The sequence below is a fragment of the Stenotrophomonas indicatrix genome, from assembly GCF_002750975.1.
Classification (GTDB): domain Bacteria; phylum Pseudomonadota; class Gammaproteobacteria; order Xanthomonadales; family Xanthomonadaceae; genus Stenotrophomonas; species Stenotrophomonas indicatrix.
Genome location: NZ_PEJS01000002.1, coordinates 229,810 through 283,900 on the forward strand (window position 1 = coordinate 229,810; position 54,091 = coordinate 283,900).

56 protein-coding genes, 1 pseudogene and 1 riboswitch (2 of these 58 running past the window's edge) are annotated in these 54,091 nt (G+C 66.2%); of the genes and pseudogenes, 28 read left to right on the top strand and 29 right to left on the bottom strand.

Features of this window, described 5'->3' with window-relative positions:
• Window positions 1-298: the 5' portion of a YybH family protein gene (locus tag CR918_RS20005; RefSeq protein ID WP_165780927.1), read on the bottom strand. It extends 179 nt beyond the left edge of the window; the window shows 298 of its 477 coding nt (coding positions 1-298); the start codon lies at window positions 296-298; its stop codon lies beyond the left edge, outside the window.
• A 103-nt stretch (window positions 299-401) separates the two neighbouring features.
• On the opposite strand from CR918_RS20005, the gene CR918_RS20010 reads away from it, so the two are divergent.
• Complete coding sequence (locus tag CR918_RS20010; RefSeq protein WP_025875924.1) at window positions 402-1,079, top strand: Ivy family c-type lysozyme inhibitor; 678 nt, start codon at window positions 402-404, stop codon at window positions 1,077-1,079.
• Between the two features lie 30 nt (window positions 1,080-1,109).
• Here CR918_RS20010 and CR918_RS20015 read toward each other — a convergent pair whose 3' ends face one another.
• Both CR918_RS20015 and CR918_RS21475 read right to left on the bottom strand, forming a co-directional pair.
• A complete protein-coding gene (locus tag CR918_RS20015) occupies window positions 1,110-1,478 on the bottom strand; it encodes a hypothetical protein (RefSeq protein ID WP_099844613.1) in 369 nt (122 codons plus the stop codon).
• A 468-nt stretch (window positions 1,479-1,946) separates the two neighbouring features.
• Window positions 1,947-2,378, bottom strand: coding sequence for an HVO_A0114 family putative DNA-binding protein (locus tag CR918_RS21475; protein WP_309598830.1), 432 nt, complete (start codon window positions 2,376-2,378; stop codon window positions 1,947-1,949).
• Window positions 2,379-2,523: 145 nt separating this feature from the next.
• On the opposite strand from CR918_RS21475, the gene CR918_RS20025 reads away from it, so the two are divergent.
• The gene (locus CR918_RS20025; protein ID WP_099844615.1) at window positions 2,524-2,967 is read left to right on the top strand and encodes a RidA family protein; all 444 of its coding nucleotides are present in this window, start codon (window positions 2,524-2,526) and stop codon (window positions 2,965-2,967) included.
• Between the two features lie 93 nt (window positions 2,968-3,060).
• Here CR918_RS20025 and CR918_RS20030 read toward each other — a convergent pair whose 3' ends face one another.
• The 5 genes from CR918_RS20030 to CR918_RS20055 all read right to left on the bottom strand — a co-directional run bounded on the left by CR918_RS20030 (window position 3,061) and on the right by CR918_RS20055 (window position 7,029).
• Entirely contained in the window at window positions 3,061-3,537 is a 477-nt protein-coding gene (locus tag CR918_RS20030; RefSeq protein ID WP_099844617.1) for a nuclear transport factor 2 family protein, read from the bottom strand.
• A gap of 63 nt (window positions 3,538-3,600) precedes the next feature.
• Window positions 3,601-4,170 carry a TetR/AcrR family transcriptional regulator gene (locus CR918_RS20035; RefSeq protein WP_032978050.1) on the bottom strand — a complete coding sequence of 190 codons (570 nt, stop codon included), beginning with the start codon at window positions 4,168-4,170 and terminating at the stop codon, window positions 3,601-3,603.
• 540 nt (window positions 4,171-4,710) lie between these two features.
• Window positions 4,711-5,316, bottom strand: a complete 606-nt coding sequence (locus CR918_RS20045) for a DUF4253 domain-containing protein (protein ID WP_165780928.1) — start codon at window positions 5,314-5,316, stop codon at window positions 4,711-4,713.
• A 58-nt stretch (window positions 5,317-5,374) separates the two neighbouring features.
• On the bottom strand, window positions 5,375-5,995 hold the full coding sequence (locus CR918_RS20050) for a hypothetical protein (RefSeq protein ID WP_099844621.1): 621 nt from the start codon (window positions 5,993-5,995) through the stop codon (window positions 5,375-5,377).
• Window positions 5,996-6,258: 263 nt separating this feature from the next.
• Window positions 6,259-7,029, bottom strand: a complete 771-nt coding sequence (locus CR918_RS20055; RefSeq protein ID WP_099844622.1) for an SDR family NAD(P)-dependent oxidoreductase — start codon at window positions 7,027-7,029, stop codon at window positions 6,259-6,261.
• Between the two features lie 79 nt (window positions 7,030-7,108).
• On the opposite strand from CR918_RS20055, the gene CR918_RS20060 reads away from it, so the two are divergent.
• Entirely contained in the window at window positions 7,109-8,032 is a 924-nt protein-coding gene (locus CR918_RS20060) for an AraC family transcriptional regulator (RefSeq protein WP_165780433.1), read from the top strand.
• A gap of 3 nt (window positions 8,033-8,035) precedes the next feature.
• On the opposite strand, the gene CR918_RS20065 is transcribed toward CR918_RS20060, so the two are convergent.
• From CR918_RS20065 to CR918_RS20075, 3 genes are all read right to left on the bottom strand, one after another.
• Window positions 8,036-9,022 carry an NAD-dependent epimerase/dehydratase family protein gene (locus CR918_RS20065; RefSeq protein WP_099844624.1) on the bottom strand — a complete coding sequence of 329 codons (987 nt, stop codon included), beginning with the start codon at window positions 9,020-9,022 and terminating at the stop codon, window positions 8,036-8,038.
• Window positions 9,023-9,050: 28 nt separating this feature from the next.
• Window positions 9,051-9,599, bottom strand: a complete 549-nt coding sequence (locus CR918_RS20070; protein ID WP_099786279.1) for a TetR/AcrR family transcriptional regulator — start codon at window positions 9,597-9,599, stop codon at window positions 9,051-9,053.
• Between the two features lie 71 nt (window positions 9,600-9,670).
• On the bottom strand, window positions 9,671-9,868 hold the full coding sequence (locus CR918_RS20075) for a helix-turn-helix domain-containing protein (protein WP_099844625.1): 198 nt from the start codon (window positions 9,866-9,868) through the stop codon (window positions 9,671-9,673).
• An 85-nt stretch (window positions 9,869-9,953) separates the two neighbouring features.
• On the opposite strand from CR918_RS20075, the gene CR918_RS21210 reads away from it, so the two are divergent.
• The gene (locus CR918_RS21210; protein ID WP_165780929.1) at window positions 9,954-10,118 is read left to right on the top strand and encodes a hypothetical protein; all 165 of its coding nucleotides are present in this window, start codon (window positions 9,954-9,956) and stop codon (window positions 10,116-10,118) included.
• 204 nt (window positions 10,119-10,322) lie between these two features.
• On the top strand, window positions 10,323-11,519 hold the full coding sequence (locus CR918_RS20080) for a GAF domain-containing sensor histidine kinase (protein WP_099844626.1): 1,197 nt from the start codon (window positions 10,323-10,325) through the stop codon (window positions 11,517-11,519).
• 39 nt (window positions 11,520-11,558) lie between these two features.
• Here the strand turns inward: CR918_RS20080 and CR918_RS20085 are convergent, their stop codons facing one another.
• Together CR918_RS20085 and CR918_RS20090 are read right to left on the bottom strand one after the other, a co-directional pair.
• Window positions 11,559-12,257: a hypothetical protein gene (locus CR918_RS20085; protein WP_099844692.1), complete on the bottom strand. Its 699-nt coding sequence runs from the start codon at window positions 12,255-12,257 to the stop codon at window positions 11,559-11,561.
• 156 nt (window positions 12,258-12,413) lie between these two features.
• Entirely contained in the window at window positions 12,414-12,683 is a 270-nt protein-coding gene (locus CR918_RS20090; RefSeq protein ID WP_025875897.1) for a hypothetical protein, read from the bottom strand.
• Window positions 12,684-13,208: 525 nt separating this feature from the next.
• Here CR918_RS20090 and CR918_RS20095 point away from each other — a divergent pair.
• The 7 genes from CR918_RS20095 to CR918_RS20125 all read left to right on the top strand — a co-directional run bounded on the left by CR918_RS20095 (window position 13,209) and on the right by CR918_RS20125 (window position 17,387).
• The gene (locus CR918_RS20095) at window positions 13,209-13,781 is read left to right on the top strand and encodes an OmpO family porin (RefSeq protein ID WP_025875896.1); all 573 of its coding nucleotides are present in this window, start codon (window positions 13,209-13,211) and stop codon (window positions 13,779-13,781) included.
• Between the two features lie 115 nt (window positions 13,782-13,896).
• Window positions 13,897-14,664, top strand: coding sequence for a helix-turn-helix domain-containing protein (locus CR918_RS20100; protein WP_099844627.1), 768 nt, complete (start codon window positions 13,897-13,899; stop codon window positions 14,662-14,664).
• Between the two features lie 69 nt (window positions 14,665-14,733).
• Window positions 14,734-15,102, top strand: coding sequence for a VOC family protein (locus CR918_RS20105; RefSeq protein WP_099844628.1), 369 nt, complete (start codon window positions 14,734-14,736; stop codon window positions 15,100-15,102).
• Between the two features lie 24 nt (window positions 15,103-15,126).
• Entirely contained in the window at window positions 15,127-15,453 is a 327-nt protein-coding gene (locus tag CR918_RS20110) for a hypothetical protein (RefSeq protein WP_099844629.1), read from the top strand.
• A 7-nt stretch (window positions 15,454-15,460) separates the two neighbouring features.
• A complete protein-coding gene (locus CR918_RS20115) occupies window positions 15,461-15,730 on the top strand; it encodes a hypothetical protein (RefSeq protein WP_099844630.1) in 270 nt (89 codons plus the stop codon).
• Window positions 15,731-15,835: 105 nt separating this feature from the next.
• A complete protein-coding gene (locus tag CR918_RS20120; RefSeq protein ID WP_099844631.1) occupies window positions 15,836-16,810 on the top strand; it encodes a Dyp-type peroxidase in 975 nt (324 codons plus the stop codon).
• A gap of 160 nt (window positions 16,811-16,970) precedes the next feature.
• The gene (locus CR918_RS20125) at window positions 16,971-17,387 is read left to right on the top strand and encodes a TonB C-terminal domain-containing protein (RefSeq protein ID WP_099844693.1); all 417 of its coding nucleotides are present in this window, start codon (window positions 16,971-16,973) and stop codon (window positions 17,385-17,387) included.
• A gap of 108 nt (window positions 17,388-17,495) precedes the next feature.
• On the opposite strand, the gene pnuC is transcribed toward CR918_RS20125, so the two are convergent.
• The 7 genes from pnuC to CR918_RS20160 all read right to left on the bottom strand — a co-directional run bounded on the left by pnuC (window position 17,496) and on the right by CR918_RS20160 (window position 26,394).
• The gene (pnuC, locus tag CR918_RS20130) at window positions 17,496-18,080 is read right to left on the bottom strand and encodes a nicotinamide riboside transporter PnuC (protein WP_025875884.1); all 585 of its coding nucleotides are present in this window, start codon (window positions 18,078-18,080) and stop codon (window positions 17,496-17,498) included.
• Entirely contained in the window at window positions 18,077-20,254 is a 2,178-nt protein-coding gene (locus CR918_RS20135; RefSeq protein WP_099844632.1) for a TonB-dependent siderophore receptor, read from the bottom strand. The genes pnuC and CR918_RS20135 overlap by 4 nt, the downstream gene beginning before the upstream one ends.
• 70 nt (window positions 20,255-20,324) lie before the next feature.
• Window positions 20,325-20,420: riboswitch (TPP riboswitch) on the bottom strand.
• 155 nt (window positions 20,421-20,575) lie between these two features.
• Window positions 20,576-21,703, bottom strand: coding sequence for a phosphotransferase enzyme family protein (locus tag CR918_RS20140; protein ID WP_099844633.1), 1,128 nt, complete (start codon window positions 21,701-21,703; stop codon window positions 20,576-20,578).
• 129 nt (window positions 21,704-21,832) lie between these two features.
• Window positions 21,833-22,231, bottom strand: a complete 399-nt coding sequence (locus CR918_RS20145; protein WP_025875877.1) for a glycine zipper 2TM domain-containing protein — start codon at window positions 22,229-22,231, stop codon at window positions 21,833-21,835.
• Between the two features lie 248 nt (window positions 22,232-22,479).
• Window positions 22,480-24,507 (bottom strand): peptidoglycan-binding protein, encoded by a 2,028-nt coding sequence (locus tag CR918_RS20150; protein WP_099844634.1) that lies wholly within the window; start codon window positions 24,505-24,507, stop codon window positions 22,480-22,482.
• Between the two features lie 107 nt (window positions 24,508-24,614).
• Window positions 24,615-25,550 (bottom strand): hypothetical protein, encoded by a 936-nt coding sequence (locus CR918_RS20155; protein WP_032978087.1) that lies wholly within the window; start codon window positions 25,548-25,550, stop codon window positions 24,615-24,617.
• 205 nt (window positions 25,551-25,755) lie between these two features.
• Entirely contained in the window at window positions 25,756-26,394 is a 639-nt protein-coding gene (locus CR918_RS20160) for a response regulator (RefSeq protein ID WP_025875871.1), read from the bottom strand.
• A gap of 75 nt (window positions 26,395-26,469) precedes the next feature.
• Between CR918_RS20160 and CR918_RS20165 the strand changes: the two genes are divergently transcribed.
• Window positions 26,470-30,078 (top strand): ATP-binding protein, encoded by a 3,609-nt coding sequence (locus CR918_RS20165; RefSeq protein ID WP_099844635.1) that lies wholly within the window; start codon window positions 26,470-26,472, stop codon window positions 30,076-30,078.
• Here the strand turns inward: CR918_RS20165 and CR918_RS20170 are convergent.
• A complete protein-coding gene (locus CR918_RS20170; RefSeq protein ID WP_025875867.1) occupies window positions 30,072-30,473 on the bottom strand; it encodes a c-type cytochrome in 402 nt (133 codons plus the stop codon). The two genes, CR918_RS20165 and CR918_RS20170, sit on opposite strands and share 7 nt — an antisense overlap.
• A gap of 66 nt (window positions 30,474-30,539) precedes the next feature.
• Window positions 30,540-32,216 carry an electron transfer flavoprotein-ubiquinone oxidoreductase gene (locus CR918_RS20175; RefSeq protein WP_099844636.1) on the bottom strand — a complete coding sequence of 559 codons (1,677 nt, stop codon included), beginning with the start codon at window positions 32,214-32,216 and terminating at the stop codon, window positions 30,540-30,542.
• A 307-nt stretch (window positions 32,217-32,523) separates the two neighbouring features.
• On the opposite strand from CR918_RS20175, the gene CR918_RS20180 reads away from it, so the two are divergent.
• Window positions 32,524-33,687, top strand: a complete 1,164-nt coding sequence (locus tag CR918_RS20180; protein ID WP_099844637.1) for an acyl-CoA dehydrogenase family protein — start codon at window positions 32,524-32,526, stop codon at window positions 33,685-33,687.
• 222 nt (window positions 33,688-33,909) lie between these two features.
• Here the strand turns inward: CR918_RS20180 and CR918_RS20185 are convergent, their stop codons facing one another.
• Window positions 33,910-34,389, bottom strand: a complete 480-nt coding sequence (locus CR918_RS20185; RefSeq protein ID WP_032978095.1) for a tRNA (cytidine(34)-2'-O)-methyltransferase — start codon at window positions 34,387-34,389, stop codon at window positions 33,910-33,912.
• 70 nt (window positions 34,390-34,459) lie between these two features.
• The gene (locus CR918_RS20190; protein WP_025875859.1) at window positions 34,460-34,936 is read right to left on the bottom strand and encodes an XAC0231 family protein; all 477 of its coding nucleotides are present in this window, start codon (window positions 34,934-34,936) and stop codon (window positions 34,460-34,462) included.
• A 405-nt stretch (window positions 34,937-35,341) separates the two neighbouring features.
• Between CR918_RS20190 and CR918_RS20195 the strand changes: the two genes are divergently transcribed.
• The 4 genes from CR918_RS20195 (at window position 35,342) to CR918_RS20210 (ending at window position 40,839) form a co-directional block, all read left to right on the top strand.
• A complete protein-coding gene (locus tag CR918_RS20195) occupies window positions 35,342-38,191 on the top strand; it encodes a M16 family metallopeptidase (RefSeq protein WP_099786267.1) in 2,850 nt (949 codons plus the stop codon).
• A gap of 195 nt (window positions 38,192-38,386) precedes the next feature.
• A complete protein-coding gene (locus tag CR918_RS20200; RefSeq protein ID WP_025875855.1) occupies window positions 38,387-38,704 on the top strand; it encodes a DUF4156 domain-containing protein in 318 nt (105 codons plus the stop codon).
• 102 nt (window positions 38,705-38,806) lie between these two features.
• A complete protein-coding gene (locus CR918_RS20205) occupies window positions 38,807-39,823 on the top strand; it encodes a 3-oxoacyl-ACP synthase III (protein WP_025875853.1) in 1,017 nt (338 codons plus the stop codon).
• A 125-nt stretch (window positions 39,824-39,948) separates the two neighbouring features.
• Window positions 39,949-40,839, top strand: coding sequence for an alpha/beta fold hydrolase (locus tag CR918_RS20210; protein ID WP_033832736.1), 891 nt, complete (start codon window positions 39,949-39,951; stop codon window positions 40,837-40,839).
• A 100-nt stretch (window positions 40,840-40,939) separates the two neighbouring features.
• Here CR918_RS20210 and CR918_RS20215 read toward each other — a convergent pair whose 3' ends face one another.
• The gene (locus CR918_RS20215) at window positions 40,940-41,365 is read right to left on the bottom strand and encodes a YkgJ family cysteine cluster protein (RefSeq protein ID WP_025875849.1); all 426 of its coding nucleotides are present in this window, start codon (window positions 41,363-41,365) and stop codon (window positions 40,940-40,942) included.
• A 102-nt stretch (window positions 41,366-41,467) separates the two neighbouring features.
• Here CR918_RS20215 and oleC point away from each other — a divergent pair, with 102 nt between their 5' ends.
• The 3 genes from oleC (at window position 41,468) to CR918_RS20230 (ending at window position 44,386) form a co-directional block, all read left to right on the top strand.
• Window positions 41,468-43,126 (top strand): olefin beta-lactone synthetase, encoded by a 1,659-nt coding sequence (gene oleC / locus CR918_RS20220; RefSeq protein ID WP_099844638.1) that lies wholly within the window; start codon window positions 41,468-41,470, stop codon window positions 43,124-43,126.
• Window positions 43,123-44,109 (top strand): 2-alkyl-3-oxoalkanoate reductase, encoded by a 987-nt coding sequence (gene oleD, locus CR918_RS20225; RefSeq protein WP_088100785.1) that lies wholly within the window; start codon window positions 43,123-43,125, stop codon window positions 44,107-44,109. The genes oleC and oleD overlap by 4 nt, the downstream gene beginning before the upstream one ends.
• Before the next feature lie 121 nt (window positions 44,110-44,230).
• Window positions 44,231-44,386, top strand: coding sequence for a DUF1328 domain-containing protein (locus CR918_RS20230; protein ID WP_025875842.1), 156 nt, complete (start codon window positions 44,231-44,233; stop codon window positions 44,384-44,386).
• 85 nt (window positions 44,387-44,471) lie between these two features.
• Here the strand turns inward: CR918_RS20230 and ddlA are convergent, their stop codons facing one another.
• Entirely contained in the window at window positions 44,472-45,569 is a 1,098-nt protein-coding gene (gene ddlA, locus CR918_RS20235) for a D-alanine--D-alanine ligase (RefSeq protein WP_099844639.1), read from the bottom strand.
• A 366-nt stretch (window positions 45,570-45,935) separates the two neighbouring features.
• Between ddlA and CR918_RS20240 the strand changes: the two genes are divergently transcribed.
• The 4 genes from CR918_RS20240 to CR918_RS20255 all read left to right on the top strand — a co-directional run bounded on the left by CR918_RS20240 (window position 45,936) and on the right by CR918_RS20255 (window position 49,691).
• On the top strand, window positions 45,936-46,571 hold the full coding sequence (locus CR918_RS20240) for a ubiquinone biosynthesis accessory factor UbiJ (protein ID WP_025875838.1): 636 nt from the start codon (window positions 45,936-45,938) through the stop codon (window positions 46,569-46,571).
• Window positions 46,568-48,223: a ubiquinone biosynthesis regulatory protein kinase UbiB gene (ubiB, locus tag CR918_RS20245; protein WP_099844640.1), complete on the top strand. Its 1,656-nt coding sequence runs from the start codon at window positions 46,568-46,570 to the stop codon at window positions 48,221-48,223. Before CR918_RS20240 ends, ubiB begins: the two co-directional genes overlap by 4 nt.
• Window positions 48,223-48,807 (top strand): O-methyltransferase, encoded by a 585-nt coding sequence (locus CR918_RS20250; RefSeq protein WP_415847033.1) that lies wholly within the window; start codon window positions 48,223-48,225, stop codon window positions 48,805-48,807. Before ubiB ends, CR918_RS20250 begins: the two co-directional genes overlap by 1 nt.
• A 146-nt stretch (window positions 48,808-48,953) precedes the next feature.
• Window positions 48,954-49,691 (top strand): pseudouridine synthase, encoded by a 738-nt coding sequence (locus CR918_RS20255; RefSeq protein ID WP_025875833.1) that lies wholly within the window; start codon window positions 48,954-48,956, stop codon window positions 49,689-49,691.
• Window positions 49,692-49,767: 76 nt separating this feature from the next.
• On the opposite strand, the pseudogene CR918_RS21215 reads toward CR918_RS20255, so the two are convergent.
• The 3 genes and pseudogenes from CR918_RS21215 to CR918_RS20270 form a co-directional block, all read right to left on the bottom strand.
• Window positions 49,768-49,881 (bottom strand): annotated as a pseudogene (locus CR918_RS21215) (DUF2059 domain-containing protein); the annotation flags it as partial.
• A 115-nt stretch (window positions 49,882-49,996) separates the two neighbouring features.
• Window positions 49,997-50,149: a hypothetical protein gene (locus CR918_RS21220; RefSeq protein ID WP_165780924.1), complete on the bottom strand. Its 153-nt coding sequence runs from the start codon at window positions 50,147-50,149 to the stop codon at window positions 49,997-49,999.
• A gap of 67 nt (window positions 50,150-50,216) precedes the next feature.
• Window positions 50,217-50,735, bottom strand: coding sequence for a DUF2059 domain-containing protein (locus tag CR918_RS20270; RefSeq protein ID WP_032978115.1), 519 nt, complete (start codon window positions 50,733-50,735; stop codon window positions 50,217-50,219).
• A gap of 134 nt (window positions 50,736-50,869) precedes the next feature.
• Between CR918_RS20270 and arfB the strand changes: the two genes are divergently transcribed.
• The 3 genes from arfB to dcp form a co-directional block, all read left to right on the top strand.
• Window positions 50,870-51,301 (top strand): alternative ribosome rescue aminoacyl-tRNA hydrolase ArfB, encoded by a 432-nt coding sequence (gene arfB, locus CR918_RS20275; protein ID WP_025875829.1) that lies wholly within the window; start codon window positions 50,870-50,872, stop codon window positions 51,299-51,301.
• A 4-nt stretch (window positions 51,302-51,305) separates the two neighbouring features.
• Window positions 51,306-51,908 carry a lysophospholipid acyltransferase family protein gene (locus tag CR918_RS20280; RefSeq protein ID WP_025875827.1) on the top strand — a complete coding sequence of 201 codons (603 nt, stop codon included), beginning with the start codon at window positions 51,306-51,308 and terminating at the stop codon, window positions 51,906-51,908.
• 111 nt (window positions 51,909-52,019) lie between these two features.
• On the top strand, window positions 52,020-54,091 hold the 5' portion of the coding sequence (gene dcp / locus CR918_RS20285) for a peptidyl-dipeptidase Dcp (protein ID WP_025875824.1). It continues 85 nt past the right edge of the window; 2,072 of the gene's 2,157 nt are visible here — the first part of the coding sequence; its start codon is at window positions 52,020-52,022; its stop codon lies off the right edge, out of view.

Below are 54,091 nucleotides of genomic sequence, written 5' to 3' on the forward strand. Positions count from 1 at the left end.
GCCGCAACGGGCTGCTTCCCTGGCCGGCATACGCCGCCTCGATCGCCGCGCGCCCGCGCACGGGCGGCTGGTTGCTCTGCAGGATGAAACCATCCTCGGCGAACAATCCCGCCAACGCCTTCGCATCACCGGTGCGCCACGCCTGTTCGTAATCGCGCAGCACGCGATCCAGCGCGGCGGGCAGGGGGACATCGGCAAGACGTGCGGCGGGCGAGGATGCGGCGGGCTCCTGCGCAACAACAGGCCCGGCCAGCAACAGGCCACTGATGAGAAACACGGCAAGTCTTGAATGGCACATACGTCTGCATCCTGGCGGTGATGGAAGGCGTGATTGCCAGAGTATCCACCTTGGCTGGCGGGTAGAATCACGCGGTCGCTGGCTGGGCGAATGGACACAGGGAATGACGTCTCGAATGATGGGAATGGCAGGGCTGGTCGCGTTGCTGGCTGCGTGCACGCAGGCACCGGCACCGGAAGCAGGCACCGCAGCTGCACCCGCCGCTACTGCTGCGCCGACGGAAGCCCCAGCCGCCACGGCCACGGTGGTCGAGAACGCGCCTTCCGTCGAAGACGGCGTGGACCCGTCGGTGTGGGACAACGAAGGCGAGCCGGAAGGTGAGACCCCAGGCGCCGAACTCACCTGCGCGGACAATCCGCTGGCGACTTATTTCTTCACCCTGGTCGGCGGCAACACCGTGGACGACTGCGGCCGCAAGGACCCGAAGGTGCTGGCCGCGTTCGACGCCCTGATGAAGAACACTGCGGCGGCCGAATCGCCCGACAAGAACGTCCCTTCGCTGCGCGAACGCCTGCTGAGCGGTCCCAGCGGCCCTGGCGAACTGATGGTGCTGCAGGGCGAGCCGTGGTGGCTTTACACCGCCTGCCAGGCGCACCAGTGCTCGACCACCGCGCTGGCGATGCTGTATTCGCCGACGCACTCGAAGATGGTCGGCCGCCTTACCACCCGCTGCAACGTGTGGTGGCTGGGCGAGCCGAACGCGGAGCAGCGCGCGCTGATCGAGCGCGAGCGGCCGGTGGACGAAGCGATGCTGAAGGAAGAAGGCGATTCCTGCGAATGACCGGCGGTAACGCCGGAAGATTCTCCGGCGTTACGCCTCAGGCCGCATCCGCGCGCTGACCTGCGCGGTCAGCGCCAGGCACGCCATCATCAAACCCTCCATCACCCGATCGCCCACGTATTCGTCGTCCGGGCCGTTCTGGCGGACGCGCTCGGCCGCCAGCAGCATTTCCAGCGCGATGCGCAGGCCCGCCAGTGCGCAGTCCGCATCGGCCAGCGCCATGCGGCGGCCGGGCATCTGATGACGCTCCGGCCACGGCTGGCCGTCGGCGGCTGCGCCGTTGCCGATCCGCGTCAGCGTGGCGATGAAAGCTCTGGGATCGATCGCAGATGCTTGTTCTGATGACGCATCGCCAGCTGCGCGATAGGGATGAGGGCGAGGAAATTCCGGTGCAGTCATGGCTGGGGCTCCGTGCAGGACAGACGGTAGCCGCCACACAAAGGTGGCGGGCGGAGACGTGGCTCGAAAACCGGGACAATGAACCGGCAGGCACAAGGCCTCCACGCTCCGCCCGCCGCAGCCGGCAGACGGATTGCCGACCGACGCCACGCGAGGTGGCGTCGGCCGGCAAGCGCAATCACTTCATTGTCGATACGGGTTTTCGAGGCCCGGCCGCCCCAGATGAGGCGGCTCGTCATCTGTACCTGTGCCGACGCGCAGTGCCAATCAGAAGAGTTGCATTCAATGCTTGATGCAAGACGCGTTCGGCATTCTTGCATGCTGTTAAGCCGCCCCAGACGCCGATGGCGCAAGGGCCCTCAGCGATAGAGGAATATGCGACATGGGTCGTGATTGCCGGCGTAGTTGGCTGAGACGTCAGCGAGGCAATAACGACAGAACGCTGCGATTGGGCGATACAGCGTGGTGCTAGTCGAGCTCTATGAGAAAGCGCGTGGCCATGGCAGATGGCACCACAGACGCCCCGACCCGCTTCAGTTCAACCAGCCCATAGCCTTCCATCATCCGAAGGGTACGAGAAAGGCTTGGAACCTTGCGCCCGCAGTGCTCGGACAGTTCGGTGAGCGACCTGGGTTGAAGTTCGCGCAGCAGTCGCAACAGCCGGCGGTTCTCATCGCTCAATACTGCGGCCAGGGAAGACAGGGTGGAGAAGGCTATCGCCCCCTCCGTAACCTGCGGTGGTGCCGATCTGTCCTTTCGTTCTCCGCCGATGACACAACGTCGGAAGGTACTTTGGACTGGCGAACGGCACGTATCGGAATCTGTCATCGGTGCGGGATTGCATTGGGACCGATAGATCATGTCTGGCCGAGCACGCGCTGGATTGAACAAACGGCGCATGGATGGCGCAACCGAAGTCTGTGTCAGCTTCCGGCCAGCAGCAGACGCACGAGGCTCACGATCATGCTTGCCTCACCCGTTCGGGGCAGGCGGGGACCCGAGCCTGCCGGCAGACTGGCGACCTTATCCCTGGAAGGACAACGCAATGAGTACCTCCAACCGCAGGACGGCCAGCTTCGGCGTGCCGTGGGAATCGGCCTATGGGTATGCACAGGCCGTGCGCGTGAACAATTCGATCTTCGTGTCGGGCCAGCTCTCGCACACGCCGGAGGGACAGCTGGTGGCGCCGGCCGCTCTGGGCGCTGATGGAAAGCCTGCCAACTTCGACACCATGGAAGCGCAGATGAAGCGCACCTACGAGAACGCGCAGGTGTTGTTGGCCGAGCTGGGTGGATCGTTGGCGGATGTGGTTGAGGAAACCCTGTTTGTCATTGATGTGCCTGCGGCGTTCGCCGCCAGCAGCAAGGTCAGGCCTGCCGTCTATGGCCAGCCTGTTCCCCAGGTGGCCAGCAACCTCATCGGGGTTTCCGCGCTCGCCTTCCCCGAACAGTTGATCGAGATCGCGTTCCGCGCTGAAGTGCAGCCGTAGCCGGACCCTGAAGCGAAGGAGCACCCCGCGCTGACATGGAAAGCCCGCGGGCGCATTCACGCCCGCAGGCCTTCCTCACGTTGGCTCCGCAGCTTACATACCCAGATCGGACAGCCCCGGATGATCATCCGGGCGGCGCCCCAGTGGCCAGTGGAACTTGCGTTCGCTGTCCTTGATGGGCATATCGTTGATGCATGAGAAGCGGCGCTCCATCAGACCATCCGCGCCGAATTCCCAGTTCTCGTTTCCATAGGAGCGGAACCAGTTTCCAGAGTCGTCGCGCCATTCATAGGCGTAGCGCACGGCGATGCGGTTGCCGGTGAATGCCCACAACTCCTTGATCAGGCGGTACTCAAGCTCTTTCTTCCACTTTCGGGCAAGGAACTGCCGGGCTTCCTCGCGGCCGTTGGTGAACTCGGCGCGGTTTCGCCACTGGGTGTCGAGCGAATAGGCAAGCGCCACTTTGTCGGCATCGCGGGAATTCCAGCCATCTTCTGCCAAGCGAACCTTCTGGATCGCCGATTCGAGAGTGAACGGGGGAAGGGGGGGGCGGGGTGCTACTGCGGACACGGTGGGGCCTCCAATGGAAATGGATGAACGGGGTACTGCGGCGGGATTTCGGTTACTGCGGCGTTAGCGCGTGGCTTGCTTCAACAACAACTGCGCAACGTCCCTTGCGGTGTCTGCGGCGTCGTAGTCACCCATCACGCGCGATACGGTGATGGCGCCTTCCATCAGAAGCAGCAGCTGCTGCGCCAGAACGGCCGGCTGCGCGATGTTCAGTTGCCCGGTGAGCTCCAGCGTGTAATCGAGCAGTTTCTGCTTGTGATGCTTGGCGATCCTGCGGATCGGGTCGTGCGAATCGCCGACCTCACCTGCCGTGTTGATGAAGGCACAGCCGCGATAGCCCTCGGACTTGAACCAACCTTTGAGCACCGTGAACATGCCCAGGATGCGCGCTTCCGGGCTGCCGGCCTTGTCGCATTCCTGCCTGAACCAGTTGAGCCAGCGCACGTCCCGCGCGTTCAATGCGGCTGCGGCAACCTGGTCCTTGTTTTCAAAGTGTCGGTAAATGCTCTTGCGCGCAACGCCAGAGGTCTTCACCAGCAGATCCATGCCGGTCGCATGTATCCCGTTCTGGTAAATCAGCGCCTCCGCCGTGTCCAGGATCTTCAGTCGGGTGTCGGTCGTTGTCTTATCCATGGCGCCAAGGTAGAACGATCGTTCTACCTTGTCAACCAGCGATTACACATCAGCTCGGCGGCACAGTTGCCGAAGGCGACCTGCCAGGTAATCCGGACATTTCCAGAACCTGTAGCGCCCGGCCGGGTTGACGAATATCTGCTCGGATTGCATGCACACGCCAGCGTCCGCTTCCGGCCAGAAGCGGACGTTGGCCCGCTAACTGCCGGACCGCGGCTTAGCCGCCCCATCAGGCTCCCGAAGCCCGGCTCGGATTTCCTTCGCGACCCGCTTGGCCGATTCTGGCCAACCAAGCTCCATCGCTCCCACGCAGCCCCAGCAGTCTCCGCCGCAGTCGGCAGAGAGCAGATCGGCAGAGACGCCAAGCTTTCGACCGCAGATGTTGCACCGGGTGCTGACCATCGACACGTTCCTCATCATTAAAGCGCGCTGCCAGGGAGGCTCACATCCGCTTCCGGCCAGAAGCAGTCATTCAAGGCAGACACTCAGGCCCAGCCGCGAAGCGGCTTAGATCTGGATGAACTGTCAGGGACAGCGCGACTAGTCCCACCAGAGGAAGATCGCCCCATCCTGTTCTACTGCCGCCTGAAGTGACTCAATGTCACCCACCCCTTGGTCAACGATGTCCGGGCAGAACTCGTACATCCTTTGGGAGAATGCCGGAAGATCCTCTGGAAGGGATTTGAGCTTGAGTTGAATGGTGTCGGTCTCAGCTTGCCAGATATCGATCCCGAACTGAGCGTCCCACCGTTTCAGCTCCTCAATGATCTGATCGGTGGTCTTGCCATGGTTGACGGCATCTGTAGCGGCCAAGCGGACGATGTCAAACTGGTCTTGGCCGGGCGCCATGACCAGTTCGGCGCCCTTGATGCTGGGGTCATCGAGGTTGTGGGTTGTTCCAACAAAGGCGACGTAGCCAGAGGGCACCTGTCCCCGGATCGATTCAAGCAGCGCCTGCGCACGCTCGACAGGCACGATTACGGAATAACCACCCGTTCGCTTTGCCCTGCCAAAGTCGTTTGTCCAATAGTCACGGACGTCTGACTTCGTAACCGCAGCGAGCAGCGCCTGCGGCGTGCCCTGGGGCGGCGTTGTCGTTCTGACGCATGCATTCAAACCTGATACGGCAAGAAGGAATGCGAGCATCCTTCCAATGGCTCCGTACTTTCTCATGCTGTGTCCGATCCCTGAATGATGCCAATCGCTAGCGTCTTCCCTCGGCGCGGGCCGCTTGCTCCTCTGCACGCCTGGCCATCTCCAACACCGCATCTACCTGTGGCAGAACGAGATCCCGCACAGCAAACAGTCCAAGTGCCGACTCGCGTGTGCGGTACGTTACGGTGAAGCCAGCGGGCAGGAGGGTGCCCGCCAGATCCACGTCGCAATGCACGATGGACTGCGGTCCGCGCTCGGTCTCCAGTACAACGGAGAGGTTTGTGCAGGGTCGCTGGCGTGAGCGCGCAGAAGGCTCATACCTTGCGCTGTGCATGACGATCCCGCTTCGAGTGTGCTCGACCCCGACAGTGGAGGCCAGGACCATGCCCGCGCCGTAGACGGTGAACACCCATGCGGCCACCAGTGCCAGCGGGATTACCACCCATACTGGGGAGTACGGCGAACGCGCCACCCTCCGCCTGCCTTGAAGGGGTGAGTAGACTTCCTCGGGCCTGGGCTGCGCCCAAGCGGCCCAGAAGGTAACTGCCACCGCAATGACGCCGGCGGCGATCAGCAGTCCCTTCCTGGGTTGGAAATCCGAATTCGCAAAACCGATCACGCCCAGCAGCCCGGCGATCACGAGCACCCACTCAACCAGTGATCCACGCATGGGTGTCATTCTCGTCAGCCGCGGCTACGGTGGAAGAATGCTACCGCGATAGGCAGGCTGGCGTCCCCTGCCAGCACGGATCCAGTCGTGCGGGCTTCAATCGTGAGGGCCGGCAGCGTCCCGATCTCTACAGATCGAGCGCGGGCGCCACCTCGAATGACGACTCAGGGTCGGAAGCCAGCGTTGTCACGGGCGCGACGTCCCTGTCTTGGCGGAGCGTCCGCTATCGGCCAGAATCGGACATCGTCCGGTCACCTCATCGCCTACAGAAGCATTCCCCCTGAGGCCTCAATGCGCTGACCGGTAATCCAATGACTGCTTCCCGCCAGCAGGTTTGCCACGGCCATGCCGATGTCGTCGGGGCGACCCGTACGTCCCATCGCCGTGTGCTGTGCCACGTAGTGGTTCACGGCGGCATCGTCGCGCACTGCACCGCCGAAGAAGTCGGTCTCGGTGGCGCCAGGGGCTACGGCGTTGACCGCGATGCCCCTCGGTCCCAGCTCGAGCGCGAGATAGCGGGTGGCGGTTTCCAGTGCGCTCTTCATTGCTGCGTACACCAGGCTGCCCGCAGCCACGTGGCGGGTCAGGCTGGTGGAGATGTTGATGATGGCGCCGCCATCGGCCAGCTGCGGCGCCAGCAACTGGGTCAGCAGCAGTGGCGCTTTGAAATGCACGCGGTACAGCAGGTCGATGTCATCGCCGCGGATCTCACCGAACGCCGATGGTGCGTGCAGCCCTGCATTGTTCACCAGCTGTTGGAAGTGCGATGCACCCCAGCGCTGCAATTGTGCCCGCACAGCCGATGCGAAGGTCTCCAGTGATCCAATCGCATCCAGATCCAGCGGCAGCATCGCGGCGCGTACGCCATAGGCTTCGATCTGGCGCAGGGTTTCGGCGGCCTGAACCTGCTGATGCTGGTAGGTAATCATCACGTCGCTACCCTGCCTGGCCAAGTGGAGGGCAATGCTGCGGCCAATGCCGCGGCTGCCGCCGGTAACCAGGGCGATCGTGCGCGGGGTGTGTACGCTGTTCATGGTGGCTTTGTCTCGTGAAACGGAGCGTGACATGCTGCGCCCACGGTGCCGTCCGCACTTGCCCAATTGCACACGATCCTTGCCCGATTTCCCTGCTACCTGTGATCGCCAAGCCCCGCTGCGTGCATTAGCGCTGCAGGCGCAGGCGGTGCTGCGCGCACGCAGCCTGGACGCGGAGCCGCTGCTGGAACTTCTGCCCGGCGCTTGGCTGGCGCGTACAGGATCAACGCGCGCTCCGGCCCCGGCTCTGTACCGTCCCGCGGTGGCGGCGGTGCTACAGGGGGCCAAACAGGTATGGGTGGGCGATGCGGTGCTGGAATATCGCGCCGGCGATGCACTACTCACCCGTCAGCCCGTTCCCGCTCGCGGGATGGTGGCCCGGGGCAACCACCAGACGCATTTTCTGGGGCTGGTGGTGGAGTTGGACACCGTCTTGTTGCGACAGTTGCTGAGCCAGTTGGGCAACCCACCTACAGGCCAAGCGCCTCATCCTGCGCCATTCAGTGTGGTAGCGCTGGATTCACCCGTACTGAGCTGTCTGCTGCGTCTGCTGGAGCTGGCCCTCGACACGCCCGACGCCCAGCGGCTGCTGTGGCCTGCCCTGCAGCGTGAGCTGCTGTTTCGTCTGTTGCAGGGTGAAGCAGGGCCAGCACTGCTGGCGATGGCCCAGCCATCTCCCTTGGCACGGCGGATGGCGGGCGCGATTCGCACCCTGCAACGCAGCTTCCGGCAACCGCTTGATGCGGCCGCGCTGGCCAGCCGTGCAGGCATGGGCAGCGCGCTGTTCTATCGGCATTTCCGTGCGGCAACGGGCCTGTCACCGCTGCAGTACCAGAAGCAGCTGCGCCTGATCGAGGCACGTCGCCTGCTGCAGCGGGGCGGCACCAGCATCTCCGCCACCGCGTTCGCCGTGGGCTACGAGAGCCCTTCTCAATTCAGCCGCGAGTTCAGTCGGCTGTTCGGCCACGCACCGCGCGAGGCTCTCCCACCGATCGCTCGATGAGTATCAGCCTTGCTCGGCCACTTGGCGCTGCAGCATCGCGATTCCGGCTTCCAGCGTAACCGCCGGACGATAGCGAAGCTCGCTGCGTGCACGGCTGTCATCCAGCGTGACCTCCACCGCTGAAGATGCGAACTCCTGGCGGGTCATTGGCGCACGCAGAGGCAGCCGCAGTCTGCGGAACAGGTCATCCAGTCCGATGAAAACGCGCAGCAGCGCACGCGGCACCTGTTTTTCAGGCGGTTGTACGCCATAAGCCAGCAACTGAGCGCCAATCAGACGGCGGAACGGCACGGGCGTACCATCGCAGATGTGGTAGACACGGCCGCCCGCACCGCGCGTCAAGGCGCAGCAGACCGCTTCAGCCAGGTTGTCCACGTGGGTGGACGAGGTGAGGTAGTGCCCGCCGTCGATCCAGGCGAAGCGGCCGCTGCGTACGGCCTGCAGCAAGTAGGGCATAGCGGTCGTGTTGTCGCGGCCCCAGACAAATCTTGGTCGCAGCACCTTCACTGCGAAATGCGGTGTGGACAGCGCGATCGCCACCCGTTCTGCTTCAGCCTTGCTCGCGCCGTAGATGCCTGCTGCGCGCGCCGGATACTGATGGTCCTCGCGCGCCTGATGCAAAGGCGCACCGGTGGTCAGTGCCGATTCGCTGCTCAGCACGATCGCCACCGACACACCCGCAGTACGGGCGGCCGTCAGCACGTTGCGGGTGCCTTCCACGTTGGTCTGCCACTGGCTGGGTGAAGCATTTCGGTGGTCGGTGTCGGCGGCCGCGTGGATCAGCGCGGCGCGGCCCTCCATCGCCGCAGCGATGTCGTGGTCCAGCAGATCGCCGTGTACCGGCTGGGCGCCCAGCGCCTGTACCACCGCCGCCGCCTGGGGGCTGCGCACCAGCGCACGCACGTGGTGACCGTCTGCACACAGGCGGCGAATCAGATTGCGGCCCACGTAGCCGCTTCCTCCGGTCAGGAAGAGGGTGGAAGAACTCATCAGGGTTACCTCGGGGGAGAGAACGGGTTCAGCGCGGCGGCGTCTCGATCAACGCGCCAATGTCCTGCAGCAGCTGCTGCCGCTGCGCGGCCGGCCACTGCACGTAGTCCAGCGACTCCAGCAGCTTCATACCCTCCAGCGCGAGGTATGCCAGCAACGCGCTGCGTGGGTGCGTGGCCTGCTGCTGGATCTCGGCCAGGATCTGCGCCTGGTTGTGCTGGATGGGCGCGCGCAGCTGTGGATCCTGGGCCATGGCCGCGCACAGCGCCAAGGCCACCGGCTGGAATGCCTCGGGAAAGGGCTGGGCCGCTGCGGCAATACGACCGCGCAGCAGCGCATCCTGGTTGAACCCCTTGGCCGCCTCGCGGTTGAAGGCGTTGTCGCGGGCCACCGCACGTTCGACCACGGCCTGGATGAGACCGGCCTTGGACTGGAAGTCGTAGACCACCGAGGCCTTGCTGACCCCGGCTTCGGCGGCCACCGCATCCAACGTCAGGCGCGCCGCGCCCATCTGGGCGACCACGCGCTCGGCAGCATCAAGGAGCTGCTGCGGATCAATACTTTTGCGACGGCCCATCACCGGATCCCATATTTAACCATCCGGTCGATTATAAATATTGATGCGATGGTGTAAAGCCCTCTGGCGGCCTACAGCGCGTCATGGAGTGCGCCCAGCTGGCGCAGGATCTGCGTGGTCGCCGACAGCTCGGCGTCGGAGTACTGCGCCAGCGCCTGCTGCATCCACTGCTGGATGTTCGCTTCGCGCTGCCGGTGGCGCGCTCGACCGGCGGCCGGCAGCTTCACCCGCACCTTGCGCCGGTCGTCGGCTGCCTCCTGCTTGTCCACGTAGCAGCACCTACAAGACCTTTCAGCAGCTGGGTCACGGCCGCAGTGGAGGTTTCGGTGCCCTCTGTCTTCAACCTGACGGGCGATGCAGCATCAGCAGGAAGAGCAAGCTCCGCGTGAGCGTGGGCAACTGCTGCAGCAGGCGATCAATTCGGGGAACGCCTACTTCGACGAGAGCGGCTCGACGGATATCGAGCGGCGCCGCAAGACGGCGCTGTTGTATCGGGCAACGCTGGAAATCAAGCTCTGAACGGTCATCGACGATCGGCGCGACCACGAGACTAAGGAGATGGCCTGACCTGCGCAATGTCTGCATTCGGACAGATCGGTCGTTCACCTCCCGCAGGGGGCCCGGGTGTCCGCCACGACCCAGCCTGAAAAGGCCGCAATCACCCTCGCATCAACCTACACAGCGGTTCCATGGGATGATGCGGTGCCCACCGGACGAGCGACCATGCAGAAGCTGACGGACCCCAATCTGCTGGACGACATCGCCGAGATTGGTCGAATCCAGGCCGTGCCGCGAATCCTGGAGACCGTCGCCCACATCACGGGCTCACGATTCACGGCTATTGCCCGCGTGACCCAGACAACCTGGACCGCGTGCGCCACCTTCGACACCCTGGGGTTCGGGCTGGTTCCCGGTGGCCAACTGGTGCTTGAGACCACCATCTGTGACGAGATCAGGCAGTCGGCGACGTCAGTTGTATTTGCGCATGCAAGCGAGCACCCGATTTACTCCCAGCATCACACGCCACGGATCTACGGACTTGAGAGCTACGCGTCCGTTCCCATCCATCGGCCAGACGGGAGCTTCTTCGGCACGCTCTGCGCGATAGATTCGGCACCGGCCAACTTCGACGTAGCCCACGTCCAACGCTCCATGGAGCTGCTGGCCGACCTGGTAGGAAGCTACCTCGACAAGGAAGATCGCCTTGTGCGAGCGGAATCTGCGCTCTCCGACGCGCATCGTGTCGCCGACCTGCGCGACCAGTTCATTGCCGTGCTGGGTCATGACCTGCGCAGTCCGCTGCAGGCCATCAGCATCGCCGCAGATTCGCTGGCATGTGAGGCGGGCACTGAGCGCCAGCAACGGATGCTCGCGCACATCACTTCCGGCGTTGCCAGAATGGACGGACTGATCAACGACGTGCTTGATTTCGCCAGGGGACGTCTGGGCGGCGGCATTCCCATCGCGCTGCAGCTGACAAGCACGCTGGAAGAAGACCTGAAACGGGTTGTGGAAGAGGTGGCAATCGCCACTGGTCGCCAGGACATCAAGGTCCACATAAAGATAGACGACGACGTGGTCTGCGACCCGAGCAGATTGGCACAGCTCCTGGCCAACCTGCTCACCAATGCAGCCGTACACGGAGAGCGCTCGTCCCCGATTACGCTGACCGTCCACTCCGAGCCGGAAATGCTCACGCTCGACGTACACAACGAGGGACACATTCCATCAGCGAGGTTGGACGCGATTTTCAGCCCATTCTCACGTGAAAAGAGTGAGCGTCCGCGGCCGGGTCTCGGCCTCGGCATCTACATTGCGTCGGAGATCGCGCGGTCCCATGGCGGCACGTTGGAGGTGGAGTCCAGTGCGGCCGCCGGCACCTTGTTCACGTTCAAGATGCCCAGGCTGGAGCTTCCGTAGCGGTCTGCCGCGACCACGTCCGCAGCCTTCAACAGGGTTTCATTTGCGGGCGTGTCGCGCGTCTTTTTCATCTACGTCCTTCGCAGCCGCGCGACTCTGCGCGAACTCCGGGAACGTATCTTCGATCGAGTCCTTGTCCGGCAGCACGTAGAACACGCCGCCTTTCTCGAACGTGGGATGCACGATCTTCTCGTAGAACCCGGGCGAGACATTGATGCAGCCGTGGGTGACACGGTTGTCGTCCGGTGTGGCCGATGCCAGTCGTTCGCTGCGCTTCTCTTTCGGGGTGCCCGGGGGAAGCGGGTGCATAGAGACGGCGGAATCGTAGTCCACCCACAGCACGCGTCCGGCGTCCTCGGACGGGCCATAGGCGCCAATGAAACGACCCGCCGGGGTGGTGCGGTCGTGGCCGGGAATCGCGCTCAGTGCGAGCTTGGCGACGCCGGGTGCCGAGTGATCGCCGATGGCCGAACCAAACAGCGCTGGCGCTGCGCCGCGCAGCTTGCCGTCACCGCCGAAGACCAGGACCTGCGCAGCCGCCTTGTCCATGATCGCGAACGGATAGCCCTGGTTGTCCTTGCTGGCCACGACCCAGCCGGCCAGTTCAATCACCGTATCGGACACTTCCTGGCCCTGCGGAAGTTCATCGGCGGCGGTCGCCGTTTCCGTGGGTGCGTCCTTGGCTTCCTTGGCGTTCCTGGCGCTGGCTGCGCCGGTTCCTGCCAGTGCCAGCGCGATGGCCAGCGTGGCCGATACGGCCCGGCGTGCAGGGAGTGAGTACGTACGAATGGGACGGCTCCTTCGGATGACGACCGAGAGGCTGAAAGACACCAGTGGCCGGTGAAGGCCACTGGTGTCTGGTTCAAGCGTTCATCAAAGTGGGTGGGAGAGCGGTTACCCGCGCGGCTTGCGGCCGGGGACCCTTTCGAGCTGCTGCACGCGGCCTTCGATCTGATCCAGACGCTGGTTGGCCTGCTGTGCAGACTGGTTGGCCGATTCGGCGCTCTGCGCCGCGCCCTGCACCTTCACGTCGAGCTGGTCGAGACGCGAGTTGATCGTTGCAAATTCGTCTTTGTAGGTGGCGCAAGCACCGAGGCTTACGGTAGCAACGATGGCTACGGTGACGGCACGTGCCGCGTTGATTTGCTGCTTGGTCAGGAACATTCCACTCCCTCCTTCGTCTGGGGAGTCTGGAATATAGCGGCGTTTGTTCCCGCCGCTGCGAAGTGCTTTCAGCTGCAGTTGGAAGACGTGGATGGCCTGTGAAGGTCGCGCAATCAGCAATCCTTAACAAGCGGGAACAAGCGAGCTCTGCTGCATCGGTTGATGTCCTTGTGCCACTTCGATCTCTCCAATTCATCAGCCTGAAGCCGACTCATGTCGTTTCTCTCAATGGCTGCAGATGAGCGTGGCGCACAACATCGACGCGCGCACCGCGCTTCCGTGAGTGCAGTCCTCTCGTGCGATCCATGACCGAAGCGGCTTGGCAGGTCGGCGTGCATCCAGCGAGCTACTACACGGCGCATCGAGAGTTCCCTGAACAGGAACCTCATTCATGTACCGGTCAGTTCAATATTCAGGGCCGATTTCATCAACAAACGGATAATTCACACCTGTCGAACGCCTCTCCTCCCTCCCCTCCCGAGGGGCGTTCGACGAAACCAAAATAATGAAAGGTGTATCCCGATGATCAAGAATTCGCTGCTTGCCCTGGGTCTGTTGGCCGCGCTGCCGTTCGCCGCATCGGCTGCCGATGGCCTGTCGTACAACTACGTTGAAGGCGGCTACGTGAACACCGATGCCAAGGGCGGCGACGCTGATGGCTGGGGCGTGAAGGGCTCGGTTGCCGTGCATCCGAATTTCCACATCTTCGGTGATTACAGCAAGCAGGAAACCGACACCTTCAAGAATGATGTCGACCAGTGGCGCATCGGTGCCGGCTACAACTACGGCATCGCACCGAACACCGACCTGGTGGCTCGTGTTGCGTACCAGAAGTTCGACATGAAGCACGGCCTGGACTTCAACGGCTACTCCACTGAAGTGGGCGTGCGCACCGCGTTCAACCCGTACCTGGAAGGCTATGCGCTGGCCGGTTACGAGGATTACAGCAAGAAGCACGGCATCAACCCGGACGGCGAGTTCTACGGCCGTGTCGGCGCCACCGCCAAGTTCAACCAGAACTGGGGCCTGAGTGGCGAAGTGAAGCTGGCCAAGGCCGGCGACCGCGAGTGGTTCGTGGGCCCGCGCTTCAGCTGGTAACAAACGCCTGTCGTTAGTGCGTGTAACTGGCGTGTGATCTCTCTCCCACACGCCAGCGAAGCCCGGCCTCGTGCCGGGCTTCTCTTTTTCCGGCATCGCTTTGCCACAATAGGGCATGGGCGATCCCTCCACTCCCGCTGGCACCGGCTCGGCCTACCAGGAACACCTGGCGCCTGCGCCGCTGCGTGGCCAGTTCGGCCAGCTCTGGCAGAGCCAGTTGCCTGCTGACGCCAGTGGCAACATCACCGTGCTGCCCGATGGTTGCGTGGACATTCTCTGGCGTGACGGTGCGCTGTTCGTGGTGGGGCCGGACCGTACCGCCGCACACCCGCAACTGGCCCCCGGTGCACAGGTGCTGGGCGCGCGGTTCCGGCCTGGACAGGCATCGTCTGCGCTCGGCATCGACTTGTCCGGCATCGTCGGCCAAGCCGTGCCCCTGATCGAATTCAATGCCCGCTGGGCGACGCAGGCTGCGGCCTGGATCGGTGACGCCGCGCCCGACCAGCGCCTGCAGCGCCTGGCTGACAGCCTGCAGCGGAACATGCCGGCGGCCGTGCTGGACGAGCACACACGCCGCGCGCATGCGCTGTTCGCGCACGCTGCCAGAGGCGATGCCAGCATCGACGCACTCGCCGCACATCTGGCGATGAGCCCGCGCACCCTGCGTCGCTTCAGCCAGATGCAGTTCGGTTACGGAGCAAAGTCGCTGGAGCGGATCCTGCGTCTGCAGCGGTTCCTGCGCTGCAGCCAGACCCAACCCGCGCACAGTCTGGCGATGCTGGCCGTGGAGGCGGGCTATGCCGACCAGGCCCACCTCAGCCGCGACGCCCGCGAGCTTGCCGGCCTGACGGCCAGTGCGCTGCGCCAGCAGTGGGGACGTTGATGGCCGTTTCGTTCAAGACCCGGGCCCGACCCTGACCGATGCTGGGCGCTCCAACCACGGAGCCGCACCATGAGCCACGCAGACACCACCTCTGCCGAACGCCGCATCGACAACATCGAATTCAACGTCGCCGACATCGCCCGCAGCAAGCAGTTCTATGGGCAGGTCTTCGGCTGGTCCTTCACCGACTACGGCCCGGCCTATGCCGAGTTCGATGACGGCCGCCTCAAAGGTGGCTTTGTCGCCGACCAGGCAGTGACGCCCTCAGGAGGCGCGCTGGTCATCGTGTACTGCGTGGACCTTGCCGACGCGCAGCAGCGCATCCTCGCAGCGGGCGGCGAGATCGTGCAGGCCGTGTTTGCCTTTCCCGGCGGCCGTCGCTTCCATTTCCGCGATCTGGACGGCTACGTGCTGGCGGTGTGGAGCGACGCCAGCTGATCCGTCTGCCTCTACAATCCGCCAATGGAAACGCACATCGATGCCTATGTAAGGCAGGCCGACGGCAACTGCATCAAGGTGATGCTGTTCAATGGCCGCTCGCGGGCCTCGCTACAGTCGCTGGGCTTCACCGCTGGCGATGAAAACACCCTCACCCTGCCGGTCCCCGACGATGCAGCCAAGGCCGCCGTCTTCCTCCGCCTGCGTGATCTCGGCGTTGCCTTCTCGGCGGGCAGGGAGTGGTGTCCGGCCGACGTGTTCGAGCATCTCCGCGATGGCGGTGTGCTGGAGGGACCCTACCTGCGGATTGCGTGGCGCACACCGCAGCAGTTCACCGTGACCACAGCGTAGCCACAGCATGGACGTGATCGAGATCGATGGAGCGAATCTGCTGCGCGATGCTGCGGACGGCTGGCAGCTGCAGGTATCCGTGGTCTCGCAGGACCGCACGCGGCTGGCCTGCATCCTTCGTGTCGGGCAGCGCTTTCGTGTCGAGCGGTTCCTGCGCGGACACATGCGGCCGCAGTGGCACGGAGAGTGGTGGTTACAGCAGCCGCAGCACTCGATCACCGACAGCGGGCTGCAGGCCCATGTGCTTGCCGATGAGTGGCTGGCGGCGGCCGGCTGACCACCGCGAACTGAGAACCGCTCCGTCGCCGGCAAGGTCGTTCCGCTATGATCGCCCGCACATCGCCGCAGGCGATGTGCCCGCCTCAAGCCAGCAGGAACCATCGTGAACGCCCAGCCCGCACCCATCACCGCCCTCAACCACACGCTCGACAACGAGCCGCAGCAGATCACCGCGCCGCTGACCCATTCGGCCGCGTTCCTGGTGCTGACGGTGAAGGACGATGCGGCGTCGCTGGCGAAAGTGCGCGAGGTGCTGGCCAGCACCGATGACCTGATCAAGAACACCGCCATCCGTGAGATCGAGCGCACCTTCACCTGCAACGTGGCCATCGGCCACCGCGTGTGGGCGCCGCTGGTGGGCAGTACGCCGCCGCGCGAGTTGAAGCCGTTCCAGGAAGTGAAGGGTGCGACCCACACGGCAGTCTCCACGCCGGGCGACCTGCTGTACCACATCCGTGCACGCACGATGGACCTGATCGTGGCCTTCGAGCGCAACCTGATGATGGCCTTCGGCGATGCGGTGGACGCGGTGGATGACGTGGCCGGTTTCCGCTACTTCGACGGCCGCGACCTGCTCGATTTCGTCGACGGCACGGCCAACCCCGAGGGCCTGTCACTGCCGGAGGCGACCATCGTCGGCGACGAGGATCCCGACCATGCCGGTGGCAGCTACGTGGTGGTGCAGAAGTACCTGCACAACCTCGATGCCTGGCGCGCGCAGAAGACCGAAGCGCAGGAAGCGATCATCGGCCGCACCAAGCACGACAACATCGAGCTGGACGACGCACCGGCCGATGCGCAGAAGTCGCACAAGACGCTGTGCACCATCGAGGATGGCGACGGCGAGCACGAGATCCTGCGCGACAACATGCCCTTCGCCAATCCGGGGCGTGGCGAGTACGGCACCTACTTCATCGGCTACACGCGCCGGCTGTGGGTGATCGAGAAGATGCTGGAGCGGATGTTCATCGGCAATCCCGCGCCGCTGCATGACCGCATCCTCGATTTCTCCACCGCGACCACCGGCGTCACCTTCTTTGCGCCCTCGCGCAAGGTGCTGGCCGACCTGGGCGACTGATCACGCCGGGTGGGGCAGCCAGGTAGATCCACGCCATGCGTGGATGGATCAACCGGTTGCCCGGAACAGCCACGCATGGCGTGTCTCTACTGCGCCGCCATCTGCCTGTCATCTACGGCGCCGACCATGACGCGTTGGGATGGACGTGGAGACGTGGGTGATGGCTTCTGCAGGCAACAAGCGCACCTCGCGCCGTGGCTGGCGCCCGTTGGCATGGTTGCTGGGCCTGTTGGCGCTGGGGAGCGCCAGCGTGTCCGCACAGGACGCGCCTGCGCATTGGATGGCCTATGCCGCCTCCGTCAGCGGCGAGTTGCAGCAGCGTCTGCAGCAGGAGCAGGATCCGCACGCGCAGCGCCTGCTGGCCTGGCTGCAGGAGCATCCCGATGCGCCGGCGCCGTTGGTGGTGAGCGTGTGGATCGCCGGCGATGGTGCCATCTCGAAACTGGAATTCGACAGCCTGGGTGATGCACGGGTCGATGCCGATCTGCGTGCGGCGCTGCAGGCCACGCCGTTGCCGGCACCGCCGCCGAAGGACATGCGACAGCCGCTGCGATTGGGGCTGACCTTTACCCAGTAGATCCACGCCATGCGTGGATGCCGGGCATCGGTAGACGCCAACCTTGGTTGGCGCTCACCTGCCGACCAAGGTCGGCATCTACCAAACGCAGCCACGCATGGCGTGGCTCTACTGCGCAGGTACTGCCTGCGGCTCGCGCGCGGCGGCGCGCCACGCCCGCAGCCCGAACAATGCCAGGCCCAGGAAGAACACGTACAACGCAGCAGTCACGTGCAGCGATTTGAACAGATAGGCGCCCACGTAGACCACGTCCACCACGATCCACACCCACCAGCAGGCCGTGTGCCGGCGTGCCTGCCACCATTGCCCGACCAGGCTCAGTGCGGTCAGCATCGCGTCCAGCCACGGCAACGCTGCATCGGTGAAGGTGTGCATGCCGGCGCCAAGCGCCACGCCGCCACACAGGCCGATGGCCAGGTCGCGCAGCAGCTTGCCGCGCGCCAGCGGCACGATGCGGATGCTGCCTTCATCGGCGGCGTGCTGGCGCCAGTTGATCCAGCCGTAGACCAGGAAACCACCAAAGGCGACCTGCAGCAGCGTGTCCGAGTACAGCTTGGCTTCGGCGAACACTGCGCCGTACAGCGCGACCGACAGCAGGCCGACCGGCCACGCGGCCAGCCGTCGCTTTGCCATCAACCACACCCCGAGGATGCTGAAGAGCGCGGCAGTCCACTCGAGCGCGACGCCGCTCACAGCGCGAACGTCACCGACAGGCGTGCCTGCCGCGGCGCACCCGGGAACAGGTAGTAGTCACCGCCGCTGCTGCCGGTGTCGCGCCAGTAGAAGCGGTTGAACAGGTTGTCCACCGACAGGTTCCAGCTGACCGCACGGTCGTGCAGGCGGTGCTGGAAGCGCAGGCCGGCGTCGAACACCGAGTAGTCCGGTGCGCGCACACCGCCGTCGGCGCGGGCCACGTTGGAGGAGGCATAGCGCCAGCCACCGGTCACATCCAGGCCTTCAACGAACGGCAGCGCGTACGCCAAGTGCACGCTGGCGCGCACCTTCGGCACGTTCACCAGCTGATGGCCTTCATAGGCCGGGGTGCCGGTGTCGCGTGCGCGCGCCTGCAGCACGCTGGCGCTGGCGACGATCTGCAGCGCGTCGGTCAGCTGGCCGTTGGCGGTCAGTTCCAGGCCGGTATGGGTCTGCTGACCCTCTTCGACGAAGGTGTAGCCGACATCGCTGCCGTCGGGCTTTGCGTACTGGTAGGGCTGGGAGGTGCGGAACACGGCCGCGCCCAGGGTGAGGGCGTCCACCGGCACGTACTTCACGCCCACTTCCAGCTGCCGCGACTGCATCGACGGCAGGAAGGTATCGGCGTTGGACGTCCAGAACGGTGCTTCCTGGCCCAGCGAAATGCCGCGCACATAGCTGGCGTAAGCGTTGAGCTGATCGGTGGCCTTCCACACCAGCGCGGTCTGCGGCAGGAAGCGCGACAGGCGGCTGTGGCGCTGCGGCGTGCCGCGCTTGTCGTAGGCGCGCTCGTCCAGACGCACGAAGCGGCCGCCGGCCAGCCATTGCCAGTCATCGCCGAAGCTCATCCGGTCCAGCGCGAAGAATGCGGTCTGCCGGCTGTCCAGGCGCCGTGCAGATGCACCCGGCATCTTCGGCGAGGGCTCGAACACCGGCACCTGCACGTCGTGGATGTTGCTGGTGCCGACGTACTCGTTGACGCTCGGGCGCTTGTCGATGGTGCGGCGGAAGTAGTCGGCGCCGACGCTCAGCTGGTGGCCGACGCTGCCGGTCTCGAAACTGCCGCGCAGTTCGGCACGGGCCTGCTGGTTGCGGCGGGTGTCATCCGGGCTGCGGTAGTCGTAGATGTCGTAGTCGCCGTTGGGGGCGAAGTAGTTGCCCGGCACGCTGCCGTCTGCGCACCCTGCGGTGTAGTAGCAGCCGTAGGCGAAGGCGACGTTGTCATCGATCACCGAACGGCTGTGGCCGACCGAGACGCGCGACTGCCACGCATCGTTGAAGTCATAGGTGTGCAGCGCGGTGATGTTGGTGCTGGCAATGTCCACCGGCCGCTGCCACGGCTGGTAGCCGAGCAGGCGTTCGCGGTCGACGCCGCGCGGCAGGTCGCGCGCGCCCAGCAGCTGGAAGCCGGACACCGAGCGCTGCGCGCTGGTCTGGTAGTTGGCATCCACTTCCAGCTTGCCGTGTTCGCCGATCAGCCAGTCGGTGGCCAGCGAATAGAAGTTGCGGCGACCGTCGGCATGCTCGACGTAGGAATCACTGGCATCCCAGGCCGCGTTCAGACGCACGCCGAAGCGCGGGGTCAGCCAGTGGCCGACATCCACGGCGGCATAGCGCGAGCCTTCCGAATCGGTGCCCAGGGTGACCGTGCGCACTTCCGCAGGGCGCTTGCCCACGTAGTTGATGATGCCGCCGGGTGCCATCACGCCAGCCGCCAGGCCAGCTTCGCCCTTGAGGATCTGCACTTCCTGGATGTTCTCCAGCGCCAGGCGCTGCTCGCCGGCGATGGACATGCCGTTGAAGCGGTAGCCGGTGGCCGCATCCAGCGCGAAGCCGCGGATGGCGATGTTCTGGTAGTAGCCCACCGGCGCATAGGCATCGCCCAGCGAGGCATCATTGCTGGCCAGCTCGGACAGCGAACGCACCTGGCGGCGGTCGAGGTAGTCGCGCTCCAGCACATTCACCGAGGCGGGGGTGTCCTTCCACGAGCCGCCGCCGAAGGCGTTGACGCGCGAGGTATCGGCCTTCGGTTTGCCGGCCTGCACGCGCACCGCCGCCAGTTCGGTGGGCGAGGAGGGCGCATCAGCAGCGTCGGTGCCTGCCTCGCTGGCGTACAGCGGCAGGGCGGCGCACAGGGCGAGGGCGAGCAGGGTGGGGCGCAGGCAGCGGTTCATTCGATTCGTCTTCAGACAACAAGGGAGACGAAGCGACGGCGCGCAGGTGCACCGGCCCATGACGGGGGTGTGGCTGCGGCTCAAAGCTCCCTACGCCGGTGCAAACCGGATCAGGTTCCAAGGGACTCTCTCAGCCTGGCAGATCCAGGCACCCCCGCTTCAGGTGACCATTTCACTACAAATGGTACGGATTTGCGAGCTACCGCCCTTCAGCCGGGGTCAGATCCCTTTCCAGCGGAAAGGGATCTGACCCCGGCCGAGCGCATCATCGACGCATGGCGTCGATCTACTGAGTACCCCGCGTGTTTGGTGGCTCGCGGCTCACGCGGCGGCGTGCAGGGCCGCCAGCAGGGCCTGGCCGGGGGCCGTGGCGAACCACGCCGGATGCCCGAGCATGAACGGCTGCCAGGCCACATCGGCGTTCGCGGTCGATCCGGTGACGCCCTCGAAATACTCCACTTCGGACAGAGCGAAGTCGAAATGCACCATCGGCAGCAGGTCGGCCAGCAGGTGCACGCGCGTGGGCGGCAGCGGCAGTTCCTGCCGATAGCCGTCCAGCAGGGCCAGGGCGATGTCGATGCGAACAGCATCGGTGCCGCGCTCCAGCTGCAGCCAGGCCACCGCGTTGCGTTCGATCGCGGTGGCCAGGTCGAACAGCGCGCTGGTGGGCGAGGCCAGGCCGAAATCGAGCACCGTGGCAATCGTGCCGTCGTCGTTCCACAGCAGGTTGGAGACGTGCCAGTCGTTGTGCGCCCACAGCCGCGGTTCGTCCTGCAGGCGCGCGGCCAGGCCGTGGTGCCACGGCAGCACATCGCGGCGCAGCTGTTCTTCCCAGGGAATGCGCGCCAGGTAGCGGGCCAACCCGGGGCGGTTGCCGAGGTCGGCCTTCAGCGCGGCGATCGGGTCATCGGCGCGGATCAGGTCGTCGCGTGCCACCAGCAGATGGGTACTGCGCTGCGGGGCGTGGTAGCTGGCGGCCGCGCGGTGCAGCGTGGCCAGCACGCGCCCTGCCTCGTGGGCCTGGGCAATGTCGGTCAGTGGTGACCATGACGGCAGTTCGCGATACAGGTCCTTGCCGGCGCCCACCGCATGCAGTTCGTAGGTCCACTGGCCGTGTTCGAGTGCGGTGCGGCCGTCGTTGCTGGCCAGCACCTGCACCACCGGCATGCCGGCAGTTGCCAGATGCGCGATGAAACGGTGTTCTTCTTCCAGGCTTCCAGCGCTGCGCACACTGTGGTGGTGGCGCTTGATGAAGACCGGACCGCCGGTGCCGTCGACGATGGCCGCGGCCGACAACGGACGCGGGCTGTGCCAGCGCAGCGTGCTGTCCGCGCCCAGCTGCGGAAAGTGGCCACGCAGCCAGGTGATCTCCTGCGCGTCGATCGCCGGCCAGTCGGCGACGACCTCGTCGTTGTTGAGGCCCTGCACGCGATGGGGGGAAGAAGTCATGCCACGGCCGCTGGTGAGTAATGGAACATCCAAGGCTGCGCATTCAACGCCATGGACGCCACAGACGCAAACGGGCGGGTCATCGACCCGCCCGTCAGGGACGCCACGTGCGGCCTGTGGCCGGCGCGCTTACCAGCCGCGATGGCGGCCGCGGTCGTGGTAGTAGCGGTTGTCATGGCGCTCGCGCTGCCAGCGACGGTCATCGCGGCGGTCGTAGCCATAGCCGCGGTTGTAGCCACGGTCATAACGGCGATCGTAGCGACGGTCATAGCGCCCGTCGTAGCGTCGATCATGGCGGTCGGAGGTGGTCAGGTTGCCGATGGCGCCGCCGGCAACCGCGCCGCCGACGGTGGCAGCCGGGTCGCCGTTGGAGATCAGGTGACCCGCCACGCCGCCGACGACGGCACCGACCACGGTGCGCTTGTCCTTCCTCGACATCGCGCTGGCATCACTGACCACGGCCACGCCGGCAAGAAGTGCCAGGGCCATCGCCAGACCACGGAAGCTGAGTGCGGAAGTGCTGAGCATGTTGGGTTCTCCTGTGAGGTGCATGCCACGGTGGGCAGGGAGGGCGCTGGGCGCCCCGGCTGCCGTAGGGACCACGCTGGTGCCCGGACATTGCCGGAACATTGCGCGCGATCCCCGTGCGGCTTGCGCATTCATCTAGCGTCAGGCGGCATGAAGCGAGGCTGAAAGCGCGGCGGCCGCTCAGCTGCCAGAAAGGAAAAGGGCCGCAGTACGCGGCCCTTCCCCTGGCTTCCCCTGCCTGGCCGGGCTCAGTGGCCCATGGCGCGCTGGGCCTGCTTCACCTGCTCCTGCTGGGCGTCCTGCTGCTGCAGCACATTCGGTGCACCGTGCACCGCACCACTGCTGAGTGCCATGCTCTGCTCGCTGGCCGCACGGGTGTCCACCGCCGCGCGGCAGGCAGCCGGGTCACCGGCGGTGCCCTGCACGGCAAACATGCGCTCGCCGTTGGTGCTGGGCACCACCGAATCAATGCGCTGCATGCCGCTGGCCTGCGCTTCCTTGGTCAGTGCAGCGGCGGCGGCCTCCAGTGCATGGCGGTCCTTGAAGGTGCCTGCCGGCAGGCCTTCCATGCCCTTCACGGCCTGGTTGTACATCGGGTTCTGCGGATGGCGCTCGTCATTGAGCAGCGGGCGCTCGCGCGCGTCCTTGATCGCATCCAGCGTCTTCGGGCCGATGATGCCGTCCACTGCCAGACCGTTGTCCTTCTGCAGCTGGCGCACGGCAGCCTCGGTGTTGCGACCGAACTTCCCATCCTCGACCAGCGGCTTGCCGTCGGCACCCACATACCCCAGGTGGCCCAGCTGTTCCTGCGCCCTGCGCACATCCTCGCCGTGCGCACCCTGCTTATGTACTTCGTTGCTGGCCTGCGGCTTTTCCTGCGGGGACGGCTTCGGCTCGGCGGCGCCCTTGGCCTGCGCCTGCTCATGCGCCTGGCTGCGGTTTTCCAGCAGATCGCGTGCCTGGTGCAGCGGATCGGAGGCGAACAGCTTCCAGTTGGGGTGGTCCTTTACCTGCTTGAGGTAATCCTCCACCGGCATGGTATGCACGCCCAGCTTGCCGGTGGACTGGCTGATCAGCAGCTTGTCGGTGTTCGGGTCTCGCACCACCATCACGATGTGGTCGATGCCGTTCCAGTGCTCGTGCTTGGTCTTGGCCGTATCCAGGCCGATCACCATGCCTTCCTTCAGCGCACCCGGCTTGAGGATGTCGTCGCGCTTGAGCAGCACGCCGGAGTCCTTGTAGGCGTCATGCACGATACCGCCGGAGCCGGCGAAGCCCAGCTTGATCTTGTCGGCGTCGGCGAACACCGCATGGCCGGCCTTCTGGTTGATCTCATCCTGGGTCTTGTTGAGCATCGTGCCGACCCAGCCGGAGCAGTCGATGTAGCCCTGGTCGACGTTCTTGCCGGTGACACCCTTGCCACGGTAGTACTGGCTGGATTCGATGTTGATCGCGTACTTGACGTTGTCGTACTTCACGCCGGCGTTGTAGGCCGCATCCAGCGAAATGCCGGGTGCATCGGGCTTGGCGGCAGCAGCCGTGGCGGTAGCGGCGATGGCTGCGGCACCGGCGGCGACGGCGGCCTGCGCGGCGGGGGTCACGGTCTGCGTCGGTGCGGCCTGCACCGGCGCCGGACGCGCCTGGGCCTCGGTGATCGGCGCGATGTTCTTTTCCGGGATGCTGATCGCGTCGTACTTGCGGTCGTAGTACTGGGCGAAGGTGCTGGCCAGGTCACGATCATTCATCGTGCGCATCTCCGCGCGCGTATGCCCGGTCAGCGCTTCGACGTCACTGCCGATCTGGCCCATGATGCGCGGGCGCATGTTGATCGGATCGCCGTGGCCGTCGCGCACCACGCCGAACGTACCGGTGGCGATCGCGGTCTGGATCGAACCGTAGCCGGCCGCACCCTGCTGGTGTGCCAGATACAGGTCAAGGCCGCTCGGCTTGTCATCACCGGACAGGTAGGGATGGCCGGTGCGGTCATGGCGCTTTTCCATGTCCGCCAGGTTGCGCTTGAACATCTCCGCTGCCGCTTCGGTGTTGCGGGTCGGGTCGTACTCGTGGCCGGTCAGGCCGTACTGCCTGGCCGACGACGGCAGGAACTGGAACAGGCCCTTGGCATCGGTCTTGTCGTTGTGCGCGCGCTCGTTGAAGCGGCCACCGGTCTCGATGTGGGCAAAGCGCAGGAAGTCCTCGCTGGCGATGCCCTTGCGCTGTGCAACCTGCTCGATGATGTCGAGAACTTCCTTTTTGCTGTAGTCACGTTGTGCCATGACACTTCCTCTGGGGTTGATGGAGCGGCCTTTGCCGCGATACGCCAACCGGACTCATCCGTGAGTCTTCAACATGTCGGTCAACAGGTGCTGCGGGGTGGTGCGTCTTACTTTTCGACGTAGGCCTTGCGGGCGGCGTCGTAGTGGTACTGGCGCGCGTCGGCCGCACCCAGCGCACGGGTCTGTCCCGGGCCGGAAATGGTGGTGCCGGTGGCGGTGACGGTGATGGTGGGCAGGTCGCTGCCGGCGACGGCGCTGAAGGCCAGTGCGCCCCGGTTGCTGACGCACGGCATCACCTGGCCCTCGTCGCAGGCGGCTGAATTGTCTTCGCCGGTGATCACCGTGCCCGCGCTGGCCCAGACCTGGCCGTCTTCGGACTTCTCGTAGTCCGGGTTGAATACCAGCACGGTGTAGCTTTCGATGCTGGTACCGGTAGCGAAGGTGCTGGTCGGCACCGCCAGCACCAGCTTGCCGGCCGGAGTGCGGTATTCCAGCGGCTTGCGCTTGCTGTCGATGTCCGGCGCGGTGCCATAGGCGCCGACGGTACCGATCCACGGTTCGGCGCCCTTGAACACCCAGGGACGATCCGGCTTGTCGCCGGTCAGGGTGAAGGTGGCCTCGGTCAGGGTGACCTGGCTGTCCGGACCGGCTTCGTCTTCGCCGGGCTTGCCGTACTTCTGCGGTGTGTTCCAGGCAAAGCCGGTGTAATAGCGGGTGCCGGCCAGTTCGAAGGCATGGCCGAACCAGAAGGTGGCGACACTGCCATTGGCTACTTCATACGAAACGGCGCCATCGCCGTCGACGTCGTAGATGAAATACAGCACGCTGCCGGCGTCGGGGGGCGTTGCGGTGGCCGTGGTGGCGGGTGTGGCGGAGCTCTGCATCGGGGCAACATCCTGTCGTGGCGCGGTGGCGCCCTGTGGTGACGCGGTCGAAGGCGAGGGGGTGCAGGCGCTGGCAAGCAGCGCAACGAGCAGGCCGGCGAACGTCGCACACAGGCGTGGGCGGACACGGGCCAAGCGGGATTCCGGAAGGATCTTCATGCACCTCTCCATGGTTTGCGGGCGTCGGGCAGGAAGGCCAACGCAGAACACGCCCCGCCCTCGATGAGGGGGAACGTCGTGATGAGCCGGTCGATTCCTTCGACCTCGCATAGGAAAACCCATCGGCGCGGATGATGGCACAGATGCGACGGCTATCACAGGGGGCAGGAGGAGCCCCCCCCGCCAGAGAACTGCGAACGGTGTCTCAGATCCTGCCGTCGCGCAGGTAGTCGAACAGCTCCGCGTCGCCCTTCAGCCCGAGCTTGAGCATGGCGTCACCCTTCTGGCGGCTGATGGTGCTGACGCTCTTGTGCAGCTGCAGCGAGATTTCCTTGACCGTCATGCCGGTGCCGAGCAGCCGCAGCACCTCCACTTCGCGCGGCGACAACGGCTTGCCGTCACCCTCGCGCATGCGCCAGCTGCCGGCTTCCTCCACCCGCTCGCGCAGGCTGCGGCTGATGTAGGACTGGCCGCGATAGACCGCCTGGATCGCCTGCGGCAGTTCATCCATCGACGAACTCTTGTCGACCAGGCCGAGCACGCCGCTGTCGAGCACCATGCGCAGGATCGCCAGGTTGTTGGAGACGCTGAGCATGAGCACCGGCAGGTCGGGATGGCGGCGGCGGATCATGCCGATCATGGCGAAGCCGTCGGCCTGCGGGCTGCCAGGCATCGAGTAGTCGGTGACCAGCAGGTCGCAGGGCTGGGTCGTCAGCAGGGTCATCAGCGCCTGGGCGTTGTCGGCCTCGCCAACGACGCGGCCAACGCCGCTGGATTCGATGACGGCGCGGGTACCGATGCGGACCACGGGGTGATCGTCTGCGATGATGATGCGCAAGGTCATGCTCTAGTATGGCCACCGGCACGCCGGACCGCGACCGTCGCGGTCCCTGGCAGGACTTCCAGGAGATCGTTGCAGATGCGCAGCTGGGCGGCTCGTGGACTGATCCTGTTGACGACCCTGCTGGCGCTGCCGGCGCTGGCCCAGCCTGCGTCCACGCCGGGGCCGTTGCCGCTCAGCCCCCTGCAGCGCGAGTACCTGGCCGCACATCCTGTTGTCGTTGTTGGACAGTATGACAGTGGCTGGCCTCCTTTTGAGTCGATCCAGGACGGGAAGCAGGTGGGCCTCGGCCCGGACTACCTGACGCTTTCGGCCCGGCAGCTTGGCCTGAAGGTGGAGACGCGCCGTTTTGCGGACTGGCCCTCCGTGCTGGATGCGGCATGTCGCGGCGAAATCGACGTGGTGATGAACATCGCGCTCAGCGCCGAGCGTACCCGTTGCATGGTCTATACCGCCGCCTATGCCGAAGCACCGCTGGCCATGGTCGGACGTCCTCAGGACCTGCGTGCTTCGGAGGCACCTGATCTGGATGGCCTGCGCGTTGTGGTCGAGCAGGACTTCATGACCGGACCGCAGGTGCGTGCGCGGTTCCCAAGGGCACGACAACTTGTCGCAGACGACACGCTGACGGCCTTGCGTATGGTCAGAGACGACAAAGCCGACATTTTCATCGGCAATGCCTACGTGGCGACGGAACTGATCGCCGCCAACGGGTTGAAGGGTGTGGCGTTGCTGCGGCCCAGCGATCTGCCCCCGGAGCAGTTGCATTTCGGTGTGCCCAACAGCAAACAGCCGTTGTCCGAAGCACTGGACCTGGCGCTTGCCGCCGTCAGCGAAGCGCAGCGTGACGCCCTCGCGCAGCGCTGGCTGCCACCGCCGCAGTGGTCGGCGTCGGCGCAGCTGGCATTGAGCCAGGCCGAGAAACGCGTGCTGCAGCAACCCTTGAAGATCGGCTTTGCGCCCAACGCCGCGCCGCTGTCGTTTGCCGACAGGAATGGCAAGCCCAGTGGCCTGACCAACGAATACCTGCAGCGCCTGCTGCAGGCCGGCGCCAATCTACAGGTCGAAAACAGCCATGACTGGTACGAGGTGCGCGAGAAGGCGCGCCGCGGGGAACTGCAGGCGGTGATCGGCATTCCTGCCGATTCGAACTATCTCGGGCCGGAATGGGTGTTCAGCCAGCCCTTCATCACCGTACCCAATGTGATCGTCACCCGCACTGACAGTCCGTCGATGCTGGGTCTGTCGGACCTGGACGGCAAGCGCGTGCTGTTGTCCGATCCCGAGCGCATCCGTGGCTACGTGCAGCATCAGGCACCGTCGGTGAGGATCGTCGCCGCGCGCAGCGCCGAGCAGGCCCTGCAACGCCTGGCAGATGGCGAGGCCGATGCCTACGTGGGCAACCTGGCGCTGGTCGACCAGCTGCTGCGCAACCGCTTCCCGGGGCGCCTGCAACTGGCCGCGCCAGCCGGGTTCAACGACCAGCTGGCGCTGGCGGTGGAGCGCCGCCATGCGGCATTGGCCACCACCTTCGACCGCCTGCTTCTGCAGATGGGGCCGCGCCGGCGCGAGGCCCTGCGCGGCGATTGGTTGTCGGTGGAATACCGCGATGGAGTGGACTGGCGCACCCTGCTGCGCTGGGGCCTTCCCCTGCTGCTGGTGCTGACCACTGCTGTGGCAATGCATGGGCTGGGGCACTGGCGGTTGCGCCGCGAAGTGGCTGGCCGTCGCGAGCTGGAGCAGCGCCTGGCCGAGGTGACCGACAACCTGCCTGCCATCGTCTACCAGGCCCGCCGCGAAGCGGACGGCACCCTGAGCTTCCCCTTCATTGCCGGCGATGTGCAGTCGATGTTCGGCATCAGCCGGCAGCAGGCGGAGTCGGACGGGCAGGCGCTGCTGGCATGCATCGATGCCGACGACCGCGAAAAGGTGCTGCGTGCGATGGAGCTGGCGGCGCGCAATTTCGCCCCGCTGTCCTTCGAGTTCCGTATCCACCGCGACGGAAGCGCGCCCTGCTGGGTGCGCAGCCAGGCGCACCCGTATTCAACCGAAGCGGGTGCGGTGACCTGGAGTGGTTACTGGGTGGACGTGAGCCAGGCGCGCGCGCAGGCCGACGCGCTGGCCGCGGCGAAGGTCGAAGCCGAGCAGGCTGCGGCAGCCAAATCGCGCTTCCTGGCCACCATGAGCCATGAAATCCGCACACCGATGAGCGGTGTGCTGGGCATGCTGGAAGTGCTGGCGCATTCGCCGCTGGACGCCGAACAGCAACGCATCCTCGGCGTGATCGAAGACTCGGCGCAGATGCTGCGGCAGATCCTGGACGACATCCTCGACTATTCGCGGATGGAAGCGGGCGCGCTGCGCCTGGAGCCGGTGCCGCTGCCGGTGCGGCCACTGCTGGAGGGGGTGCATCGACTGTTGTTGCCGCAGGCCACGGCGCGTGGCCTGGACCTGCAGCTGGACATCGACGAACAGCTGGCACAGGCCCATGAGGTGGACGGCGTGCGCCTTCGCCAGATCGTGTTCAACCTGCTCAGCAATGCCATCAAGTTCACCGTGAAGGGCTCGGTGCGGCTGCAGCTGGAAGTGTTGGGGCCTACTGCCGAGGATGGCAGCCAGCCGCTGCGCCTGAGCGTCACCGACACCGGCATCGGCATCGCGCCGGAGCAGCTGCCGACCCTGTTCGAACCCTTCACCCAGGCCGGCGCGTACATCCAGCGCGACCATGGGGGCACCGGGCTGGGCCTGAGCATCTGCCGGCGCCTGGTGCAGAAGATGGACGGCGAACTGAAGCTGGAAAGCACGCTGGGCGAAGGAACGCGGGTTGACGTGCTGCTGTCGCTGGTGGAGGCGCGCAGCGAGGATGTGATCGCGCTGCAGGCCGAGCACCAGCAGATCGCGCTGCTGCCCCCTGATCTGCGCCAGGCACGGGTGATGATCATTGAAGACCATCCCACCAACCAGGCGATGATGGCCTGGCGCCTGCAGCAGCTGGGCGTGCCGCATGTGCTGGTCGATGACGGGCAGCAGGCACTGGACCGGCTGGCGGAGGAATCCTTCGATCTGGTCATCACCGACTGCCGCATGCCGGTGCTGGATGGATTTGGTTTCACCCGCCTGCTGCGCGAGCGCGAGGGGCGCAACGGCCAGCCACGGATGCCGGTGCTGGCGCTGACCGCCAGCGTGCTTGACGATGACGCACGCCGCTGCCGCGAAGCCGGCATGGACGACGTGCTGGCCAAGCCGTTGTCGCTGGCGACGCTGCGGCAGGCACTGCTGCGCTGGTTGCCGCGCGCCGAGGGTGCTGAAGATGACCAGGCCGCGGTGGACAGCGACGATGAGCCCGAGGGCGAAGAGGGGCTACCCGACCTGGCGACCCTGCAACGGCGCTTCGGTTCGCGCGAGATCGCCCGGCAGCTGCACGACAGCCTGGTCAAGGCCAGCAACGAGGACATCGCGGCCCTGCAGCGCGCGCTGCACGAAGGCGACCGGGTGACGGCCGCGCTGCACCTGCATCGGCAGGCCGGTGCGCTGGGGGCGGTGGGTGCACGCGGCCTGGCCGATCGCGCCAACGCGCTGGTGGAACGGTTGCAGGCCGCGGGCGATGCAGAGGTCGCATCGGCGGTTGCCGACGCCGGGCAGTTCGTGGCGCATCTGCAGCACCAGCTGCAGCGCCTGGCTCACTGAGCCGCGTGCTCCTGCAGGTAAGCGATCACCAGCGCGCGACGCTCGGCGCTCGGGAAGGCGTTGTACATGCGCGTGCCGGGTACCAGATGGGTGGGCGACTGCAGGAAGGTGTCCAGGGTCTGCGCACTCCACACGAAGTCGGCATGGCGCATGCCCTGCGAGTATCCGTAGTCGGGCAGGCTGCCCGCACGGCGGCCGATCACCCCATGCAGGTTGGGACCGAAGCGGTGGATGCCGCCGGCATTGACGGTATGGCAGCCCGCGCACAGTTCGAACGCGCGCTGCATCGCCTGCTGGCGCGCCTGTTCGGGCGTGCTGGGCGCAGCAGGCGGGCGCTGGCACGCACTGGCGACCAGGATCGTGGCAACAGCGGGAAGCAGGCGAAGGGCACGCATGGGCGAGCAGGATAACGGGCGCACGCGCCGTGGGGCTGCGACCGGCCGTCGCAGCCCCATCGCCGGTCACATGCCGGAGTAGTTCGGGCCGCCGCCGCCCTGCGGGGTCACCCAGACGATGTTCTGGGTCGGATCCTTGATGTCGCAGGTCTTGCAGTGCACGCAGTTCTGCGCGTTGATCTGCAGCCGCGCATCGTTGCCGTCGCCGACGAATTCGTACACGCCCGCCGGGCAGTAGCGCGCTTCCGGACCGGCGTACTCGGCCAGGTTCACCTTCACCGGGATGCTCGCATCCTTCAGCGTCAGGTGGCTGGGCTGGTTCTCGTCGTGGTTGGTGCTGCTGAGGAACACCGAGCTGAGGCGGTCGAAGGTCAGCACGCCATCGGGCTTGGGATAGGCAATGCGCGTGTGCTTGGATGCCGGCTCCAGGCAGGCGTGGTCCGGGATGCTGTGGCGCAGGGTCCACGGCGGGTTGCGCACGCCCAGCTTCGGCAGCAGCCACTGCTCGATGCCGGTCATCAGCGTGGCCACGGTCTGGCCCTTCTTGAACCACTGCTTGAAGTTCTTGGACAGCTTCAGTTCGTCGTGCAGCCAGCTGGTTTCAAAGGCGGCCGGGTAGGCGCTGAGCTCATCGTGCTGGCGATCGGCCACCAGCGCATCGAAGGCGGCATCGGCGCACAGCATGCCGGTCTTGATCGCAGCGTGGCTGCCCTTGATGCGGCTGACGTTGAGGTAGCCGGCTTCGCAGCCAACCAGCGCGCCGCCCGGGAACACGGTCTTGGGCAGCGACATCAGGCCGCCCGCAGTGATCGCACGCGCGCCGTAGCCGATGCGGGTGCCGCCTTCCAGATGCCTGCGGATCGACGGATGGGTCTTGAAGCGCTGGAATTCCTCGAACGGGCTCAGCCAGGGGTTCTTGTAGTCCAGGCCGACCACGTAGCCGATGGCGACCTTGCCGCCGTCGGCGTGGTACAGGAAGGCACCACCGTAGGTGTCGGTATCCAGCGGCCAGCCGGCGGCGTGCACCACCAGGCCCGGCTCATGCTTGGCCGGGTCGATCTGCCACAGTTCCTTGATGCCGATGCCGTAGGCCTGCGGATCCTTGCCTTCGTCCAGCTTGAAACGGCTGATCAGCTGGCGGCCGAGGTGGCCGCGCGCGCCTTCGGCGAACACCGTGTACTTCGCATGCAGGGCCATGCCGCGCTCGAAGGCCGGACCGATCGTGCCGTCCTTTTCGATGCCCATATCGCCGGTGGCCACGCCGATCACCGCGCCGTCATCGCCGTACAGCACTTCGGCGGCGGCGAAGCCGGGGAAGATCGCCACTTCCAGCGCCTCGGCCTGCTGCGCCAGCCAGCGGGTGACCTCGCCCAGGCTGATGATGTAGTTGCCTTCGTTGTGGAAGCACTCGGGCAACAGCGCGTGCGGGGTGGTGCGCGCGCCGGTTTCGCTGAGGAACAGGAACTCGTCGCGGGTGACCTTCTGCTTCAGCGGTGCGCCGCGCTCGGCCCAGTCCGGGAACAGTTCGGTCAGCGCGCGCGGGTCCATCACCGCGCCGGACAGCACGTGCGCGCCCGGTTCGGAGCCCTTTTCCAGCACGCAGACCGACAGTTCACGGCCCGCTTCGATCGCGCGCTGGCGCAGGCGGATCGCGGTGGCCAGGCCGGCCGGACCGGCACCGACGATCACCACATCGAATTCCATTACTTCACGCGGGGGCAGGGCGTTGGCTTCAGCACTCATCGATTGCATGACTCGTGGGTAGTGCCGGCATCGGGGCCACCGGCGGTTGCCTGGGAATCGCGCGTGCGACCACGGCGAAACGGTTGTTTGAATGTTGTCAGGGTACCGGGCCGCGCGTGATCGAGCTAGATCGACGATGTTCACGCGATGATTGCTGCAATGCAGCGTAATGCGCGGGGTCTGGAACGTGCCGACCTTGGTGGGCGCGAGCGGAAACACCAGCGCCGACCAAGGTCAGCCTCTACCCGCACACCAACTGCGCCCGGATGGCCGACAATGGCGGCAGTCCCGACTGCGTGTGAGTGCCATGGCTTTGGATCCGTACGACCTGTTCGATGTCCGTTCCCTGCTCAGCGAGGAGGAGCGCGCGGTACAGGAGAGCGTGGCCCGCTTCACCAACGAGCGCGTGCTGCCGATCATCGGCGATGCCTTCGACCAAGCACGGTTCCCGTCGGAGCTGGTGCCGGAGATCGCCTCGCTTGGGCTGCTCGGCGCCACGCTGCCGGCCGAGTACGGCGGCGGCGACCTTGGCGCGGTCAGTTACGGGCTGATCTGCCAGGAGCTGGAGCGCGGCGATTCGGGCCTGCGCAGCTTCGTGTCGGTGCAGAGCTCGCTGTGCATGTACCCGATCTTTGCTTACGGCAGCGAAGAACAGCGCCGGCAATGGCTGCCGGCGATGGCGCGCGGCGAATTGATCGGCTGTTTCGGCCTGACCGAGGCACATGGCGGTTCCGACCCGGCCAGCATGAAGACCCGCGCGGTGCGCGATGGCAGCGACTGGCGCATCAACGGCAGCAAGATGTGGATCACCAGCGGACCGGTGGCCGACCTGGCCATCGTCTGGGCACAGACCGAAGACGGCATCCAGGGCTTCGTGCTGGAGAAGGGCATGCCCGGCTTCACCACCCAGGAAATCAAGCACAAGATGAGCCTGCGCGCGTCGCTGACCGGCGCGCTGTTCTTCGACGACGTGCGCGTGCCCGACAGCCACCGCCTGCCGAACGTGAAGGGGTTGAAGGGTCCGCTGGGCTGCCTGACCCAGGCACGATTCGGCATCAGCTGGGGTCCGATCGGCTCGGCCATCGCCTGCCTGGACGAAGCGCTGGGCTATGCCAAGGAGCGCGTCCTGTTCGGCCGTCCGCTGGCGGCCACGCAGAGCGCGCAGATCAAGCTGGCCGACATGGCCCGACGCATCACCATGGCGCAGCTGCTGGCGTTGCAGCTCGGCCGACTGAAGGAAGCCGGGCAGGTGCAACCGCAGCAGGTCAGCCTGGCCAAGTGGAACAACTGCCGCATGGCGATCGACATCGCCCGCGAATGCCGCGACCTGCTGGGCGGCGCCGGCATCACCACCGAGCACGTGGCGATCCGCCATGCGCTGAACCTGGAATCGGTGATCACCTATGAAGGCACCGAGACCGTGCACCAGCTGGTGATCGGCCGCGAGCTGACCGGCATCAACGCGTTCTGAGCGGGGTGGGGAACAGCCATCCACGCATGGCGTGGATCTACTGAGCGGCTGTTGGGTCCGCCTTGAAGCGAGCCGAGGAGCGCAGGGTACCGGTGCGTAGCACCGGCTCGCGGATGGCGGCGCGTTTCTTTTGGTTACTTTTCTTTCCGCGCGGAAAGAAAAGTAACGCCCATGAACGCATGCGCCCGCCACAGCAATTAGGCAGAAGAGAGAGGCGTGGCGTTACGCCCCGCCGGCAAACCCATGCTGGCGCCACGCCTCGTACATCACCACCGCAACGGTGTTGGACAGGTTGAGGCTGCGATTGTCCGGCCGCATCGGCAGGCGCAGCCGGCGACCATCGGGCAGGGCATCAAGCACGTCCTGCGGCAGGCCACGACTTTCCGGGCCGAACAGGAAGGCATCACCGTCGTCGAACGCCACGCTGTCATAGCGGACGCTGGCACGCGTACTCAGGGCGAACAACCGCTTCGGTGCGATCCGCGCCAGCGCAGTGTCCAGGTCCGGATGCACCTGCAGGCGCGAGTACTCGTGGTAGTCCAGGCCGGCGCGCTTGAGCTGCTTGTCTTCCAGTGCGAAGCCGAGCGGCTCGACCAAGTGCAGCTGCGCGCCGGTGTTGGCGCAGAGCCGGATCACATTGCCCGTGTTGGGCGGGATTTCCGGTTGGAACAGGATCACGTGGAACTGGGGCGCGGCATTCATCGGCGCAGTGTACCTGCGACGGCGGCCGCCTTTACGACGCACGCCCCGCGCGGGGCAGGGCGGACGTCGCTTACGGGCGCAGCAGGACCTGGGCGGTTTCGGCAGCGAAGGCCTGCAGCTGGGCGGCGCTCGGACGCACCTGCAGGGCCGGCAGGTTGACGATCACCTGGTTGGCGACGCTGGTGGCGGCCGCTGCCAGGGTGGCGGCGTAGCGCTGGGCTTCCTGCTCGGCAGCCAGGGCGACACGCTGCTCCAAGCTCGGGCGCACTTCAACCGAGGCCAGGGTGGTGATCGGCAGCGCGGCGGCGACCGGGCTGGCGATGAAGCCGTCGCGCTCGGCCAGCTGGTCGACGCTGGGGCGCACTTCGACAGTGGCCAGGGTCGGGATGCCGCTGGCCTGTTCCCAGGCCTGCTGGACCAGCTGGTCGGCGGCCGGGCGGACCTGCACGGTGGACAGGGTCTTGATGGATTCGGAGGCCTGCACCGACGAAACAACCGCGGTGCCGGCGATCAGGGCGATGGCGATGGCAATGGTCTTGGCGTTCATGACGGGGCCTGTTTAGTGTTGGTGAGCAGTGGTGTGGTAGTAAGGTAGAACACCAGTTCTGGGGATGCAAGCGGAATTTTCGATTTCCTGCTTTTGTTCAGTCGTCAGTCAGCTTTCGTCTGAAGCCCTTCCTGGCGCAGGAAGTACAAAGCAATCCCCGTGCCAACTTTTAGTCGTTGATTCATAAGGGTTTTATGGCTCGCCGAAAGTGTCCGCAGGGCGGACACCTGTCCATTCGGGGGGCTGCGGACACTGTCCGGACGTGAATCACCGCCGTTCGTGACCCGCGAACGGCCAATCACGAAGGCCGAGGGGGCCGATCACCCCCAGTGACTGGTGGCCGATACCGGTGGCCGCACGCCCGCGCTAGGATCGGGATTCACCTTCGTGACCAAGGACCCGGATATGTCGCTCACCCTGCGCCCGCGCGCCGCGCTGCTCGCTGTTGCCCTCAGTACTGCTCTCGGCACGCTCGCGCCGACCTACGCGCTGGCGGCCAAGCCGGCCGCGACCAGCAAGGTCGATATCCCGTTCGAGCAGTTCACACTGCCCAACGGCCTGCGCGTGGTGGTGCATACCGATCGCAAGGCACCGATCGTTGCGGTCAACATCTGGTACCACGTCGGCAGCAAGGACGAGCCCGCCGGTCGCACCGGCTTCGCGCATCTGTTTGAACACCTGATGTTCCAGAGCAGCGAGAACCACGACGGCGAGTACTTCGAACCCTTCAAGCAGGTGGGTGCGACCGGCCAGAACGGCACCACCAATACCGACCGCACCAACTATTTCGAGAACGTGCCGACCACCGCGCTGGACATGGCGCTGTGGATGGAATCGGACCGCATGGGCCATCTGGTTGGCGCGATCGACCAGGCTGCGCTCGACGAACAGCGTGGCGTGGTGCAGAACGAGAAGCGCCAGGGCGAGAACCAGCCCTATGGCCAGGTGTGGGAACAGCTCAACCGCGCGCTGTATCCGGTGGGCCACCCGTACCACCACAGCGTGATCGGCTCGATGAACGATCTCAACGCCGCCTCGCTGGACGACGTCAAGACCTGGTTCCGCACCTGGTACGGCCCGAACAACGCGGTACTGGTGCTGGCCGGTGACATCGACCTGGCCACCGCCAAGGAAAAGGCCGCCAAGTACTTCGGCAGCATCCCGGCCGGCCCGACCATGGCGCAGCCGAAGGTGGACGTGGCCAAGCGGCCGGCCGACACCCGCGAGGTGATGACCGACAAGGTGCCGCAGGCGCGCATCTACCGCGCCTGGAACGTGGCGCAGGTCGGCACCACCGACGTCGACCAGCTGCAGCTGCTGGCCTATGTGCTCGGCGGCGCCAAGTCTTCGCGCCTGAGCCAGCGCCTGCAGCACCAGGACAAGCTGGTGGACAACATCAGCGCCGGCGCCTATGCCTCGCAGCTCGGTTCCAACTTCATGGTGATGGCCACGGTGAAGCAGGGCCAGGATCCGGCCAAGGTCGAAAAGATCATCGATGAGGAAATCGAGCGCCTGCTCAAGGAGGGCCCGACCGCCGAAGAACTGGCACGCGCCAAGACCGGCTCGCGCGCGGCGTTCATCCGTGGCATCGAGCGCATCGGCGGCTTCGGTGGCAAGGCCGATGCGCTGGCCGAGTGCACGGTCTACACCGGCGACCCGGGCTGCTTCCGCACCTCGCTGGCCAACATCGACAAGGCCACCGCTGCCGACCTCAAGCGCTTGGGCGCGCAGTGGCTGGACAAGGGCAGCCACACCCTGGTGGTCGAGCCGGGTGAACGCGTGGCGCTGAAGGAAGACCCCTCGCAGGCGCCGAAGCCGTTCAACGTGCCGGCAGTCGACAGCAGGTACAGCACCCTGCCCGAGCAGGTGGACCGCAAGGCCGGCGTGCCGCAGACCCGCGAGTTCCCGCAGCTGAAGTTCCCGGCCCTGCAGCGCGCCACGCTGAAGAACGGCACCCAGGTGGTGCTGGCCGAGCGCCACGAGATTCCGGTGGTGCAGTTCAGCTACCAGTTCCCGGGTGGCTTCACCGCCGACCAGGGCCGCAAGCCGGGCACCGCCAACTTCACCATGAGCCTGATGACCGAAGGCGCCGGCAAGCTCGGCTCGCTGGCCTTCGCCGATGCAGCCGATGCGCTGGGTGCGGATCTCGATGCGTCCGCAGGCCTGGATTCGGTGGATGTGGAACTGTCCGCGCTGAAGGAGAACCTGGTGCCGTCGCTGGCGCTGTATGCCAGCCTGCTGCGCGAGCCGCGCTTCGAGCAGAGCGAGATCGACCGTGTCAAGGCGACCTGGATCGCCGGCATCCAGCAGGAGAAGGTCAACCCGGGTGCGGTAGCGATGCGCGTGCTGCCGCCGCTGCTGTACGGCAAGGGCCACCCGTACGCGATCCCGTTCACCGGCAGCGGTGACGAAGCGGCGATCAGCAGCCTGGGCCGCGAGGATCTGGTCGACTTCCACCGCGACTGGCTGCGTCCGCAGGACGGCACCCTGATCGTGGTTGGCGATACCACCCTGGCCGAGATCGTGCCGCTGCTGGACAAGCAGCTGGGCGACTGGAAGGCCACCGGTGATGCGCCGACGATCAAGGCCACCACCGCCGTGGCGCTGCCGAAGAGCCCGCGCGTGTTCCTGATCGACCAGCCGGGCGCGGTGCAGGCCAACCTGTTCGCCGGCCAGGTCGTACCGCCGTCCAGCGATGCCAGCTCGACCCGTTTCGACATCGCCAACGGCGTGATCGGTGGTGACTTCACTTCGCGCCTGAACATGAACCTGCGCGAGGACAAGCACTGGTCCTACGGTGCCCGCACCAGCGCCAGCAACACCGTGGGCCAGCGCCCGTGGATGGCGATGGCACCGGTGCAGATCGACAAGACCGGCCCGGCCATGGCGGAAATGCGCAAGGAGATCGCCGAGTTCGCCAACGGCAGCAAGCCGGCGACCGACGCGGAAGTGGCGCGCATCCGCAACATCCAGACGCTGAGCCTGCCCGGCGCCTACGAGACCGCCAGCGCGGTGGCCTCGACCATCGGCACGATCGTGCAGTTCAAGCGTCCGGACGACTACGTGCTGCGCCGCAAGGCCGAGATCGAAGCGATGACCCCGGCACAGGTGCAGCAGGCGGCAGCGGAGATCAAGCCGCAGGCGCTGACCTGGGTGGTGGTGGGCGACCTCAAGCAGACCGAAGCGGCCGTGCGCGCCTTGAACCTGGGCGAAGTGACCGTGATCGATGCCGAAGGCAACCCGGTCAAGAAGTAAGGGATGTGCCTGCCCGCTCCGGCGGGCAGGCCTCTGGTGGTAGTGCCGGGCCGCGCCCGGCGAGCGCGCAGCGCGGCATCTGGACGCCTTCGAAGAACCGCCGGGCATGCCCCGGCGCTACCGCGGCCCTCTCCGGCTATCCCTGATTCAGACGGTTCAGGCACACTCCTGACATTCCCTTCCAGGATCCTGCCCATGCGCGTTCTGCTGCTGTCGTCCCTGTTGCTCACCGTCACCGCCTGCACCTGGGTGCCGATCGAACCGGCCGGCAAGGCGACCCGCGTGCTGCCAGCAGGCCCGGTACCGGCCGGCTGCATCTCCAAGGGCGAAGTAGTGGTGACCGTGAAGAGCAAGGTCGGCTTCTACAACCGCAACCCGCTGCGCGTGCAGGAAGAGCTGGAAACCCTGGCCCGCAACGAGGCCCCGACCACCGGCGCCAACGCCGTGCAGGCCGCTGCGGCCCCTGCCGATGGCAGCCAGCGCTTCGCCGCCTTCCAGTGCCCGCCGCGCTGAATCCTTCACCATACGGCCAAGGCTGAATTCGTAAAGATGCGGTGAAGGCCCGGGGGGTTATAGAATAGCGCCCCCTTTGCCTGAGCCTTGGCGCTAACCTCGATGCTCTTCAAGAATGTCTCGATTGCCGGCCTGGCTCACGTTGATGCGCCGCACACGCTGACGACCAAGGAAATCAACGAACGCCTGCAGCCGACGCTGGATCGCCTTGGTATCCGTACCGACGTCCTCGGCGACATCGCCGGCATCCACGCGCGCCGCCTGTGGGACAACGGCGTCCTGGCGTCCGATGCGGCCACCATGGCTGGCCGCAAGGCGCTGGAAGACGCAGGCATCGATGCGACGCAGGTGGGCCTGTTGATCAACACCTCGGTCAGCCGTGACTACCTGGAGCCGTCCACCGCTTCCATCGTGTCCGGCAACCTCGGTGTCAGCGACGAGTGCATGACCTTCGACGTCGCCAATGCCTGCCTGGCCTTCATCAACGGCATGGACATCGCTGCGCGCATGCTTGAGCGCGGTGAGATCGACTATGCGCTGGTGGTCGATGGCGAGACCGCCAACCTGGTGTACGAAAAGACCCTGGAGCGGATGACCGCGCCGGACGTCACCGCTGACGACTTCCGCAACGAGCTGGCGGCGCTGACCACCGGTTCTGGTGCAGCCGCGATGGTGATGGCCCGTTCGGAGCTGGTGCCCGACGCGCCGCGCTACAAGGGTGGCGTGACCCGCTCGGCCACCGAGTGGAACCAGCTGTGCCTGGGCAACCTGGACCGCATGGTCACCGACACCCGCATGCTGCTGATCGAGGGCATCAAGCTGGCCCAGAAGACCTTCACCGCCGCCAAGATCGCACTGGGCTGGGCCGTGGAAGAGCTGGACCAGTTCGTCATCCACCAGGTCAGCCAGCCGCACACCGCGGCGTTCATCAAGAATTTCGGCATCGACCCGAAGAAGGTCATGACCATCTTCGGCGAGCACGGCAACATCGGTCCGGCCTCGGTGCCGATCGTGCTGAGCAAGCTCAAGCAGCTGGGCAAGCTGAAGAAGGGCGACCGCATCGCGCTTCTGGGCATCGGCTCGGGCCTGAACTGCTCGATGGCCGAAGTGGTCTGGTAAAAAAGTCACCGCTGACCTGCTGCGCGCCGTCCGCACGTGCCAGCCAATCGCTCGCGACGGACAGCGATGATGTTTCCAAGTGTCCAAGGGCCGGTTCTACCGGCCCTTTCTACAGGTGCGATCCGATGTCCCAGCTTCCCGGTTACCCCGCCCACCCGCAGCGTTTCGAGGTCCGCCCCGGCCTGTCGATGAACTATCTCGACGAAGGCCCGCGCGATGGCGAAGTGGTGGTGATGGTGCACGGCAACCCGTCGTGGAGCTATTACTGGCGCACGCTGGTGGCCGGCCTGTCGGACAGGTACCGCTGCATCGTGCCGGACCATATCGGCATGGGCCTGTCGGACAAGCCTGACGACAGCCGCTACGAGTACACGCTGCAGTCGCGGGTGGATGATCTGGATGCGCTGCTGAAGCATCTGGGCATCACCGGCCCGGTGACGCTGGCCGTGCACGACTGGGGCGGCATGATCGGTTTCGGCTGGGCGCTGTCGCACCACGACCAGGTCAAGCGCCTGGTGGTGCTCAACACCGCCGCGTTCCCGATGCCGGCGGCCAAGAAGATGCCGTGGCAGATCGCGCTGGGCCGGCACTGGAAGATCGGCGAGTGGATCATCCGCACCTTCAATGCGTTCTCCTCCGGTGCTTCGTGGCTGGGCGTGGAGCGGAAGATGCCCGCCGATGTGCGCCGCGCCTACGTGTCGCCGTACAACAGCTACGCCAACCGCATCAGCACCATCCGCTTCATGCAGGACATTCCGCTGTCGCCGGCCGACAAGGCGTGGTCACTGCTGGAGCGCGCCGGCAAGGCGCTGCCGTCGTTCGCCGATCGTCCGGCCTTCCTCGGCTGGGGCCTGCGTGATTTCGTGTTCGACCACCACTTCCTGAAGGGCTTCCAGGCGGCGTTGCCGAAGGCGCAGGTGCATGCCTTCGAGGATGCCGGCCACTACGTGCTGGAAGACAAGCATGAAGTGCTGGTGCCGGAGATCCGGGCGTTCCTGGACGCGAACCCGATCTGATCGGTTCCCGGGTCGGATCCCGGTAGTGCCGGCCGCTGGCCGGCAAGCGCGCAATGCGCGCCGGGTTCATGAAGTTGCCGGCCAGCGGCCGGCACTACCACTACGCGGCGATCGGCGCCTGTGGCGAGGGGCTGTTGCCGTTGTCGTCCGGGTGGTCGTCGTCGTTGTCCGCGCCGTCGCGCCAGCGCCAGTCGGCCAGGGTCAGCGGATCCAGCCCATAGGCGATGCGGGCCTTGTCGCACTGCGGGCTGGCCTTGCCGTACTCCCACGATGCATCCACCTCGCGGCACACGCTGGGGCGGTTGGGGTGGATCGTGCAGCGCGAATAGACGCCGATCTGCGCGTCCAGCGCCACGCAGCGCACCGGCTTGGAATGGGTGCCGCGCATGCACAGGCGGTGCGGGTCGAGCACCTCGGTGAGCTGGTGCGGCACGCCGCCGGGGGTGACCTCGTCCGATTCCATCCAGTGGAAGGCCACGCGGTACTGGGTGCAGCAGGCGCCGCAGGTCATGCAGGGATGTTGCATGGGCAAGCCGCCTCGGGCGGCATCGGGAAAGGGACGAGGATGCGGATTTTCCACGCTGGCGGCCGCCGCGCAAGAAATTCCGTAAGCGGCGACAATGAACGGATGAACCGATCCTGCAACATCGCCGCGCGGCTGCCCGAGCTGGCGCGTGAACGCCCCGACCAGATCGCCATCCGCTGCCCCGGGCGGCGCGGCGCCGGCAACGGCATGGCGGCCTACGACGTAACCCTGGATTACCGCCAGCTGGACGCCCGCAGCGATGCGATGGCGGCCGGCCTGGCCGGTTACGGCATCGGCCGCGGGGTGCGCACGGTGGTGATGGTGCGGCCGTCGCCGGAGTTCTTCCTGTTGATGTTCGCCCTGTTCAAGCTGGGCGCGGTGCCGGTGCTTGTCGATCCGGGCATCGACAAGCGCGCGCTGAAGCAGTGCCTGGACGAGGCACAGCCGCAGGCCTTCATCGGCATCCCGCTGGCCCACGTGGCGCGGCTGGCGCTGCGCTGGGCGCCTTCGGCGACCCGCCTGGTGACCGTCGGCCGCCGCCTGGGCTGGGGCGGTACCACGCTGGCCGCGTTGGAGCGTGCCGGCGCCAACAGTGGCCCGATGCTGGCCGACACCGATGGCGAGGACACGGCGGCGATCCTGTTCACCAGCGGCTCCACCGGCGTGCCCAAGGGCGTGGTCTACCGCCACCGCCACTTCGTCGGCCAGATCGAGCTGCTGGGCAGCGCCTTCGGCATGGAGGCGGGCGGGGTGGACCTGCCGACCTTCCCGCCGTTTGCGCTGTTCGATCCGGCGCTGGGCCTGACCTCGGTGATTCCGGACATGGACCCGACCCGGCCGGCCCAGGCCGACCCGGCGCGCCTGCATGACGCCATCCAGCGTTTCGGCGTGACCCAGCTGTTTGGCTCGCCTGCGTTGATGCGGGTGCTGGCGCGGCACGGGCGGCCGTTGCCGACGGTGACCCGGGTGACCTCGGCCGGTGCGCCGGTGCCGCCGGACGTGGTTGCCACCATCCGCAGCCTGCTGCCGGCCGATGCCCAGTTCTGGACACCGTATGGGGCCACCGAGTGCCTGCCGGTGGCGGTGGTCGAGGGGCGCGAGCTGGAGCGTACGCGCGCGGCCACCGAGGGCGGTGCCGGCACCTGCGTCGGCAGCGTGGTCGCACCGAACGAGGTGCGCATCATCGCCATCGACGATGCGCCGCTGCCGGACTGGTCGCAGGCGCGCGTGCTGGCCGTGGGCGAGATCGGTGAGATCACCGTGGCCGGGCCGACCGCCACCGACAGTTATTTCAACCGTCCGCAGGCGACGGCGGCGGCGAAGATCAGCGAAACCCTGGCCGATGGCAGCGTCCGCATCGTGCATCGCATGGGCGATGTCGGCTACTTCGATGGGCAGGGACGGCTGTGGTTCTGTGGCCGCAAGACCCATCGCGTGGAAACCGCCCACGGACCGCTGTACACCGAACAGGTCGAGCCGGTGTTCAACACCGTACCCGGCGTGGCACGCACTGCGCTGGTGGGCGTCGGCGCGGCCGGTGCGCAGGTGCCGGTGCTGTGCGTGGAGCTGCAGCGTGGCCAGTCCGACAGCCCTGCTCTGCGCAAGGCGCTGCATGCCACGGCCGCTGCGCGTCTGCCCGAGATGAAGCTGGAACACGTGCTGATGCATCCGGCGTTCCCCGTCGATATCCGTCACAACGCCAAGATCGGCCGCGAGAAGCTCGCCGTCTGGGCCCGCGCCGAACTGGAGAAGCGCGTATGAAGATCCTGGTCACCGGTGGTGGTGGTTTCCTTGGCCAGGCGCTGTGCCGTGGCCTGGTCGAACGTGGCCACCAGGTGCTGGCGTTCAACCGCAGCCACTACCCGCAACTGCAGGCGCTGGGCGTGGGCCAGATCCGCGGTGACCTGGCCGATCCGCAGGCGGTGCTGCATGCGGTGGCCGGCGTCGATGCGGTGTTCCACAACGGTGCCAAGGCGGGTGCGTGGGGCAGCTACGACAGCTACCACCAGGCCAACGTGGTCGGTACCGACAACGTCATCGCCGCCTGCCGTGCGCATGGCATCGGCAGGCTGGTCTATACCTCCACGCCCAGCGTGACTCACCGTGCCACGCACCCGGTGGAAGGACTGGGTGCGGACGAAGTGCCGTATGGCGAGGATTTCCAGGCGCCCTACGCGGCGACCAAGGCGATTGCCGAACAGCGCGTTCTGGCGGCCAATGACGCGAGCCTGGCAACCGTGGCGTTGCGTCCGCGGTTGATCTGGGGCCCGGGCGACCAGCAGCTGGTGCCACGCTTGGCCGATCGTGCACGTGCTGGCCGTTTGCGCCTGGTGGGCGACGGCAACAACAAGGTCGATACCACGTACATCGACAACGCCGCGCTGGCGCATTTCCTCGCCTTCGAGGCGCTGGCACCGGGTGCGGCCTGCGCCGGCAAGGCGTACTTCATTTCAAATGGCGAACCGCTGCCGATGCGCGAGCTGGTCAACAAGCTGCTGCAGGCGGTGGGCGCTCCAACCGTGGACAAGGCGATCAGCTTCAAGACGGCGTATCGGATCGGCGCGATCTGCGAGCGGCTGTGGCCGCTGCTGCGCCTGCGTGGCGAGCCGCCGCTGACGCGCTTCCTGGCCGAGCAGCTGTGCACGCCGCACTGGTACAGCATGGAGCCAGCGCGCCGTGATTTCGGCTACGTGCCGCAGGTCAGCATCGAAGAAGGGCTGCGACGGCTGAAGGCCGCATCATGACGGCGGCATCACCGCGCTGAAGCCTTCATTACGCGCAGAGATCGCCATCACCGGTTGCACACCGGCAGATGCGCAGGATGGACACAACGCCACCCACGGCCGACCACCTGCGAGGAGCACCATGCTGCATTACGCCGTCATCTTCTTTGTCATCGCCATCATCGCCGCCGTGCTCGGCTTCTCCGGCATCGCCGGTGCCGCCAGCAACATCGCCTGGATCCTGTTCGTGGTTTTCCTGGTGCTGGCGGTGATCTCGATGTTCCGCAAGCGCACATGACCGCTTGAGCAGTAGTGCCGGCCGCTGGCCGGCAACCTCGATTACCCGGGGTTGCCGTCCGGCGGCCGGCACTGCCGAAGCGCGGTCAGCGCACCGCGCTGTGCAATCGGCGATCGGCGTCGTGCCGCTCCATCGCCAGTTCGATCAGGCGCGTGATCAGCGCCGTGTAGCCCACGCCGCTGGCGCCCCACAGCTTCGGATACATGCTGATGCGGGTGAAGCCGGGCAGCGTGTTGACCTCGTTGATGACGATCCGACCATCCGCGGTCAGGAACACATCCACGCGCGCCATGCCGGCGCATTCCAGTACCTGGTACGCCTGAAGCGCGATGTCCTGGATACGCGCCTGCGTCGCCGCGTCGATCGCGGCCGGCACCACCACTTCGGCGCCATCTTCGTTGATGTACTTGGTGTCGTAGGCGTAGAACTCGTCGTGCAGCACCACCTCGCCACAGATGCTGGCCTGTGGCCGCTCGTTGCCGAGCACCGCGCATTCGATCTCGCGGCCGACCACGGCCGATTCCACCAGAACCTTGTGGTCGTAGCGCAGCGCAGTCTGCAATGCCTCGGCGAAACCGTCGGCGTCCTTGACCTTGCTCACGCCCACCGATGAGCCCTGGTTGGCCGGCTTCACGAACAGCGGCAGGCCGAGTGCCGCGATCAGGGCATCGACATCGACCGAATCGGCTTCATGGCGGCGGATGCAGACCCACGGCGCCACCTGCAGGTCGGCATCGCGCAGCAGGCGCTTGGTTACATCCTTGTCCATGGCTACCGCCGAACCCAGTACCGGCGAGCCGACGAAGGGCAGGTTGGCCATGCGCAGCAGGCCCTGCAGCGCACCGTCCTCGCCCAGCGGACCGTGCACGATCGGCAGCACCACATCGATCTGCCCCAGCGCGCTGCCCGCATCGGTCGGCTGCAGCTGGGCCTGCTCGGCGCCGGGCAGAACCGCCAGCGCGGTACCGGAAGGATGCAGGGCGATGCGTGCCGGATCCTCGGCATTGAGCAGGAAGGTGTCCGGCTGGCTCAGGTGCCACTGGCCCTGCTTGTCGATGCCGATCAGCACCGGTTCGAAGCGCTCGCGGTCGAGCGCGTCGAGAATGTTCTTCGCCGACTGCAGCGAAACTTCGTGTTCGGAAGACCTGCCACCGAAGATGATGCCAACCCGTGTCCGTGCCATGGAAATGCGATGTCCTGTGCGTTGCGTGGCTCCATAGCATGAACCTTCATCGGCCTTCCGCGTGAGGCACAGATGAACCAGAAATCCCTTCGCACGCGTCAATTGCGCATGCCCCTGATCTACCGTGTCGACCAAGGTCGACACCTACTGAGGTTGCCGGCCAGCGGCCGGCACTACCGCAAATGGCTACCGGAAACCTGTCGAAGGCGGGGTGGTGTGGGTTCGCGGGGTGTGAGCCGGCGGCCCCGCAGACCCACACCGCCCTGCCTCCCCACAGGACGTCGGCTTTTGATGTTGCCGTTGCGTCTGCGGGTGCCGGGCGGCAGCCCGGCCCAAGCCCCCCACCCACGCAGGTAGAATGCGCACATGGCTCTTTCCCTGCTCAAGTCCCTCAAGCCGGTCGCTGGCCGTGCCCTGCAGATCGCCCTGAACCGCGCGCTGGCGCTGGATCCGGATACCCGCCACGCACTGGCCAGCCTCGACGGTCGCCATATCGACCTGACCCTGGACGCGCCGCCGCTGGCAATGCGCATCAGCGTCGACGGTGACCAGTTGCGTGTCGGCCCGGTGGATGCGCAGGAAGCCGACCTGGCCGTGCGCAGCAGCCTGGCCGGCGTGCTGGCACAGCTGCCGCTGCTGGCGCGTGCCCGCCAGGGCGCTGACAACGGCAAGGGGCGCGTACGCGTGGCCGGCGATGCCGAGCTGGCGCGCCGCCTGCAGCAGCTGGCCAAGGGCTTCGATCCGGACTGGCAGCAGCCGTTCGTCAGCGTGTTCGGCGACGTGCTGGGCGTGCAGGTGGCCAACACCCTGCGCAGCGCCCTGCAGCATGCCCGCCAGGGGGCGATCGACCTCGCCCATAGCGCCGCTGAATTCATCACCGAGGAATCGCGCGACGTGGTGCCACGTGCCGAGCTGGATGCCTTCCACGATGACGTGGACGTGCTGCGCGACGATGTCGAGCGCCTCGGCGCACGCGTGCAGCGCCTGCGGGGTGCCGCATGAAGGCGCTGCTGCGGGCCAGCCGCATCGGCCGGGTGATCCTGCGTTACCGCCTTGACGACCTGCTGCAGGGCACCCCGGCCGAGCGCTGGCTGCGCCTGGCCAAGCCGTTCGTGCCGCGCGCTTCAGCCGACATTGCGGCACAGTCGCGGGGTGCGCGCCTGCGCCTGGCGCTGCAGGACCTGGGGCCGATCTTCGTCAAGTTCGGGCAGATCCTGTCGACCCGCCGCGACCTGGTGCCGCCGGACGTGGCCAATGAGCTGACCCTGCTGCAGGACCGGGTCAAGCCCTTCGACGGCGACGCGGCGCGCCGCATCGTCGAGGAAGCGCTGGGCCTGCCGGTCAGCGAAGCCTTCGCCAGTTTCGATACAGAACCGCTGGCCTCGGCGTCGATCGCGCAGGTGCACGCGGCCACCCTGGCCGACGGCCGCCAGGTGGTGGTCAAAGTGCTGCGCCCGGGCATCGAAAAACAGATCGACGCTGACATCGCCCTGCTCAACTCGTTGGCAACGCTGGTCGAGCGCACCCATCCGCGCGCCGACAAGATCCGCCCGCGCGAAGTGGTGGCCGAGGTGGAGAACACCCTGGCCGCCGAGCTGGACCTGCAGCGCGAAGGCGCCAATGCCAGCGTGCTGCGCCGCTTCTGGGAGAACTCCGACGACCTGTACGTACCGGAAGTGATCTGGAGCCATACCGCCGAGCGTGCACTGACCCTTGAGCGCGTATGGGGCATTCCTTCCGACGACATCGCCGCGCTGGACAAGGCCGGCATCGACCGCAAGGCGCTGGCCGCCAAGGGCGTGCGGGTGTTCTACACCCAGGTGTTCCGCGACAACTTCTTCCATGCCGACGCGCACGCCGGCAACATCTGGGTCGACATCGATCCGGCACGCCGCGACAACCCGCGCTTCATCGCGCTGGACTTCGGCATCATGGGCCAGCTCTCGCAGGAAGATCAGTACTACCTGGCCGAGAATTTCATGGCCATCTTCAACCGCGACTACCGCCGCATCGCCGAACTGCACGTGCAGGCGCGCTGGATGCCCGACAACGTGCGCATCGATGATCTGGAAGCGGCGGTGCGTTCGGTGTGCGAGCCGTACTTCACCCGCCCGCTGTCGCAGATCTCGCTGGCCGAAGTGCTGATGAAGCTGTTCCGCGTGGCCCAGCGCTACCAGCTGACCCTGCAGCCGCAGTTGATCCTGCTGCAGAAGACCCTGCTCAACATCGAGGGCGTCGGCCGCCAGCTGGACCCGCAGATCGATATCTGGGCCGTGGCCAAGCCGGTGCTGGCGAAGATCCTGCGCGAGCGCTACAGCCCGCGTCGCGTGGTGCGCGAGATCGGCAAGCGCCTGCCGGAAATCATGACCCATGCGCCGGACATGCCGCGCCTGGTGCACGCCTGGCTGACCCAGCAGGTGGAAGGTCGCCATGAGCTGGCGATGCGCTCGCGCGATCTGGTTGCGCTGGATGCCAGCGTGCAGCGCCTGCAGAAGCATGCGGTCGGTGCGATCACCGGCGTCGGCCTGCTGGCGATCGCCGCGTTGATGTACGTGCTGCAGCCGCCGGGCTGGTACTGGGGCGACGTGCCGGCGTGGAGCTGGGTGTCCGGTGCGGTTGGAGCGTTCGCACTGGCGCGTGCGTGGTGGCGATGATGGATGCGCTGAGCGCGCTCAAACAGGAGCTCGCGCAGTTCGGCAGCGACAACGATGCGTGCGAAACCGAGCGCGGTCGGCGCATGCTCAACATCACCGCCGACACCGGTGAACTGCTGTCGGTGCTGGTGCGTTTCGGCAACGCCCGCCGCGTGCTGGAGATCGGTACGTCCAACGGTTATTCCACGCTGTGGCTGGCCGAAGCGGCGGCCGCGATCGATGGCCAGGTGACCACGCTGGAGTTCGCTGCCGACAAGGTGGTGATGGCCCGCGCGAATTTCGCCCGCAGTGGATTGGGCGAGCGCATCAACCTGGTCCACGGTGATGCCGGTCAGTGGCTGGCGCAGGCCGAGCAGGGCTGCATCGACCTGCTGTTCCTGGATTCGGATCGCGGGCAGTACGCGGGCTGGTGGCCGCAGCTGCGTCGGGTACTGCGCCCCGGCGGCCTGCTGGTGGTCGACAACGCCACCTCGCATGCCGGTGAGATGGCGCCGCTGCGCGCCCTGCTGGCCGCCGATGCGGCGTTCACCACCAGCCTGGTGCCGGTGGGCAATGGCGAACTGCTGGCGCTGCGCAACACCTGACCGGGCGTCACCCCGGTAGTGCGGGTCGCTGGCCTGGTGCGGTAGTGCCGGCCGCTGGCCGGCAACCGCAGTCATCGGGCGACCTCGACGTTGCCGGCCAGCGGCCGGCACTACCCTGTTCAGCGCGTCATCCGGATAATCGCGCGGTGAGTACCGAACCTGACACCCTCGCCGCGGTCGAGACTGAAACCGCGCCCCTGCAGCTGCTGCACCTGGATGAACGACTGGCCGTGGTCAACAAGCCGGCCGGGCTGATGGTCCATGACAGCAAGCTGGCCCGTGGCGAAGATGATTTCCTCGCCGATCGCCTGCGCGAGCAGCTGGGCCGGCCGATCTTCCTGGTCCATCGCCTGGATCGCGCCACCAGCGGCTGCCTGTTGCTGGCCTTCGACCGTGATACGGCCAGTGCGCTGGGCAAGTCGTTGATGGGCGGCGAGGTGAGCAAGGATTACCTGGCCATCTGCCGCGGCTGGCCGGCCGAGGAGGCCTGGCAGGTCGACCACGATCTGGATGGCGGTCCCGGCAAGCCGGTGAAGAAGCCGGCGGTCACCGACTTCCAGCGCCTGGCTACCGGCGAACTGTCGGTACCGGTGGGCGAGTTCACCAGCTCGCGCTATGCGCTGCTGCGCTGCCAGCCGCTGACCGGGCGCTTCCGGCAGATCCGCCGCCATCTCAAGCACCTGTCACATCACCTGATCGGCGATACCAGCCATGGTGATGGCCGGCACAACCGCAACTTCCGCATGCAGGGTGTGCACCGCATGCTGCTGCACGCCGAGCGCCTGCGCTTTCCGCATCCGGATGGTGGCACGGTGGATGTGCGCGCGCCGGTCGACGGTGAATTCCAGAAGGCGCTGGACCTGTTCGGCTGGCAGGCTCCGTAGCGGTAGCGCCGGGCCATGCCCGGCGGCTTCTGCGATGAAACGGCCGCGCTTCGCGCTCGCCGGGCATGGCCCGGCGCTACCGCCTCACTTCTTTTCCGGCTTTGACGATCGCTTCCAGATCCTTCTGCAGATCGGCGAACAGCGGCTGACTGCGCGTCTGGATCGCCACCATCACGTTCTGCATCAAGGCGCTGGATCTGTTCGGTTGGCAGGTTCCGTAGCGGTAGCGCCGGGCCATGCCCGGCGGCTTCGGCGATGAAGCGGCCGCGCTTCGCGCTCGCCGGGCATGGCCCGGCGCTACCGTCTTACTTCTTTTCCGGCTCGTTGACGATCGCTTCCAGATCCTTCAGATCGGCGGACAGCGGCTGAATGCGCGTCTGGATCGCCACCATGACGTTCTGCATCAAGGCGCTGGATCTGTTCGGTTGGCAGGTTCCGTAGCGGTAGCGCCGGGCCATGCCCGGCGGCTTCGGCGATGAAACGGCCGCGCTTCGCGCTCGCCGGGCATGGCCCGGCGCTACCGTCTTACTTCTTTTCCGGCTCGTTGACGATCGCTTCCAGATCCTTCTGCAGATCGGCGAACAGCGGCTGCATGCGCGTCTGGATCGCCACCATCACGTTCTGCATCAGCGCCGGGGTCTTGTCGAGCAGGCTCTGGCCGGCCGGGCTCTCGTAGAACTCGGCCATGGCCAGCACGTCTTCCTTGCTGAAGGTCTTCTTGTACAGATCCACGTACATCGGCCGCAGCTGCTGCCACGACAGTGCCTGGCGCAGGGTCTGGCTGGTACGGGCCTGGATGCGCTGCAGCTGTTCTTGCTGCTGGGCGTTGAGCTTGCGCTGTGCGGCGACCTGCTGGAACTGCTGCTGCTGCATCGCTTCGATCTGCGGCAGCATGGTGTCGATCATGCTCTGCGCACGCGAGGCCGACAGCAGGCGGTTGATGTCGCCATCGGTGGGGGCTGCGGCCAGCACCGGCGCGCTTGCTGCGGCCAGCACCAGCAGCAGGGTCGCGCGGCGCAACAGGGAGGGAACGAAGCGGATCATGCGGAGCGTCCTGCAGTACACGGGATGGCAAGCATACCCCCGGCAAAGGCGAAGGCGGCGTGTTCGGTGCCTGATCGGCGGCATACGGGGCGCGATGGCAGCCACGGCAACGCGGCTGCCGCTACAATGCGCGGATGGGCAGTGGACCGGTCATCATCAGCGCGCAGCTTGAAATCCCCGACGGCGAGATCGTCGAGCGTTTCGTGCGTGCCAGTGGTGCCGGCGGCCAGAACGTCAACAAGGTCTCCACCGCGGTGGAACTGCGTTTCGACGTGGCCGGCTCGCCCTCGTTGCCCGAGCCGCTGCGCGAGCGCCTGTTGGCGCGGCGCGACCGGCGCATGACCGGCGAAGGCGTGCTGGTCATCGACGCGCAGCGTTTCCGCACCCAGGATCGCAATCGCGAGGATGCGCGCGAGCGGCTGGCGGCCTTCATCCAGGCCGGGCTGAGCGTGCCCAAACCACGCAAGGCCACCAAGCCGACCTTCGGGTCGAAACTGCGTCGTCTGGACGCCAAACGCGGGCGCGCGCAGATCAAGCGCGGGCGCTCATCACGTGACTGGGAGTGATTGCTTGAACAACCCGACGCCGTTGCTGCCGGCCATTCCGCCGAACATGCCGCAGGTCAAGCCCAACCGTTTCCTGCGCTGGCTGGCGCGCTGCACGCTGCGCATGGGCGGCTGGAAAGTGACCGGTACGCTGCCGAACGTTCCCAGGCTGGTCTTCATCATCGCTCCGCATTCGTCCAACTGGGACGGGCTGTGGGGCATGGCCGCCAAGATCGCACTGGGCATGAAAGTGAAGGTGCTGGGCAAGGCCTCGCTGTTCTGGTGGCCACTGGGCCCGCTGCTGCACAAGCTGGGCGTGATCCCGCTGGATCGCAGCTCGCCGCAGGGCACTGTCGGCCAGGCCGTGGACCTGCTGCGCAACAACGAGAAGATGTGGTTCGCCATCACCCCCGAAGGCACCCGCAAGGCCGTGAAGGACTGGAAGGCCGGCTTCCTGAAGATTGCGCGGATGGCCGACGTGCCGATCCTGGCCGCGTATTTCCACTACCCGGAAAAGACCATCGGCATCGGCCCGCTGTTCACGCCGACCGGCGATGATGCCGCAGACATGGCGACCATCCGCGAGTTCTACCGGCCCTGGATCGGCAAGACCCGCGGCACGGTCTGAGCCAGCCGCCGCCGGCAGCGTAGACGCCACGTCCGGCACATGCCGGGCGCCCGTGACAGGAGTAGGGTGGACGGCTGCCATCCCGTACCGTCTGCCCAAGGAGCGTTTTACATGTCGCGTACCGTAGTCCTGGCCGCCGCCATCAGCCTGGCGCTGGCGGCCTGTTCCGGCAAGGAGTCCACCCCCGTGTCCGAAGCCCAGAATGCACCGGCCCAGCAGCCGGCCGAAGCCTCCACCAATCCGCTGCTGACCGCCAGCAGCCTGCCGTTCCAGGCACCGCCGTTCGACAAGATCAAGGACAGCGATTACCTGCCGGCCTTCGAAGAAGGCATGCGCCAGCATCTGGCCGACGTGCGCAAGATCGCCGACAGCGCCGAGCCGGCCACCTTCGACAACACCATCGTGGCGATGGAGCGCAGCGGCGAGACCCTGACCCGCGTGTCGCGCATCTTCTTCGGCCTGGTCCAGGCCGACACCAACGATGCCCGCCAGAAGATCCAGGAAGAAGTGGCGCCGAAGCTGGCCGCGCACCAGGACGAGATCAACCTCGATCCGAAGCTGTTCGCGCGCGTGAAGTCGCTGTACGACCAGCGCGAGACGCTGGGCCTGGATCCGGTGCAGAAGCGCCTGGTCGAGCACTACTACGACGGCCTGGTGCGCGCCGGCGCGCAGCTGTCCGACGCCGACAAGGCGAGCCTGCGCAAGCTCAACGTGGAAGAAACCACGCTGTCCACCCAGTTCCACACCCGCCTGGTGGCTGCAACCGCCGCTGCTGCGGTCGTGGTGGACGACAAGGCCAAGCTGGCCGGCCTGGACGAGGGCGCGGTCAACAATGCCGCCGCCGCCGCCAAGGACCGCAAGCTGGATGGCAAGTTCCTGCTGCCGCTGCAGAACACCACCCAGCAGCCGGTGCTCGGTTCGCTGACCGACCGCGACCAGCGCGCCGCCGTGCTGAAGGCTTCGGAAACCCGTGCCGAGCGTGGCGATGCCAACGATACCCGGCAGACCGTGCAGCGCCTGGCCCAGCTGCGTGCGCAGAAGGCCAAGCTGCTCGGCTTCGACACCTTCGCCGACTACCAGCTGGGCGACCAGATGGCCAAGACCCCGGCGGCCGCACTGAAGTTGCTGACCGACACCGTGCCTGCCGCCACCGCCAAGGCGCGTGCCGAAGCCGGTGAGATCCAGAAGGTGATCGACGCCCAGAAGGGTGGTTTCCAGGTGGCCGCCTCGGATTGGGATTTCTACGCCGAGCAGGTGCGCAAGGCCAAGTACGATCTGGACGAGTCGCAGATCAAGCCGTACTTCGAGCTGGACAACGTGCTGCAGAACGGCGTCTTCTACGCCGCCACCCAGCTGTACGGCATCACCTTCAAGCCGCGCACCGACATTCCGACCTACAACCCGGACATGAAGGTGTACGAAGTGTTCGACAAGGACGGCACCTCGCTGGCCCTGTTCTACACCGACTACTTCAAGCGTGACAGCAAGTCCGGTGGCGCTTGGATGGACGTGTTCGTCGAACAGGACGGCCTGACCGGTGCCAAGCCGGTGGTCTACAACGTCTGCAACTTCACCAAGCCGGCCGCCGGCCAGCCTGCGCTGATCAGCTTCGATGACGTCACCACGATGTTCCATGAGTTCGGCCATGCACTGCATGGCATGTTCTCGAACGTGAAGTACCCGTCGATCGCCGGCACCGCCACCTCGCGCGATTTCGTCGAGTTCCCGTCGCAGTTCAACGAACACTGGGCGCTGGACCCGAAGGTGTTCGCCAACTACGCCAAGCACTACAAGACCGGCGAAGCGATGCCGCAGGAACTGGTCGACAAGATCCTCAAGGCGCGCAGCTTCAACCAGGGCTATGCGACCACCGAGTACCTGTCGGCGGCACTGCTCGACCTGGCCTGGCACACGCAGAAGGCCGATGCCCCGCTGCAGGACGTCGGCGCCTTCGAAGCGAGCGCGCTGAAGAAGTTCAAGGTCGACCTGCCGCAGGTGCCGCCGCGTTACCGCACCACCTACTTCGACCACATCTGGGGTGGCGGTTACTCGGCCGGCTACTACGCCTACTTCTGGGCGGAAGTGCTGGACCATGACGCCTACCAGTGGTTCACCGAACACGGTGGCCTGACCGCCGCCAACGGCCAGGAATTCCGCGACAAGATCCTCTCGCGCGGCAACAG

What these genes read in the sequence shown, in the direction of transcription:
- CR918_RS20010 (WP_025875924.1), top strand. Translation starts at nt 402, where the DNA reads ATGACGTCTCGAATGATGGGAATGGCAGGGCTGGTCGCGTTGCTGGCT.
- CR918_RS20015 (WP_099844613.1), bottom strand. Translation starts at nt 1,478, where the DNA reads ATGACTGCACCGGAATTTCCTCGCCCTCATCCCTATCGCGCAGCTGGC.
- CR918_RS21475 (WP_309598830.1), bottom strand. Translation starts at nt 2,378, where the DNA reads ATGCGCCGTTTGTTCAATCCAGCGCGTGCTCGGCCAGACATGATCTAT.
- CR918_RS20025 (WP_099844615.1), top strand. Translation starts at nt 2,524, where the DNA reads ATGAGTACCTCCAACCGCAGGACGGCCAGCTTCGGCGTGCCGTGGGAA.
- CR918_RS20035 (WP_032978050.1), bottom strand. Translation starts at nt 4,170, where the DNA reads ATGGATAAGACAACGACCGACACCCGACTGAAGATCCTGGACACGGCG.
- CR918_RS20045 (WP_165780928.1), bottom strand. Translation starts at nt 5,316, where the DNA reads ATGCTCGCATTCCTTCTTGCCGTATCAGGTTTGAATGCATGCGTCAGA.
- CR918_RS20050 (WP_099844621.1), bottom strand. Translation starts at nt 5,995, where the DNA reads ATGCGTGGATCACTGGTTGAGTGGGTGCTCGTGATCGCCGGGCTGCTG.
- CR918_RS20055 (WP_099844622.1), bottom strand. Translation starts at nt 7,029, where the DNA reads ATGAACAGCGTACACACCCCGCGCACGATCGCCCTGGTTACCGGCGGC.
- CR918_RS20065 (WP_099844624.1), bottom strand. Translation starts at nt 9,022, where the DNA reads ATGAGTTCTTCCACCCTCTTCCTGACCGGAGGAAGCGGCTACGTGGGC.
- CR918_RS20070 (WP_099786279.1), bottom strand. Translation starts at nt 9,599, where the DNA reads ATGGGCCGTCGCAAAAGTATTGATCCGCAGCAGCTCCTTGATGCTGCC.
- CR918_RS21210 (WP_165780929.1), top strand. Translation starts at nt 9,954, where the DNA reads ATGCAGCATCAGCAGGAAGAGCAAGCTCCGCGTGAGCGTGGGCAACTG.
- CR918_RS20080 (WP_099844626.1), top strand. Translation starts at nt 10,323, where the DNA reads ATGCAGAAGCTGACGGACCCCAATCTGCTGGACGACATCGCCGAGATT.
- CR918_RS20090 (WP_025875897.1), bottom strand. Translation starts at nt 12,683, where the DNA reads ATGTTCCTGACCAAGCAGCAAATCAACGCGGCACGTGCCGTCACCGTA.
- CR918_RS20100 (WP_099844627.1), top strand. Translation starts at nt 13,897, where the DNA reads ATGGGCGATCCCTCCACTCCCGCTGGCACCGGCTCGGCCTACCAGGAA.
- CR918_RS20105 (WP_099844628.1), top strand. Translation starts at nt 14,734, where the DNA reads ATGAGCCACGCAGACACCACCTCTGCCGAACGCCGCATCGACAACATC.
- CR918_RS20110 (WP_099844629.1), top strand. Translation starts at nt 15,127, where the DNA reads ATGGAAACGCACATCGATGCCTATGTAAGGCAGGCCGACGGCAACTGC.
- CR918_RS20115 (WP_099844630.1), top strand. Translation starts at nt 15,461, where the DNA reads ATGGACGTGATCGAGATCGATGGAGCGAATCTGCTGCGCGATGCTGCG.
- CR918_RS20125 (WP_099844693.1), top strand. Translation starts at nt 16,971, where the DNA reads ATGGCTTCTGCAGGCAACAAGCGCACCTCGCGCCGTGGCTGGCGCCCG.
- CR918_RS20135 (WP_099844632.1), bottom strand. Translation starts at nt 20,254, where the DNA reads ATGAACCGCTGCCTGCGCCCCACCCTGCTCGCCCTCGCCCTGTGCGCC.
- CR918_RS20140 (WP_099844633.1), bottom strand. Translation starts at nt 21,703, where the DNA reads ATGACTTCTTCCCCCCATCGCGTGCAGGGCCTCAACAACGACGAGGTC.
- CR918_RS20145 (WP_025875877.1), bottom strand. Translation starts at nt 22,231, where the DNA reads ATGCTCAGCACTTCCGCACTCAGCTTCCGTGGTCTGGCGATGGCCCTG.
- CR918_RS20150 (WP_099844634.1), bottom strand. Translation starts at nt 24,507, where the DNA reads ATGGCACAACGTGACTACAGCAAAAAGGAAGTTCTCGACATCATCGAG.
- CR918_RS20155 (WP_032978087.1), bottom strand. Translation starts at nt 25,550, where the DNA reads ATGAAGATCCTTCCGGAATCCCGCTTGGCCCGTGTCCGCCCACGCCTG.
- CR918_RS20160 (WP_025875871.1), bottom strand. Translation starts at nt 26,394, where the DNA reads ATGACCTTGCGCATCATCATCGCAGACGATCACCCCGTGGTCCGCATC.
- CR918_RS20165 (WP_099844635.1), top strand. Translation starts at nt 26,470, where the DNA reads ATGCGCAGCTGGGCGGCTCGTGGACTGATCCTGTTGACGACCCTGCTG.
- CR918_RS20170 (WP_025875867.1), bottom strand. Translation starts at nt 30,473, where the DNA reads ATGCGTGCCCTTCGCCTGCTTCCCGCTGTTGCCACGATCCTGGTCGCC.
- CR918_RS20175 (WP_099844636.1), bottom strand. Translation starts at nt 32,216, where the DNA reads ATGAGTGCTGAAGCCAACGCCCTGCCCCCGCGTGAAGTAATGGAATTC.
- CR918_RS20180 (WP_099844637.1), top strand. Translation starts at nt 32,524, where the DNA reads ATGGCTTTGGATCCGTACGACCTGTTCGATGTCCGTTCCCTGCTCAGC.
- CR918_RS20185 (WP_032978095.1), bottom strand. Translation starts at nt 34,389, where the DNA reads ATGAATGCCGCGCCCCAGTTCCACGTGATCCTGTTCCAACCGGAAATC.
- CR918_RS20190 (WP_025875859.1), bottom strand. Translation starts at nt 34,936, where the DNA reads ATGAACGCCAAGACCATTGCCATCGCCATCGCCCTGATCGCCGGCACC.
- CR918_RS20195 (WP_099786267.1), top strand. Translation starts at nt 35,342, where the DNA reads ATGTCGCTCACCCTGCGCCCGCGCGCCGCGCTGCTCGCTGTTGCCCTC.
- CR918_RS20200 (WP_025875855.1), top strand. Translation starts at nt 38,387, where the DNA reads ATGCGCGTTCTGCTGCTGTCGTCCCTGTTGCTCACCGTCACCGCCTGC.
- CR918_RS20205 (WP_025875853.1), top strand. Translation starts at nt 38,807, where the DNA reads ATGCTCTTCAAGAATGTCTCGATTGCCGGCCTGGCTCACGTTGATGCG.
- CR918_RS20210 (WP_033832736.1), top strand. Translation starts at nt 39,949, where the DNA reads ATGTCCCAGCTTCCCGGTTACCCCGCCCACCCGCAGCGTTTCGAGGTC.
- CR918_RS20215 (WP_025875849.1), bottom strand. Translation starts at nt 41,365, where the DNA reads ATGCAACATCCCTGCATGACCTGCGGCGCCTGCTGCACCCAGTACCGC.
- oleC (WP_099844638.1), top strand. Translation starts at nt 41,468, where the DNA reads ATGAACCGATCCTGCAACATCGCCGCGCGGCTGCCCGAGCTGGCGCGT.
- oleD (WP_088100785.1), top strand. Translation starts at nt 43,123, where the DNA reads ATGAAGATCCTGGTCACCGGTGGTGGTGGTTTCCTTGGCCAGGCGCTG.
- CR918_RS20230 (WP_025875842.1), top strand. Translation starts at nt 44,231, where the DNA reads ATGCTGCATTACGCCGTCATCTTCTTTGTCATCGCCATCATCGCCGCC.
- ddlA (WP_099844639.1), bottom strand. Translation starts at nt 45,569, where the DNA reads ATGGCACGGACACGGGTTGGCATCATCTTCGGTGGCAGGTCTTCCGAA.
- CR918_RS20240 (WP_025875838.1), top strand. Translation starts at nt 45,936, where the DNA reads ATGGCTCTTTCCCTGCTCAAGTCCCTCAAGCCGGTCGCTGGCCGTGCC.
- ubiB (WP_099844640.1), top strand. Translation starts at nt 46,568, where the DNA reads ATGAAGGCGCTGCTGCGGGCCAGCCGCATCGGCCGGGTGATCCTGCGT.
- CR918_RS20250 (WP_415847033.1), top strand. Translation starts at nt 48,223, where the DNA reads ATGGATGCGCTGAGCGCGCTCAAACAGGAGCTCGCGCAGTTCGGCAGC.
- CR918_RS21220 (WP_165780924.1), bottom strand. Translation starts at nt 50,149, where the DNA reads ATGGCCCGGCGCTACCGCTACGGAACCTGCCAACCGAACAGATCCAGC.
- CR918_RS20270 (WP_032978115.1), bottom strand. Translation starts at nt 50,735, where the DNA reads ATGATCCGCTTCGTTCCCTCCCTGTTGCGCCGCGCGACCCTGCTGCTG.
- arfB (WP_025875829.1), top strand. Translation starts at nt 50,870, where the DNA reads ATGGGCAGTGGACCGGTCATCATCAGCGCGCAGCTTGAAATCCCCGAC.